The 57,671-nt window shown below is 50.3% G+C and carries 56 protein-coding genes, 1 pseudogene and 1 other annotated feature (1 of these 58 running past the window's edge); of the genes and pseudogenes, 30 read left to right on the forward strand and 27 right to left on the reverse strand.

Translation table 11 applies throughout. The annotated features are described in order from the left end of the window. Positions 1-156: 156 nt before the first annotated feature. Both purU and FDX19_RS04095 read right to left on the reverse strand, forming a co-directional pair. Complete coding sequence (gene purU / locus FDX19_RS04090) at positions 157-999, reverse strand: formyltetrahydrofolate deformylase (protein ID WP_005126391.1); 843 nt, start codon at positions 997-999, stop codon at positions 157-159. Between the two features lie 55 nt (positions 1,000-1,054). Next, positions 1,055-1,510 carry a YchJ family protein gene (locus FDX19_RS04095; protein WP_137381698.1) on the reverse strand — a complete coding sequence of 152 codons (456 nt, stop codon included), beginning with the start codon at positions 1,508-1,510 and terminating at the stop codon, positions 1,055-1,057. A gap of 111 nt (positions 1,511-1,621) precedes the next feature. On the opposite strand from FDX19_RS04095, the gene rssA reads away from it, so the two are divergent. The 3 genes from rssA to galU all read left to right on the forward strand — a co-directional run bounded on the left by rssA (position 1,622) and on the right by galU (position 4,747). After that, the gene (gene rssA / locus FDX19_RS04100; protein WP_137381699.1) at positions 1,622-2,530 is read left to right on the forward strand and encodes a patatin-like phospholipase RssA; all 909 of its coding nucleotides are present in this window, start codon (positions 1,622-1,624) and stop codon (positions 2,528-2,530) included. 90 nt (positions 2,531-2,620) lie between these two features. Next, positions 2,621-3,634 carry a two-component system response regulator RssB gene (gene rssB / locus FDX19_RS04105; RefSeq protein WP_137381700.1) on the forward strand — a complete coding sequence of 338 codons (1,014 nt, stop codon included), beginning with the start codon at positions 2,621-2,623 and terminating at the stop codon, positions 3,632-3,634. 204 nt (positions 3,635-3,838) lie between these two features. Further along, positions 3,839-4,747, forward strand: coding sequence for a UTP--glucose-1-phosphate uridylyltransferase GalU (gene galU / locus FDX19_RS04110; protein ID WP_137381701.1), 909 nt, complete (start codon positions 3,839-3,841; stop codon positions 4,745-4,747). Positions 4,748-4,883: 136 nt separating this feature from the next. Here the strand turns inward: galU and hns are convergent, their stop codons facing one another. Next, positions 4,884-5,297 carry a histone-like nucleoid-structuring protein H-NS gene (gene hns, locus FDX19_RS04115; protein ID WP_003020723.1) on the reverse strand — a complete coding sequence of 138 codons (414 nt, stop codon included), beginning with the start codon at positions 5,295-5,297 and terminating at the stop codon, positions 4,884-4,886. A gap of 645 nt (positions 5,298-5,942) precedes the next feature. On the opposite strand from hns, the gene tdk reads away from it, so the two are divergent. Continuing rightward, positions 5,943-6,560: a thymidine kinase gene (tdk, locus tag FDX19_RS04120; RefSeq protein ID WP_005126397.1), complete on the forward strand. Its 618-nt coding sequence runs from the start codon at positions 5,943-5,945 to the stop codon at positions 6,558-6,560. A 223-nt stretch (positions 6,561-6,783) separates the two neighbouring features. On the opposite strand, the gene adhE is transcribed toward tdk, so the two are convergent. Next, positions 6,784-9,462 (reverse strand): bifunctional acetaldehyde-CoA/alcohol dehydrogenase, encoded by a 2,679-nt coding sequence (gene adhE, locus FDX19_RS04125; protein WP_137381702.1) that lies wholly within the window; start codon positions 9,460-9,462, stop codon positions 6,784-6,786. A 487-nt stretch (positions 9,463-9,949) separates the two neighbouring features. Here adhE and ychE point away from each other — a divergent pair, with 487 nt between their 5' ends. The 7 genes from ychE to FDX19_RS04160 all read left to right on the forward strand — a co-directional run bounded on the left by ychE (position 9,950) and on the right by FDX19_RS04160 (position 17,877). Then, entirely contained in the window at positions 9,950-10,597 is a 648-nt protein-coding gene (ychE, locus tag FDX19_RS04130) for an NAAT family transporter YchE (RefSeq protein ID WP_137381703.1), read from the forward strand. Positions 10,598-11,370: 773 nt separating this feature from the next. Next, positions 11,371-13,002, forward strand: coding sequence for an oligopeptide ABC transporter substrate-binding protein OppA (gene oppA, locus FDX19_RS04135; protein WP_137381704.1), 1,632 nt, complete (start codon positions 11,371-11,373; stop codon positions 13,000-13,002). A gap of 121 nt (positions 13,003-13,123) precedes the next feature. Continuing rightward, entirely contained in the window at positions 13,124-14,044 is a 921-nt protein-coding gene (gene oppB, locus FDX19_RS04140) for an oligopeptide ABC transporter permease OppB (protein WP_137381705.1), read from the forward strand. Between the two features lie 14 nt (positions 14,045-14,058). After that, entirely contained in the window at positions 14,059-14,967 is a 909-nt protein-coding gene (gene oppC, locus FDX19_RS04145) for an oligopeptide ABC transporter permease OppC (protein WP_048211481.1), read from the forward strand. An 11-nt stretch (positions 14,968-14,978) separates the two neighbouring features. Continuing rightward, positions 14,979-15,992 (forward strand): murein tripeptide/oligopeptide ABC transporter ATP-binding protein OppD, encoded by a 1,014-nt coding sequence (oppD, locus tag FDX19_RS04150; protein ID WP_005126407.1) that lies wholly within the window; start codon positions 14,979-14,981, stop codon positions 15,990-15,992. After that, positions 15,989-16,993, forward strand: a complete 1,005-nt coding sequence (gene oppF / locus FDX19_RS04155) for a murein tripeptide/oligopeptide ABC transporter ATP-binding protein OppF (protein ID WP_048211482.1) — start codon at positions 15,989-15,991, stop codon at positions 16,991-16,993. Before oppD ends, oppF begins: the two co-directional genes overlap by 4 nt. A gap of 47 nt (positions 16,994-17,040) precedes the next feature. Continuing rightward, the gene (locus tag FDX19_RS04160; RefSeq protein ID WP_137381706.1) at positions 17,041-17,877 is read left to right on the forward strand and encodes an ion transporter; all 837 of its coding nucleotides are present in this window, start codon (positions 17,041-17,043) and stop codon (positions 17,875-17,877) included. Positions 17,878-17,914: 37 nt separating this feature from the next. Here the strand turns inward: FDX19_RS04160 and FDX19_RS04165 are convergent, their stop codons facing one another. Together FDX19_RS04165 and cls are read right to left on the reverse strand one after the other, a co-directional pair. Further along, entirely contained in the window at positions 17,915-18,244 is a 330-nt protein-coding gene (locus FDX19_RS04165) for an HI1450 family dsDNA-mimic protein (RefSeq protein ID WP_137381707.1), read from the reverse strand. Positions 18,245-18,278: 34 nt separating this feature from the next. Next, positions 18,279-19,739, reverse strand: coding sequence for a cardiolipin synthase (gene cls / locus FDX19_RS04170; RefSeq protein WP_048211484.1), 1,461 nt, complete (start codon positions 19,737-19,739; stop codon positions 18,279-18,281). Positions 19,740-19,881: 142 nt separating this feature from the next. Between cls and FDX19_RS04175 the strand changes: the two genes are divergently transcribed. Beyond that, positions 19,882-20,055 carry a YciY family protein gene (locus FDX19_RS04175; protein ID WP_005126414.1) on the forward strand — a complete coding sequence of 58 codons (174 nt, stop codon included), beginning with the start codon at positions 19,882-19,884 and terminating at the stop codon, positions 20,053-20,055. 263 nt (positions 20,056-20,318) lie between these two features. Here FDX19_RS04175 and FDX19_RS04180 read toward each other — a convergent pair whose 3' ends face one another. Then, on the reverse strand, positions 20,319-20,876 hold the full coding sequence (locus FDX19_RS04180; protein WP_137381708.1) for a hypothetical protein: 558 nt from the start codon (positions 20,874-20,876) through the stop codon (positions 20,319-20,321). Positions 20,877-21,696: 820 nt separating this feature from the next. Next, a complete protein-coding gene (locus FDX19_RS04185) occupies positions 21,697-21,993 on the reverse strand; it encodes a YciI family protein (protein ID WP_048211485.1) in 297 nt (98 codons plus the stop codon). A 215-nt stretch (positions 21,994-22,208) separates the two neighbouring features. On the opposite strand from FDX19_RS04185, the gene tonB reads away from it, so the two are divergent. Further along, on the forward strand, positions 22,209-22,937 hold the full coding sequence (gene tonB, locus FDX19_RS04190) for a TonB system transport protein TonB (RefSeq protein WP_212734701.1): 729 nt from the start codon (positions 22,209-22,211) through the stop codon (positions 22,935-22,937). Positions 22,938-23,005: 68 nt separating this feature from the next. On the opposite strand, the gene yciA is transcribed toward tonB, so the two are convergent. From yciA to FDX19_RS25395, 4 genes and pseudogenes are all read right to left on the reverse strand, one after another. Next, a complete protein-coding gene (yciA, locus tag FDX19_RS04195) occupies positions 23,006-23,407 on the reverse strand; it encodes an acyl-CoA thioester hydrolase YciA (protein WP_048211486.1) in 402 nt (133 codons plus the stop codon). Positions 23,408-23,572: 165 nt separating this feature from the next. Next, on the reverse strand, positions 23,573-24,112 hold the full coding sequence (locus tag FDX19_RS04200; RefSeq protein ID WP_005126421.1) for a septation protein A: 540 nt from the start codon (positions 24,110-24,112) through the stop codon (positions 23,573-23,575). A 56-nt stretch (positions 24,113-24,168) separates the two neighbouring features. Beyond that, complete coding sequence (locus FDX19_RS04205) at positions 24,169-24,912, reverse strand: YciC family protein (RefSeq protein WP_040233207.1); 744 nt, start codon at positions 24,910-24,912, stop codon at positions 24,169-24,171. A 28-nt stretch (positions 24,913-24,940) separates the two neighbouring features. Continuing rightward, positions 24,941-25,027, reverse strand: a pseudogene (locus tag FDX19_RS25395) (YkgJ family cysteine cluster protein); the annotation flags it as partial. Between the two features lie 281 nt (positions 25,028-25,308). On the opposite strand from FDX19_RS25395, the gene ompW reads away from it, so the two are divergent. The 3 genes from ompW to FDX19_RS04220 all read left to right on the forward strand — a co-directional run bounded on the left by ompW (position 25,309) and on the right by FDX19_RS04220 (position 28,017). Continuing rightward, on the forward strand, positions 25,309-25,947 hold the full coding sequence (gene ompW, locus FDX19_RS04210; protein ID WP_040233206.1) for an outer membrane protein OmpW: 639 nt from the start codon (positions 25,309-25,311) through the stop codon (positions 25,945-25,947). Between the two features lie 130 nt (positions 25,948-26,077). After that, the gene (locus tag FDX19_RS04215) at positions 26,078-26,353 is read left to right on the forward strand and encodes a hypothetical protein (RefSeq protein WP_137381709.1); all 276 of its coding nucleotides are present in this window, start codon (positions 26,078-26,080) and stop codon (positions 26,351-26,353) included. 191 nt (positions 26,354-26,544) lie between these two features. Beyond that, on the forward strand, positions 26,545-28,017 hold the full coding sequence (locus tag FDX19_RS04220) for a GGDEF domain-containing protein (protein WP_137381710.1): 1,473 nt from the start codon (positions 26,545-26,547) through the stop codon (positions 28,015-28,017). Positions 28,018-28,049: 32 nt separating this feature from the next. Here FDX19_RS04220 and trpA read toward each other — a convergent pair whose 3' ends face one another. The 6 genes from trpA to trpL all read right to left on the reverse strand — a co-directional run bounded on the left by trpA (position 28,050) and on the right by trpL (position 34,718). Continuing rightward, positions 28,050-28,856, reverse strand: coding sequence for a tryptophan synthase subunit alpha (gene trpA, locus FDX19_RS04225; RefSeq protein WP_137381711.1), 807 nt, complete (start codon positions 28,854-28,856; stop codon positions 28,050-28,052). Next, entirely contained in the window at positions 28,856-30,049 is a 1,194-nt protein-coding gene (gene trpB, locus FDX19_RS04230) for a tryptophan synthase subunit beta (protein ID WP_137381712.1), read from the reverse strand. Before trpB ends, trpA begins: the two co-directional genes overlap by 1 nt. A gap of 10 nt (positions 30,050-30,059) precedes the next feature. Then, positions 30,060-31,418 (reverse strand): bifunctional indole-3-glycerol-phosphate synthase TrpC/phosphoribosylanthranilate isomerase TrpF, encoded by a 1,359-nt coding sequence (gene trpCF, locus FDX19_RS04235; RefSeq protein ID WP_137381872.1) that lies wholly within the window; start codon positions 31,416-31,418, stop codon positions 30,060-30,062. Positions 31,419-31,421: 3 nt separating this feature from the next. Next, positions 31,422-33,017, reverse strand: a complete 1,596-nt coding sequence (gene trpD, locus FDX19_RS04240) for a bifunctional anthranilate synthase glutamate amidotransferase component TrpG/anthranilate phosphoribosyltransferase TrpD (RefSeq protein WP_137381713.1) — start codon at positions 33,015-33,017, stop codon at positions 31,422-31,424. Beyond that, entirely contained in the window at positions 33,017-34,579 is a 1,563-nt protein-coding gene (locus FDX19_RS04245) for an anthranilate synthase component 1 (RefSeq protein WP_137381714.1), read from the reverse strand. Before FDX19_RS04245 ends, trpD begins: the two co-directional genes overlap by 1 nt. A 23-nt stretch (positions 34,580-34,602) precedes the next feature. Further along, positions 34,603-34,697 (reverse strand) — a sequence feature (Trp leader region). Continuing rightward, positions 34,674-34,718, reverse strand: coding sequence for a trp operon leader peptide (trpL, locus tag FDX19_RS04250; RefSeq protein ID WP_212734703.1), 45 nt, complete (start codon positions 34,716-34,718; stop codon positions 34,674-34,676). Its footprint overlaps the feature before it by 24 nt. Before the next feature lie 135 nt (positions 34,719-34,853). Here trpL and rnm point away from each other — a divergent pair, with 135 nt between their 5' ends. The 3 genes from rnm (at position 34,854) to rluB (ending at position 37,325) form a co-directional block, all read left to right on the forward strand. Continuing rightward, positions 34,854-35,732, forward strand: coding sequence for an RNase AM (gene rnm / locus FDX19_RS04255; RefSeq protein ID WP_170974340.1), 879 nt, complete (start codon positions 34,854-34,856; stop codon positions 35,730-35,732). Continuing rightward, on the forward strand, positions 35,729-36,349 hold the full coding sequence (locus FDX19_RS04260) for an L-threonylcarbamoyladenylate synthase (RefSeq protein ID WP_003833336.1): 621 nt from the start codon (positions 35,729-35,731) through the stop codon (positions 36,347-36,349). Before rnm ends, FDX19_RS04260 begins: the two co-directional genes overlap by 4 nt. Before the next feature lie 100 nt (positions 36,350-36,449). After that, entirely contained in the window at positions 36,450-37,325 is an 876-nt protein-coding gene (gene rluB, locus FDX19_RS04265) for a 23S rRNA pseudouridine(2605) synthase RluB (protein WP_003020625.1), read from the forward strand. Positions 37,326-37,406: 81 nt separating this feature from the next. Here rluB and cobO read toward each other — a convergent pair whose 3' ends face one another. Together cobO and FDX19_RS04275 are read right to left on the reverse strand one after the other, a co-directional pair. Further along, entirely contained in the window at positions 37,407-37,997 is a 591-nt protein-coding gene (gene cobO, locus FDX19_RS04270) for a cob(I)yrinic acid a,c-diamide adenosyltransferase (RefSeq protein WP_137381716.1), read from the reverse strand. Beyond that, complete coding sequence (locus FDX19_RS04275; protein WP_137381717.1) at positions 37,994-38,755, reverse strand: YciK family oxidoreductase; 762 nt, start codon at positions 38,753-38,755, stop codon at positions 37,994-37,996. The genes cobO and FDX19_RS04275 overlap by 4 nt, the downstream gene beginning before the upstream one ends. 221 nt (positions 38,756-38,976) lie before the next feature. Here FDX19_RS04275 and sohB point away from each other — a divergent pair, with 221 nt between their 5' ends. After that, a complete protein-coding gene (gene sohB, locus FDX19_RS04280; RefSeq protein ID WP_137381718.1) occupies positions 38,977-40,023 on the forward strand; it encodes a protease SohB in 1,047 nt (348 codons plus the stop codon). 108 nt (positions 40,024-40,131) lie between these two features. Here the strand turns inward: sohB and FDX19_RS04285 are convergent, their stop codons facing one another. After that, positions 40,132-40,383, reverse strand: coding sequence for a YciN family protein (locus tag FDX19_RS04285; protein ID WP_003020616.1), 252 nt, complete (start codon positions 40,381-40,383; stop codon positions 40,132-40,134). Positions 40,384-40,781: 398 nt separating this feature from the next. On the opposite strand from FDX19_RS04285, the gene topA reads away from it, so the two are divergent. From topA to acnA, 5 genes are all read left to right on the forward strand, one after another. Beyond that, positions 40,782-43,379: a type I DNA topoisomerase gene (gene topA, locus FDX19_RS04290; protein WP_137381719.1), complete on the forward strand. Its 2,598-nt coding sequence runs from the start codon at positions 40,782-40,784 to the stop codon at positions 43,377-43,379. A 208-nt stretch (positions 43,380-43,587) separates the two neighbouring features. Further along, positions 43,588-44,562: an HTH-type transcriptional regulator CysB gene (gene cysB, locus FDX19_RS04295; RefSeq protein WP_005126442.1), complete on the forward strand. Its 975-nt coding sequence runs from the start codon at positions 43,588-43,590 to the stop codon at positions 44,560-44,562. Positions 44,563-44,873: 311 nt separating this feature from the next. Next, on the forward strand, positions 44,874-45,014 hold the full coding sequence (locus FDX19_RS04300) for a YmiA family putative membrane protein (RefSeq protein WP_249357519.1): 141 nt from the start codon (positions 44,874-44,876) through the stop codon (positions 45,012-45,014). 3 nt (positions 45,015-45,017) lie between these two features. Continuing rightward, positions 45,018-45,188: a hypothetical protein gene (locus FDX19_RS25050; protein ID WP_170974341.1), complete on the forward strand. Its 171-nt coding sequence runs from the start codon at positions 45,018-45,020 to the stop codon at positions 45,186-45,188. A 300-nt stretch (positions 45,189-45,488) separates the two neighbouring features. Next, positions 45,489-48,164 (forward strand): aconitate hydratase AcnA, encoded by a 2,676-nt coding sequence (gene acnA / locus FDX19_RS04305; protein ID WP_137381721.1) that lies wholly within the window; start codon positions 45,489-45,491, stop codon positions 48,162-48,164. A gap of 54 nt (positions 48,165-48,218) precedes the next feature. Here acnA and ribA read toward each other — a convergent pair whose 3' ends face one another. Beyond that, on the reverse strand, positions 48,219-48,809 hold the full coding sequence (ribA, locus tag FDX19_RS04310) for a GTP cyclohydrolase II (protein ID WP_005126450.1): 591 nt from the start codon (positions 48,807-48,809) through the stop codon (positions 48,219-48,221). 196 nt (positions 48,810-49,005) lie between these two features. On the opposite strand from ribA, the gene pgpB reads away from it, so the two are divergent. From pgpB to yciH, 5 genes are all read left to right on the forward strand, one after another. Next, positions 49,006-49,764: a phosphatidylglycerophosphatase B gene (gene pgpB, locus FDX19_RS04315; RefSeq protein ID WP_137381722.1), complete on the forward strand. Its 759-nt coding sequence runs from the start codon at positions 49,006-49,008 to the stop codon at positions 49,762-49,764. A 155-nt stretch (positions 49,765-49,919) separates the two neighbouring features. Next, complete coding sequence (gene lapA / locus FDX19_RS04320; RefSeq protein WP_137381723.1) at positions 49,920-50,228, forward strand: lipopolysaccharide assembly protein LapA; 309 nt, start codon at positions 49,920-49,922, stop codon at positions 50,226-50,228. A 6-nt stretch (positions 50,229-50,234) separates the two neighbouring features. Beyond that, positions 50,235-51,404, forward strand: coding sequence for a lipopolysaccharide assembly protein LapB (gene lapB / locus FDX19_RS04325; RefSeq protein ID WP_137381724.1), 1,170 nt, complete (start codon positions 50,235-50,237; stop codon positions 51,402-51,404). 188 nt (positions 51,405-51,592) lie between these two features. After that, a complete protein-coding gene (gene pyrF, locus FDX19_RS04330; protein WP_137381725.1) occupies positions 51,593-52,330 on the forward strand; it encodes an orotidine-5'-phosphate decarboxylase in 738 nt (245 codons plus the stop codon). Beyond that, entirely contained in the window at positions 52,331-52,657 is a 327-nt protein-coding gene (gene yciH, locus FDX19_RS04335; protein WP_048211503.1) for a stress response translation initiation inhibitor YciH, read from the forward strand. Positions 52,658-52,748: 91 nt separating this feature from the next. On the opposite strand, the gene osmB is transcribed toward yciH, so the two are convergent. From osmB to FDX19_RS04365, 5 genes are all read right to left on the reverse strand, one after another. Beyond that, positions 52,749-52,967 (reverse strand): osmotically-inducible lipoprotein OsmB, encoded by a 219-nt coding sequence (gene osmB / locus FDX19_RS04340; protein ID WP_003020583.1) that lies wholly within the window; start codon positions 52,965-52,967, stop codon positions 52,749-52,751. A gap of 266 nt (positions 52,968-53,233) precedes the next feature. Next, positions 53,234-53,986, reverse strand: a complete 753-nt coding sequence (locus FDX19_RS04345) for a DNA-binding transcriptional regulator YciT (protein WP_048211504.1) — start codon at positions 53,984-53,986, stop codon at positions 53,234-53,236. Between the two features lie 96 nt (positions 53,987-54,082). After that, positions 54,083-54,274 (reverse strand): hypothetical protein, encoded by a 192-nt coding sequence (locus FDX19_RS04350; protein WP_170974342.1) that lies wholly within the window; start codon positions 54,272-54,274, stop codon positions 54,083-54,085. 185 nt (positions 54,275-54,459) lie between these two features. After that, positions 54,460-56,451, reverse strand: coding sequence for a cyclic di-GMP phosphodiesterase (gene pdeR / locus FDX19_RS04360; protein WP_137381727.1), 1,992 nt, complete (start codon positions 56,449-56,451; stop codon positions 54,460-54,462). A gap of 261 nt (positions 56,452-56,712) precedes the next feature. Beyond that, positions 56,713-57,671: the 3' end of an exoribonuclease II gene (locus FDX19_RS04365; RefSeq protein WP_137381728.1), read on the reverse strand. It continues 976 nt past the right edge of the window; 959 of the gene's 1,935 nt are visible here — the last part of the coding sequence; the start codon falls outside the window, past its right edge — the gene reads right to left on this strand; its stop codon occupies positions 56,713-56,715.

A 57,671-nucleotide genomic window follows, 5' to 3' on the forward strand; every position in this document is an offset into this window, starting at 1 on the left:
CGGGGTAATGCTATGTTACTGGCCTGCTTCCTTGGGAAGCGGGGCGCATCATATCAAATGACGCGCCGCTGTAAAGCATTCCTTTGCTTAACGTGGATCGTTTGCGTACTTTTCATCCGTAACGCAGTAAAGCTAATCAATTCATATTATTGGTGATTACAGAATAATCGTTCGGTTACCGTAAACGAAAACTCGCTGGGCCAGAACCTGATACAGCGCACGACTTAATACGTTTTTCTCAACGTCACGGCCGGCACGCATCATATCCTCTGCGGTATAGGTATGATCCACATGAATCACGTCCTGCATGATGATCGGACCTTCGTCGAGATTGTCATTTACATAGTGGGCTGTCGCTCCGATGATCTTCACGCCGCGCTCATACGCCTGATGGTAAGGGCGCGCGCCAATAAAGGCGGGCAGGAATGAGTGGTGAATGTTGATGATCTTATTTGGGAAGCGAGAAACAAATGTAGGTGTCAGGACACGCATATATTTTGCCAGCACGACATAGTCTGGCTGATGTGCGTCGATGGCATCAGCCATTTTTTGGTCATGCTCGTCACGCGTTAATCCTTCGTGGCTGACCAGCTCAAAAGGAATGTCAAAACGCTCAACCAGGGAACGTAGCGTGTCGTGGTTGCCGATAACCGCGGCAATTTCAACATCCAGTCCGCCGTAATTGGCCTTCATTAACAGATCGCCCAAACAGTGGGCTTCTTTGGTGACTAAAATAACGATGCGGCGACGTCCCGCTGGCGTAAGCTCGCGAATGGAACCTTCTGGTAGCGCGCTGTCCAGATCGGTCAGCAGTGTGACATCGTTAAAAATGCCTTCCAGCTCGGTACGCATGAAAAAACGCCCGGTACGGTGGTCCACGAACTCATTGTTCTGCACGATGTTCAGTTCGTGCTTATAACAGATGTTAGTAATGCGCGCGATCAGACCTTTTTGGTCCGGGCAAATAGTACGCAGCACTTTTCGTTGTAATGAATGCATTTGCAGCGGAGATCCTGTTGAGAATGTTTGCATAATTGATACTGTCGGGCGTTGATTAGCCGCAGCACTTTTTAAATTTTTTACCGGAGCCACAAGGGCAGGTATCGTTTCGTCCAATTTGCGGGCGTGTACCATCGATATAGTACCACTGACCGTTTTCTTTTAAAAAACGAGAGCGTTCGATAATTGCGCCTGTTTTTCCCTGTTCAGAAAACCGTGCGACAAAACTGACATAACCGATAGTGTCGGTTTCTGCCGTCTGCTGTTCAAAAACGGTCAGCCCCAGCCATTCGGTATGGGTAAATCCTGCAATAATGTCATCCCGGAAATCGGCGGCATGGCAATCTGGATGCCAGGTTTTGACGAGGTAATCTGCGTCTTTCATCACAAAAGCACAGTAACGAGAACGCATGAGATGTGACGGCGTAGGTGCTACTTGTGCACCGGACACATAACGGTAGCAACATAGGCTATACTCGACAGCGCTACCACAGGGACAAAGCTGAGACACAAAGTACTCCCTGGAATAAAAAAACGGCGTAAAAACGCCAGGGTGGCACTATGTTAACTGAGCCGTGGCGATGTTGCTACGTCTGCAAGCCAGGGGAAGTCTGTAGGTATAATGAGAAAAATAAAAATTGGGCTGGCGCTAGGTTCCGGCGCAGCACGCGGCTGGTCGCATATTGGTGTGATCAAAGCCCTGAAACACATGGGCATTGATATTGATATTGTGGCAGGGTGTTCCATTGGCTCACTGGTCGGCGCCGCCTACGCATGTAACAAACTCCCCGCGCTTGAACAGTGGGTTTGCTCCTTCAGTTACTGGGATGTTTTACGTCTGATGGATCTCTCGTGGCGCAGGGGCGGATTATTGCGCGGCGAACGGGTATTCAATCAGTATCGGAATGTCATGCCGGTAGAATCTATCGAACAATGCTCACGTCGTTTTGCCACTGTCGCAACCAATCTCAGTACGGGCCGTGAACTCTGGTTTACCGAAGGTGATTTGCACCTTGCCGTCCGTGCCTCCTGCAGTATTCCTGGCCTGATGTCACCTGTGGCACATAATGGTTATTGGTTGGTTGATGGTGCGGTGGTGAACCCTGTACCCGTCTCTCTGACGCGTGCGTTGGGGGCCGATATCGTTATTGCGGTCGACTTGCAACATGATGCGCACCTGATGCAACAGGACCTGCTCTCCTTCAACGTCAATAGTGAAACCGAAGCGAACGATGATGATGAGCTGTCATGGCATGCCCGCCTGAAAGAGCGCTTAAGCAACATTACGGCCCGGCGTGCAGTCACGGCACCTACGGCGATGGAGATCATGACGACCTCGATTCAGGTTCTGGAAAACCGTCTCAAGCGCAACCGTATGGCTGGGGACCCGCCTGATATTCTGATTCAGCCGTTTTGTCCGCAAATATCCACGCTGGATTTCCATCGCGCCAGTGCAGCAATTGCTGCCGGGCAGTTAGCGGTCGAGAAGAAAATGGATGAGCTTCTGCCCCTGGTAAAAACCAACGTTTAACGCATTTTTTATCAACACTTAAGCAAATTCTGACAGGCGTGAGTTGCAATAGCATGCCACTATTTACTAAAGCCAGTCAGGGGGGAGAATATGACGCAGCCATTGGTCGGAAAACAGATTCTTATCGTTGAAGATGAGCCAGTATTTCGCTCGCTTCTGGATTCATGGTTTTCCTCTTTGGGAGCGACAACAGCAGTAGCGGGAGACGGGCTTGATGCGCTGGAGTTACTGGGGCGCTTCACCCCCGACCTGATGATTTGCGATCTCGCTATGCCGCGAATGAATGGCCTTAAACTGGTTGAGTATCTGCGTAATCGTGGCGATCAGACACCTATTCTGGTGATCTCCGCAACGGAAAATATGGCCGATATTGCCAAAGCATTACGACTCGGTGTGGATGATGTCCTTTTAAAGCCTGTGAAGGACCTTAACCGCCTGCGAGAAACCGTTTTTGCGTGTCTTTATCCCAATATGTTTAATTCTCGCGTGGAAGAAGAAGAGCGCCTGTTTCGTGACTGGGATGCGATGGTGGGCGATCCTGCAGCTGCTGCAAAACTGTTGCAAGAATTGCAGCCCCCCGTGTCGCAGGTCATCTCGCATTGTCGGGTCAACTACCGCCAGTTGGTCGCCGCTGATCAACCTGGACTGGTGCTGGATATTGCCCCATTGTCGGACCACGATCTCGCCTTCTATTGTCTGGATGTTACTCGAGCAGGGGATAATGGTGTCCTGGCTGCATTATTACTGCGCGCGCTGTTTAATGGTTTGCTGCAAGAACAGCTCACCCATCAGAATCAACGTTTGCCTGAGCTCGGTGCGCTATTGAAACAGGTGAATCATTTACTGCGTCAGGCTAATTTACCCGGACAGTTTCCACTGCTGGTGGGGTATTACCATAGCGGATTAAAAAATCTGATTCTGGTATCGGCTGGGCTGAATGCGACATTAAATACCGGTTCACATCACGTACAAATCAGTAATGGTGTTCCGCTGGGCACGTTAGGTAATACGTATTTGAATCAGCTAAGTCAGCGCTGTGAATCCTGGCAGTGCCAAATTTGGGGGGCAGGCGGTCGCCTGCGCCTGATGTTGTCTGCGGAATGAACAATCGAGAGGGGAGTGAATGAAATTGGTTTACCTCCCTTACGCTGTGAGTGCTACTATCAGCGGCAGATTTATTCGTATTTATCTTAATTATACCGACGTGCGTCCTTTTCAGACCAGAAGCTTACTGCGGTACTGATATACTCGGATGCGAAACAGATTGATGAACACGTTCAATATATGAACAGTCCAGGAGAGTTTTAAATGGCTGCCCTTAATTCAAAAGTCAAAAAGGCCGTTATCCCGGTTGCGGGATTAGGAACCAGGATGTTACCGGCTACGAAGGCAATCCCGAAAGAGATGCTACCGTTGGTTGATAAGCCATTAATTCAGTACGTCGTAAACGAATGTATTGCTGCGGGCATCACTGATATTGTACTCGTGACTCACTCGTCTAAAAATTCAATTGAAAACCACTTTGATACCAGCTTTGAACTTGAAGCGATGCTGGAAAAACGCGTAAAACGTCAGCTTCTGGAAGAAGTGCAATCTATTTGTCCTCCGCATGTCACTATTATGCAGGTGCGTCAGGGGCTGGCAAAAGGTCTGGGGCACGCGGTATTGTGTGCCCATCCGGTTGTTGGCGATGAACCCGTTGCGGTCATCCTGCCGGACGTTATTCTTGACGAATACGAATCTGATTTATCCCGTGACAACCTTGCTGAAATGATCCACCGTTTTGATGAAACAGGCAGCAGCCAGATTATGGTTGAGCCTGTAGCAGACGTAACGGCTTATGGTGTTGTTGATTGCAAGGGCGTTGAATTAACGCCTGGTGAAAGCGTACCGATGGTTGGCGTGGTAGAAAAACCGAAAGCAGACGTTGCGCCCTCTAATCTGGCCGTTGTGGGGCGTTATGTTCTCAGTGCGGATATCTGGCCTCTGCTGGCAAAAACACCTCCGGGAGCAGGTGATGAAATTCAGCTGACCGACGCTATCGATATGCTGATCGAAAAAGAAACGGTAGAAGCCTATCACATGAAGGGCAAAAGCCATGACTGTGGCAATAAGCTGGGCTATATGCAGGCGTTCGTTGAATATGGTATTCGCCATAATACGCTTGGCGCTGAATTTAAAGCATGGCTTGAAGATGAGATGGGTATTAAGAAGTAACCTCGCGGTATTATAAGGACAGAACGGCGCTGCTAATCCAGCGCCGTTTTTTATACCTAATTTGGGTAGGCGATGGGCGAAGTACGGGTAAAAAAAATCCCGCCAGTGGCGGGATTTTAAGCAAACTATTTCTGAATTATTCCTTGATCAGGAAATCGTCCAGTTGTTTACCTTGTTCTTCCATCGCTTTTTTGATCACAGCCGGTGTACGACCCTGGCCAGTCCAGGTTTTAGTTTCACCGTTTTCGTCAACGTAGCTATATTTAGCCGGACGCGCTGCGCGTTTAGCTTTGGTGCCGGACTTAACCGCCGCCATGCTATTCAGCAGTTCGTTCGGATCAATACCATCAGCAATCAACATTTCACGATATTGTTGCAGTTTACGAGTACGCTCTTCAACTTCAGCAGCGGCAGCGCTTTCTTCTTCGCGACGCTCGCTAACTACAACTTCTAATTTTTCCAGCATTTCTTCAAGCGTTTCCAGAGTACATTCTCTCGCCTGCGCACGAAGAGTACGGATGTTGTTCAGAATTTTAAGTGCTTCGCTCATTGTAGTAATCTCAAACTTATATTGGGGGTGGTTTGTTGAGCTAATAATAGAGCGATAAATTCAGTTGTGCAATAGCCAGGAATGTAAGGAATTCAAAATTGCTCTTTATTTAGTGTCTGTATTAATTGTTCTGTCTTAATTTTACGACTCGGTCGGGCATAAAAAAGGCTTATTGGTATGCGAGCTTCCCGGCTGCAGCGAGTAAAAATTCAAGATTCAGGTCACATTTCATAGTGTACAAATAGTATCTCTTTGCAGTGATTTCAACCTTTTGTATTAGTTTTGCTTACGGGAATCCCCTATTACAAGGTGGCTATCGTTAGAGGCAATAACAATAAGGGCAGGGTTTCTTTATTGCACGGTGTTGATAAGTGACGTTGATGAATTTCAGGAGCACTATTTGTGAAAGAATGTGTATATACACATCATACTTCAGGTTGTGTGTGCTTTGGCTGCGTGCTTTCACTCTATCGTGCCCTTGAGAAAGTACTCAAGGGCACTTCCGCACGGCGAGGTATTTAGACGAAACAGGGCGATGTTCGCACGTTCTTTTATACATCCCGGATGTCACGCTGCACCGACATGTTTGTGAAATATGATACAATCCTGCCCATATTTATTTTCCCCGGTGAGGGCCGATACACAATGGCACAGCTTTATTTTTACTATTCTGCAATGAATGCAGGCAAGTCGACGGCATTGCTGCAATCTTCATACAATTATCAGGAACGTGGGATGCGTGCCGTTGTATATACAGCGGAAATTGATGACCGTTTTGGCGCGGGAAAAGTAAGTTCACGTATAGGTCTGTCATCACCAGCAAAATTGTTTAACCAAAATTCATCATTGTTCGAGGAGATTCGTGCGGAGAACGCGCAGCAACGAATTCACTGCGTGCTGGTTGATGAGTCTCAGTTTCTGACGCGACAGCAGGTTTATGAATTATCAGAGGTTGTTGATCAACTGGATATTCCCGTGTTGTGTTACGGCTTACGCACCGATTTTCGTGGTGAGCTATTCGGCGGTAGTGAATACCTGCTTGCATGGTCAGATAAGCTGGTTGAATTAAAAACGATTTGTTTCTGTGGCCGTAAGGCCAGCATGGTATTACGTCTTGATCAGGCCGGAAGACCTTATAACGAAGGTGAGCAGGTCGTTATCGGCGGAAATGAACGTTATGTATCGGTGTGCCGCAAGCATTATAAGGAAGCACAGTCTGAAGGCTCTCTGACGGCCATTCAGGAACGTCACAGCCACGACTAGCTTTCTTGTTCTCCTGCTGAGTTAAAATCGCAGGGTAGGTCTCTGCTTTAGCCAGAAGCACTACCCTGCGGCATTGCCTTCTGGTGCCACTCTCACACCTATTTCCCTTGCGCCTTTTCACCACAATGGCTGACGTCTGCATAGACTGGTTTTGGCTGAGTATGGCAAAAAAAAACGGCCCCAAAGGGCCGTTTATGAAGATACTAAAACTTATGTGAGTGCATTAAGAGGATTTTTTCGCTTTTTTCTCAGCTTTAGGCGCGGCTGCTGGCTCAGTTTTAGCAGCAGTTTCACCTTCGCTGTACTCACGACCGTAGTAAGTATCCAGCAGGATCTGTTTCAGTTCAGAAATCAGCGGGTAACGTGGGTTCGCACCGGTGCACTGGTCGTCAAACGCATCTTCGGACAGTTTGTCGACGTGTGCCAGGAAGTCAGCTTCCTGAACGCCAGCTTCACGGATTGATTTAGGAATACCCAGTTCAGCTTTGATTTCTTCCAGCCATGCCAGCAGTTTCTGGATTTTAGCCGCAGTACGGTCGCCCGGTGCGCTTAAACCCAGATGGTCTGCGATTTCAGCGTAGCGACGACGAGCCTGAGGGCGATCATACTGGCTGAATGCAGTCTGTTTAGTCGGGTTGTCGTTCGCGTTATAACGAATGACGTTGCTGATCAGCAGGGCGTTCGCCAGACCATGAGGAATGTGGAACTGAGAACCCAGCTTGTGCGCCATTGAGTGACATACACCCAGGAAGGCGTTAGCAAACGCGATACCGGCGATGGTTGCTGCACTGTGAACACGCTCACGCGCTACCGGGTTCTTAGAACCTTCATGGTAGGATGCAGGCAGGTTTTCTTTCAGCAGTTTCAGCGCTTGCAGAGCCTGACCGTCAGAGAATTCAGAAGCCAGCACGGAAACGTAAGCTTCCAGGGCGTGAGTCACCGCATCCAGACCACCGAATGCACACAGTGATTTCGGCATATCCATAACCAGGTTGGCATCGACAATTGCCATGTCTGGGGTCAGCGCGTAGTCAGCCAGTGGATATTTCTGACCTGTTGCATCGTCGGTAACAACCGCAAACGGAGTCACTTCAGAACCGGTACCGGAAGTGGTGGTGACGGCGATCATTTTCGCTTTCACGCCCATTTTCGGGAACTTGTAGATACGTTTACGGATGTCCATAAAGCGCAGTGCCAGCTCTTCGAAATGGGTTTCCGGATGTTCGTACATCACCCACATGATTTTCGCGGCGTCCATCGGGGAACCACCGCCCAGTGCGATGATAACGTCAGGTTTGAAGGAGTTAGCCAGCTCAGCACCTTTACGAACAACGCTAAGAGTCGGGTCAGCTTCAACTTCAAAGAACACTTCGGTTTCAACGCCGGATGCTTTCAGCACGGAGGTGATCTGGTCAGCATAACCGTTGTTGAACAGGAAGCGGTCGGTCACGATCAGAGCACGTTTGTGACCATCGGTAATCACTTCATCCAGCGCGATTGGCAGTGAGCCACGACGGAAGTAGATAGATTTCGGAAGTTTGTGCCACAACATGTTTTCAGCTCGCTTAGCAACGGTTTTCTTGTTGATCAGATGCTTAGGACCAACGTTTTCAGAGATGGAGTTACCACCCCAGGAACCACAACCCAGAGTCAGGGAAGGTGCGAGTTTGAAGTTGTACAGGTCGCCAATACCACCCTGTGAAGCCGGGGTGTTAATCAGGATACGCGCGGTTTTCATCATCTGACCGAAGTAAGCAACGCGTTCTGGTTGGTTGTCCTGGTCAGTGTACAGGCAAGAAGTGTGGCCGATACCACCCATCGCAACCAGTTTCTCTGCTTTGTCTACCGCATCTTCGAAATCTTTCGCACGGTACATCGCCAGCGTCGGGGACAGTTTTTCGTGAGCAAACGGCTCGCTTTCATCAACAACTTTCACTTCACCGATCAGGATCTTAGTTGTTTCCGGAACCGAGAAGCCTGCCAGTTCAGCAATTTTATAGGCCGGCTGACCAACGATAGCGGCGTTCAGTGCGCCATTTTTCAGGATAACGTCCTGAACAGCTTTCAGCTCTTTACCCTGCAGCATGTAGCCGCCGTGGCTAGCGAAACGTTCACGAACTGCATCGTATACAGAGTCAACAACCACAACGGACTGTTCAGAAGCACAGATTACGCCGTTATCGAAGGTTTTAGACATCAGCACAGAAGCAACAGCACGCTTAATATCCGCAGTTTCGTCGATAACCACAGGGGTGTTACCTGCGCCTACGCCGATTGCTGGTTTACCGGAGCTGTATGCTGCTTTAACCATGCCTGGACCGCCGGTCGCAAGGATCAGGTTGATGTCCGGGTGATGCATCAGAGCATTAGACAGTTCAACGGAAGGTTGATCGATCCAGCCGATCAGATCTTTCGGTGCACCCGCAGCGATAGCAGCCTGCAGAACGATGTCAGCCGCTTTGTTAGTGGCATCTTTAGCACGCGGATGTGGAGAGAAGATGATTGCGTTACGCGTCTTCAGGCTGATCAGCGATTTGAAGATAGCGGTAGATGTCGGGTTAGTGGTCGGAACGATACCGCAGATGATACCAATCGGTTCAGCGATGGTGATAGTGCCGAAAGTGTCGTCTTCAGACAGAACACCACAGGTCTTTTCATCTTTATAAGCGTTGTAAATGTATTCGGAAGCAAAGTGGTTTTTGATCACTTTGTCTTCGACGATGCCCATGCCGGATTCGGCAACGGCCATTTTCGCGAGAGGGATTCGAGCGTCTGCGGCTGCCAGAGCGGCGGCGCGGAAGATTTTGTCAACCTGTTCTTGAGTGAAACTGGCATATTCACGCTGGGCTTTTTTTACGCGCTCTACAAGTGCGTTAAGTTCAGCGACATTAGTAACAGCCATAATGCTCTCCTGATAATGTTAAACTTTTTTAGTAAATCATCTGCTCGATACGAGAGTATAGACAGACCGACGAAAAATTGTATAACGTTTTGAAAATCAAACGGTTAATTAACGTCCACTTTACTTTGATTTACTAAAAGAGCTTATGCGTTAGCGTCATTTAACTCTAACGCGTTACCTCCAGGTGGCGTAAGCAAGATTACTCACTTCTGAGTAGTAATTGCGTGATCTGGATCAAATTTCCGCGAAGCTGACACCTTTCAGCAGGCCCTTTTAGCGTTTCTTGGTAAGTGTTAAAAAATTGATGTAATGAATGAGGTTAACATTAGCATATTTAATACATATTAATAACACCGAGTAATGGTAGCGTATTTACGTAGATATACGCAGATAGCAGGTGAAGTATGCTGACAAAAGGCGTATCTTCAGCGCGGATTTCATCAATTTTTATGACTCATTTTATCCGGCTAACGCTTCGGAGCTAACCGTGATCCATACGCTATTCGATTTTCCTGTCTATTTTAAATTTTTCATTGGGTTATTTGCCCTGGTCAACCCGGTAGGGATCATCCCTGTCTTTATCAGCATGACCAGCTACCAGACCGCTGCCGCACGTAATAAAACCAACCTTACGGCAAACCTATCGGTTGCTATCATTCTGTGGACCTCTCTGTTTCTGGGGGATGGAATTCTGCAATTGTTTGGTATCTCAATTGATTCGTTCAGGATTGCCGGTGGTATCCTGGTCGTCACTATCGCGATGTCGATGATCAGTGGAAAACTGGGGGAAGATAAGCAAAACAAGCAGGAAAAATCGGAGACGGCAATACGCGAAAGCATTGGCGTAGTCCCGTTAGCGCTGCCGTTAATGGCGGGGCCGGGGGCGATAAGCTCGACCATCGTCTGGGGCACGCGTTATCATAGTGCCATTAATCTGTTCGGTTTTTTCGTGGCGATTGCGCTGTTTGCGCTGTGCTGTTGGGGATTGTTTCGTATGGCACCATGGCTGGTTCGCCTGTTGGGACAAACCGGCATCAACGTCATCACGCGTATTATGGGGTTGTTACTCATGGCGTTGGGCATTGAGTTCATTGTGACCGGAATCAAATCCATTTTCCCGGGTTTACTTGCCTGAATCCACCCAATCAATATAAACGGAGCTGCTCTCTGGCTCCGTTTCCCTCCATTATCAGTAAAACTTCTCACTAAAGTTGAAATGCGCCATAGCAATAATAAAAAATGCTGATAGCCAGCTGCATTTTTATGTATTGATTTTAAAGGCAATTGTCTTTTCAGCAGAACAGATGAACCAGGGCAGCATTGTTATTTTATTAACATCATACTCTTGGGCTTGCTGAAGGATTATCGAAATGTTATTAGTTATTTCAGCACCTAATTTAGATGAATGTGCTAATTAATAACCAATTGTTAAATTTATGTGCATTCTGACGTCTCTTCGATGCCGGACAGGGTGATGAGCCGGGTGTTCCACGCAACGCATTGAATTAACTGATTTTATTGTTAAATAATTGCTTTTTTGCTGCTTTTGTTGTGCGGTTTTTTTTCGATAAAAGAGAATTGGTTAACAAATCTGTAAAATGTATTGGCGGTGAAGAAACGCATTTGATACTTTCCGGCCAGGTATTTAGCAGAAGATTTCACGTTGATGAGAATCATTTTCAGTTAGTTTCTCTCAACAAGGTAATAGCGTGCTTCCGGCAGGGGAGGTACGTAGATAATCGACGCAAGGCGATCAAACGAATCGCCAGAATAAATAAAGTCGGTGATAGCGAGCAGTAAACAAAAAAACACCTGACGGCAGAAAATCTCCGGTGCCGTACAGGGATCCTGACAGGATTAACAGTCTGGTTATAAAACCAGCCATAATAATGAGGGAGTACAAACACAATGACTAACATCACTAAAAAAAGTTTAGTAGCTGCGGGGATCCTAACTGCGCTAATCGCTGGAAATGTTGCTACAGCCGCAGTGGTACCAGCAGGCGTACAGTTGGCAGAGAAGCAGACTCTGGTGCGTAATAATGGTTCGGAAGTTCAGTCACTCGATCCGCATAAAATCGAAGGTGTACCGGAATCCAACATTAGCCGTGATTTATTTGAAGGTTTATTAATCAGTGACGTTGATGGCAAACCATCGCCGGGCGTGGCTGATAAATGGGAAAATAAAGATTTTAAAGTCTGGACATTCCATCTGCGTAAAGATGCCAAATGGTCTGATGGCACGCCCGTTACCGCACAAGATTTCGTCTATAGCTGGCAACGTCTGGCGAACCCCAATACCGCTTCACCGTACGCCAGCTATTTACAATACGGGCATATTGTCAATATTGATGACATCATCGCAGGTAAGAAGCCAGTTACCGATCTCGGTGTAAAAGCGATTGACGACCATACCTTTGAAGTCACTCTGAGCGAACCTGTTCCTTATTTCTACAAACTCCTTGTGCACTCCTCTCTTTCCCCTGTGCCTAAAGCCGTAGTGGAAAAATTCGGTGAAAAATGGACCCAGCCGGCTAACATCGTTTCTAACGGCTCTTATAAACTGAAAGACTGGGTTGTCAACGAGCGTATTGTACTTGAGCGTAATACCCAATACTGGGACAACGCGAAAACCATTATTAACCAGGTCACATACCTGCCAATTTCTTCTGAAGTGACTGACGTGAACCGTTATCGCAGCGGTGAAATCGACATGACCTATAACAACATGCCGATTGAGTTATTCCAGAAACTGAAAAAAGAGATCCCGAACGAAGTCCACGTTGATCCTTATCTGTGCACCTATTATTACGAAATTAACAACCAAAAAGCACCGTTCAACGATGTTCGTGTTCGTACCGCCCTGAAGCTGGCGCTGGATCGTGACATTATCGTCAACAAAGTGAAAAACCAGGGCGATCTGCCTGCCTATAGCTTTACCCCGCCATATACCGATGGCGCTAAACTGGTTGAGCCAGAGTGGTTCAAGTGGTCACAGGAAAAACGTAACGAAGAAGCGAAAAAACTGCTGGCCGAAGCTGGTTTTACCGCGGATAAACCGTTGACCTTTGATCTGCTGTATAACACCTCCGATCTGCATAAAAAGCTGGCTATCGCTGCGGCATCTATCTGGAAGAAAAATCTGGGTGCGAATGTGAAGCTGGAAAATCAGGAGTGGAAGACGTTCCTCGATACGCGTCATCAGGGCAACTATGATGTTTCACGCGCAGGCTGGTGTGCGGATTATAACGAACCGACGTCTTTCCTGAATATGGTGCTGTCTGACAGCTCCAACAACACCGTCCACTATAAGAGCCCTGCATTTGACAAGTTGATTGCTGATACCCTGAAAGCAACTGATGACGCTCAGCGCAGTGAACTGTATTCGCAAGCAGAACAGCTGCTGGATAAAGACTCTGCGATTGTACCGGTGTTCTACTACGTTAACGCCCGCCTGGTGAAACCTTGGGTCGGCGGATACTCCGGTAAAGACCCGATGGATAATATCCACGTTAAAGACTTGTATATTATCAAGCATTAATGGCAAGACGTGGGGCGATCAAGGTTGCCCCACAGTGTCTTTTTCTTCGAACTATTAATACCGCTTTACCTGAACGTCGGGGCAGAAGGGGTATAAAGGCACACGCCAGAAGGTACGGGCAATGTTGAAATTTATATTACGCCGCTGTCTGGAAGCGATTCCGACGCTATTTATTCTTATTACGATTTCATTCTTTATGATGCGTCTGGCGCCGGGGAGCCCTTTCACCGGAGAGCGCGCGTTACCGCCAGAAGTTCTGGCGAATATTGAAGCGAAATACCATCTTAATGATCCGATCTCAACGCAGTACTTTAGCTATCTGAAACAGCTGGCGCACGGTGATTTTGGGCCATCCTTTAAATATAAAGACTACACCGTTAATGACCTGGTCGCGTCAAGCTTTCCGGTTTCCGCGAAGCTGGGGGCTGCGGCCTTTATTCTGGCGGTCCTCGTGGGCGTGAGCGCCGGGGTGATAGCTGCGCTGAAGCAAAACACGCGTTGGGATTACACCGTCATGGGGGTCGCGATGACCGGGGTGGTGATCCCCAGTTTTGTCGTTGCTCCCTTATTAGTCATGATATTTGCGATCACCCTGAAATGGCTACCCGGTGGCGGCTGGAACGGTGGGGCGCTGAAATTTATGATCCTGCCCATGGTGGCGCTATCCCTGGCCTATATTGCCAGTATTGCGCGTATTACCCGCGGCTCGATGATTGAAGTGCTGCACTCTAACTTTATTCGGACCGCACGAGCTAAAGGGTTGCCGATGCGACGGATTATTTTCCGCCATGCGTTAAAACCTGCGCTATTGCCGGTGTTGTCCTATATGGGACCCGCGTTTGTCGGCATCATTACCGGTTCGATGGTTATTGAAACTATCTATGGTTTACCGGGTATTGGGCAGCTGTTTGTGAATGGCGCATTGAACCGCGATTACTCGCTGGTACTGAGCCTGACTATTCTGGTCGGCGCGCTGACCATCGTGTTTAACGCGATTGTCGATGTGCTGTATGCCGTAATCGACCCGAAAATCCGTTACTGATACTGGAGCTCGCTATGATGTTAAGTAAGAAAAACAGCGAAGCGCTGGAGAATTTCAGTGAGAAGCTGGAGGTCGAAGGCCGCAGCCTGTGGCAGGATGCTCGTCGACGCTTTATGCATAACCGGGCGGCAGTAGCCAGCCTCGTGGTACTGGTGATTATTGCGCTGTTTGTGACGTTGGCGCCCATGTTATCGCAGTTTACCTACTTCGATACTGACTGGGGCATGATGTCCAGCGCGCCTGATACGGAGTCCGGGCACTATTTTGGCACTGACTCATCCGGTCGTGATCTGCTGGTGCGGGTGGCGATTGGTGGACGGATCTCGTTGATGGTGGGAATTGCGGCGGCGCTGGTGGCGGTGATTGTGGGCACGCTGTACGGTTCACTGTCGGGTTACCTGGGCGGCAAAATCGACTCCGTGATGATGCGTCTGCTGGAAATCCTTAACTCCTTCCCGTTCATGTTCTTCGTTATTCTGTTGGTTACCTTCTTTGGGCAAAACATCCTGCTGATCTTTGTGGCGATTGGGATGGTGTCCTGGCTTGACATGGCGCGTATCGTTCGTGGCCAGACGCTGAGCCTGAAGCGCAAAGAGTTTATTGAAGCAGCCCAGGTCGGTGGGGTGTCTACCGTGCGTATTGTTGTGCGCCACATTGTGCCAAACGTATTGGGTGTGGTGGTGGTCTACGCCTCATTGCTGGTTCCCAGCATGATCCTGTTTGAATCGTTCCTGAGCTTCCTGGGCCTTGGCACACAAGAGCCGCTAAGTAGCTGGGGCGCACTGCTCAGCGATGGTGCCAACTCGATGGAAGTATCGCCATGGTTACTGCTGTTCCCGGCAGGGTTCCTGGTGGTGACGCTATTCTGTTTTAACTTTATTGGCGATGGCTTGCGTGATGCCCTCGACCCGAAAGACCGTTAAGGAGTGCCGCCATGAGCGTAATTGAGACCTCAACCGCGCCGCTCGCGCAACAACAGGCTAACGCACTGCTGAACGTGACCGATCTGCGTGTGACGTTTGCCACCCCAGATGGTGATGTTACTGCAGTAAACGATTTAAACTTTTCACTACGTGCCGGGGAAACGCTGGGTATCGTTGGTGAGTCTGGTTCAGGTAAATCGCAGACTGCATTTGCCTTGATGGGCCTGCTGGCCGCAAATGGCCGTATTGGCGGTTCTGCTACATTCAACGGTCGTGAGATCCTGAACTTACCGGAGCGTGAGCTTAACAAGCTACGCGCCGAGCAAATCTCGATGATCTTCCAGGACCCGATGACGTCTCTGAATCCGTATATGCGGGTCGGCGAACAGTTAATGGAAGTTCTGATGCTACACAAAGGTATGAGCAAAGCAGAAGCCTTTGAAGAGTCAGTCAGAATGCTGGATGCGGTGAAAATGCCGGAAGCGCGTAAGCGCATGAAAATGTACCCGCATGAGTTCTCCGGCGGTATGCGTCAACGTGTGATGATCGCCATGGCGCTACTGTGCAGGCCAAAATTACTGATTGCCGATGAACCCACTACGGCGCTGGATGTCACGGTTCAGGCGCAAATCATGACGCTGCTGAATGAGCTGAAAAGTGAATTCAATACCGCCATTATCATGATTACCCACGACCTCGGGGTTGTTGCCGGTATTTGCGACAAGGTGCTGGTCATGTATGCCGGACGTACGATGGAATATGGTAGTGCGCGTGATGTCTTTTATAAGCCGGTTCACCCGTATTCGATTGGCCTGCTTAATGCCGTCCCGCGTCTGGATGCCGAAGGGGAAGAAATGCTGACTATCCCGGGTAATCCGCCGAACCTGTTGCGTTTACCGAAAGGCTGCCCGTTCCAGCCCCGTTGCCCGCATGCCATGGAAATCTGTAACAGTGCTCCGCCACTGGAAGAGTTTAGTCCGGGCCGTCTGCGCGCCTGCTTTAAACCGGTGGAGGAACTGGTATGAATGCGGTAACCGAACAACGAAAAGTACTCCTCGAAATTGCCGATCTGAAAGTCCATTTCGACATCAAAGATGGTAAACAGTGGTTCTGGCAACCGTCGAAAACGCTGAAAGCCGTTGATGGCGTAACCCTACGCCTGTATGAGGGCGAAACATTAGGCGTGGTGGGGGAATCCGGTTGCGGGAAATCGACGTTTGCGCGTGCGATTATTGGTCTGGTAAAAGCGACCGATGGTAAAGTTGCCTGGCTCGGCAAAGATTTGCTTGGCATGAAACCCGATGAGTGGCGGGCGGTGCGCAGTGACATCCAGATGATTTTCCAGGACCCGCTGGCATCGTTAAACCCGCGTATGACCATCGGTGAAATTATCGCTGAACCGCTGCGGACTTATCACCCGAATCTGCCTGGGCAGGAAGTTCGTGACCGCGTAAAGGCGATGATGATGAAAGTGGGGTTACTGCCTAACCTGATTAACCGCTACCCGCATGAGTTTTCTGGTGGGCAATGCCAGCGTATTGGTATTGCTCGCGCGTTGATCCTTGAGCCGAAGCTGATCATTTGTGATGAGCCTGTATCCGCGCTGGATGTGTCGATTCAGGCGCAGGTTGTTAACCTGTTGCAGCAATTACAGCGTGAGATGGGCTTATCATTGATCTTCATTGCCCATGACCTGGCTGTGGTTAAGCATATTTCCGATCGCGTGCTGGTGATGTATCTCGGACATGCGGTGGAGTTGGGGACCTATGACGAGGTGTACCATAATCCGCTGCATCCCTATACCAAAGCGCTAATGTCAGCGGTGCCAATTCCCGATCCTGATATGGAGAGGAACAAGGTTATCCAACTGCTGGAAGGTGAGTTACCCTCCCCGATTAATCCGCCTTCGGGGTGTGTGTTCCGCACGCGTTGTCCGATCGCCGGACCAGAATGCGCGAAAACGCGTCCTGTACTTGAAGGGAGTTTCCGACACGCGGTTTCCTGCTTAAAAGTAGACCCGCTATAATCGAGAGGGCTGACACACTGTCAGCCCTTCTTTTTGGTGAGGTAAATGTGTCAGGCTTAGTCTCTTCTGTTCGCCGTACTCTCTATCGTACATTATTTGATTTAGACACCCGTTCGGGGCGCCGTTTTGAAGGCATGTGTGCACTGTTCGCATTGCTGAGCGTGATTGTTATCTTCATTGAGTCTGGGGTCGGGACGCAATACCATTTAACCTATGATGAATGGCATATTTTTGTCTGGCTGGAAGTCTTTATTACGCTGGTCTTTACCCTCGAATATCTGCTCAGATTGTGCTGCTGGGCCAATCCTGCAAAATATGTGTTCAGCTTTTGGGGAATTATCGATCTCGCGACGATTCTGCCACTGTATGTGATGTGGCTATGGCCGGAAATTAGTCTCAGTTATGTTTTCGCCTGGCGAGCGATGCGCGTGCTGCGTGTACTGCGGATACTCAAACTGCTGCGATTTATGCCGTCGCTGCGTGTGTTCTGGAGCGCAATTAAAAGTGCCCGTCATCAGTTGATGCTGTTTTACTCGTTTATTGCCATTCTGATGATTGTCTTTGGCGCACTGATGTACCTGATTGAAGGCCCGAAATATGGTTTTACTACGCTGAATGCGTCGGTATATTGGGCAATCGTTACGGTGACAACGGTTGGCTATGGTGATATTACCCCGCATACACCGCTTGGCCGCATGGTGGCGTCAGTGCTGATCCTGATTGGTTATTCGGTTATTGCAATCCCGACTGGATTGATAACAACACACATGAGTAGTGCGTTTCAGCACCGGCAAAATCAGCGCAAATGTCCACAGTGCCAACAAAGCCAGCATGAGCACAGCGCGCAATTTTGTAATCGCTGCGGAAGTAAATTGCCTGACTAGAAATAAAAAAAGCTGCGAGAGCAGCTTTTTGTTTTCATTATTCGCGCCAGAGAATGTGGCAGAGTTTGTGATCTTTTTCGCGACACAACAGAACACGCGCAAAAATATCGTTAATCTCGCCGTCTTCTGAGTCTGCCAGACCAATCACCACTTCGGCGAAGAAGTCAGGATTCAGGTCAAAATCAACGTGCTCCTGCCAGTCATCCGCAGGGTCGAATAACTCTGCGCCGCCACGCTCTTCAAACTGCAAATTGAACAGAAGGATGTCGGCCGGGTCGAGATTGTCCGCCGCCAGTTCGAGAAAAATGTCATAAGCCTGCTCGAGCGTTTCGTCTTCGGTCAGGCGGTTGTTCAAATCCATATCCATAATGACTACCTGTTTACTGTCTGATGGGCACGTTTTACAGCAACGGGCTAAAGAAGTAAAACAGTCGCTCAGCGATACGCTGCCAGAGTGGTCGTTTTACCCACAAACGTGCATCCAGCAGGCGGGAACGCGAAATATAATCATCCTGTACCGCGGCGAGGTCACCGCCGAATCCGGCATCGTCAATCACCAGTGTTATCTCAAAATTCAGCCACAGGCTGCGCATATCCAGGTTTACGGTACCGACCAGACTCAATTCGCCATCGACCAGCACGCTCTTGGTATGTAACAACCCACCTTCGAACTGGTAGATCTTCACGCCTGCCGCCAGCAACTCGGTGAAAAAAGCCCGGCTTGCCCAGCCAACCAGCATTGAGTCATTCTTGCGTGGAAGAATGATGCTGACATCTACACCGCGCTGCGCCGCTGTACAGATGGCGTGCAGCAGATCGTCACTAGGGACGAAGTAGGGGGTGGTCATGATCAAATATTCACGAGCAGAATATGCGGCGGTCAATAAGGCCTGATGGATTAAGTCTTCAGGGAAGCCAGGACCGGAGGCAATAGTGTGAATGGTGTGTCCGCTGGCCTGCTCAAACGGCATGATGTTGACATCGGGAGGCGGCGGTAAAATGCGTTTACCGGTTTCAATTTCCCAGTCGCAGGAGTAGACGATCCCCATGGCAGTGGCCACAGGGCCTTCCATTCTCGCCATCAGATCAACCCATTGTCCGACACCGGCATCCTGTTTAAAGAAACGCGGATCGACCATATTCATGCTACCGGTGTAGGCGATGTAGTTGTCGATCATGATCATTTTACGATGCTGGCGCAGGTCCATACGGCGTAAAAATACACGCATCAGGTTAACCTTCAGCGCTTCGACCACCTCGATACCCGCGTTGCGCATCATCGCCGCCCACGGACTGCGGAAGAATGCCACGCTGCCGGCGGAGTCCAGCATCAAACGGCAGTGAATCCCCCGTCTGGCGGCGGCCATCAATGATTCCGCGACCTGATCGGCCATACCGCCAGGTTGCCAAATGTAGAACACCATCTCAATGTTGTGACGCGCCAGCTGAATATCGCGGATTAACGCCTGCATCACGTCGTCAGAGCTGGTGAGAAGCTGTAGCTGATTGCCTTTAACGCCGGCAATGCCCTGGCGACGTTCGCATAACTTAAATAATGAGGAGGCAACGCTGCTGTTTTCTTGCGCGAAAATATGTTTGCAGGCTTTGAGATCGTTCAGCCATTTAGCTGTTGATGGCCACATCGCTCTGGCACGCTCGGCGCGGCGTTTGCCCAGGTGGAGTTCACCAAAGGACAGATAAGCAATGATCCCTACCAATGGCAGTATATAGATGATCAAAAGCCAGGCCATTGCGGAGGGTACTGCGCGTCGCTTCATCAGAATGCGTAACGTTACGCCAGCAATGAGTACCCAGTAACCCAGAATGACCAGCCAACTCACCACGGTGTAGAAGGTTGTCATAAATTTAAAAATCCTTTTGAAAGCGTATTGTTAAGAGTTTACGCATCAGGAGTCATCTGGCAAATAAAAACACGGGAAAACCACTGGTCTGCATTCGGTCTGGGGGTATAATGCCCGCTCTGTGACTGGAAGAGTAGTTAACATGAAGCGTAGTAGAACGGAAGTGGGACGCTGGCGGATGCTGCGTCAGGCTAGCCGCCGTAAAGCACGTTGGCTTGAAGGGCAATCGCGCCGTAACATGCGTATCCACTCCATCAGAAAATGCATTCTCAATCATCAACGAAATTCGTTGTTGTTTGCGATCTACAGCATTTGATCCAAAAAGGGCACCGCTGGCGGTGCCCAATGTATTCCTGTCAGTTCTGTTTCTTAAAATACTTTTTGTATTGTCATTAGGCTTCCTTCGAAGAATTCCGCATAGTCAGACTGACCCCAACAAATGGACACGGCCTACCTTTGGCAGTCGGCTGTTTTAGGCTGGTTACTCGCGCAGGTAAAGAAGAGACGCTTTGCCGAAACGGTTTGTTAATCTTCTCCTTTTATTAATTCTTATCTATATGATTTTTTTATTAAATCAACTTAGTGGCTGTTCGACATTCTTTCTTTTGTTTGCGGTTGGTCTTGCGCTCCTAATACAGGAAATGCGGTGTTTGATTTTTTAAGCAGCATAGATCGTTTTGGGAAGAATTTTTGTGCTGTTTCATCAGCTTCAACAATCAAAAAATCACCTTTTTTGTAGATAGTAAAAGAGCCAAAGTATATTTTTTTGCCGGAGACCTTATCGAACGCAAAAGCATCAAGTGTGTCGCGCAGACCTCTTTCCTCACCTGAGAGGAATACGTAATCAAAAGGCATTTTGTTGGAGAGTTTCCCAGAGGTAATTGCTCCATCAATGACTGAGTTTTTTATGGTGATACAAACTTGGGAATATTCCGCTTGCTTTGTAAGCCACGTAGGAGGATTGACATCATTTTTAGTTGAGTTATCCCACTTTCCCTCTACTGCTGTAGAACCGCCGAGATAGGATTGCAATGACCTTACATTTTCCAGGACTTTATCCCCATTGACAAACGCCCAGGATAGGCAGACCACAATTATTGCTATGAATGGCCAAGCTGTGCTTTTTAAAAAACGCATATAAGTTCTCTTTATTACGTGTACCAGGTACCTGATATGTATATTTCATCGAATACCGCAGCACTAAGCGTTTTTGTCGTAACGGTATGATTACACTGCCTGATATCAAACTACATTGCATTCAATATGCTAGCTTTGCGCAGTGATTATGGTCGCGGCGCTATGTGTTTTACTGGCAAACAGCCGATCTGAAATTGCTCTGTTTCAGAGTGAAAACGATGTTTTACGTAATGATAACACATTGCACAGGCAGGTTATTGCCACCAAAACTTTCAACTTCAGGCGGTTCAACCAGGTAGCAGAGAGCACCACAGCATCAGGATAGTTGAAGAGTCTCGGCCCTCACAGTAGTCAGTACAAAACTCATCGTCATGCGTGAATAGCTGAAGTGTATGGTGAAGTCGATGCTTTGTGTCGGGATTTTATCCCTGATTGTTTCTCGTTCAGAAAAAAGACATAAAATACCAGCCGCAGCAGGCTGGTGTTTAGAGAGATTTTTGGTTGGCGCGAGAGGATTTGAACCTCAGTCCCCCGATACCTATGATGCTGTGTGGCCAGTACAGATAAGGTCAGTGTTCGAGTCTTTCTAAAAGTAGATGGATCGTTTTGCAGGGATATCTACACAGCGAGCAGGGCGAGATAGTGCTCTTGTGTCATTGATTGTGCAAAGCGTCTACACAGAGAATTTTCCAGCCAAATGTCAGACTGAAAGTATAGGCGGTAGATAAAAGAGAGGACGCTTAAGCAAATGCGCCCTCAATTTGATAAGTGGATGCGTTTTTATTTCTAATGTTTTGAATGGGAAAGGTATATTTTAAATTCAAAAAACCTTTTTGTACGGTTTGACCGAAACCTGCGCATAAACGCCTGCAGCCACATACGGGTCGGCATCTGCCCACGCCTGCGCTGCCTCTAAAGATTCAAATTCCGCAATCACCGTCGAGCCGGTAAATCCCGCCGCACCCGGATCGTTACTGTCGACCGCGGGCATAGGGCCTGCCGTCAGTAGACGACCTTCATCATGGAGGAGTTGCAGACGGGCCAGGTGAGCAGGGCGCACGGAAAGACGTTTTTCGAGAGAGTCTGCGATATCTTGAGCATAAATAACGTACAGCACGGGTAGGGCTCCTTGATCGGTATAAAGTCGCGTTTACGTTATTGGAAAGCCCTGGTAACTGCAACGTAAAGATAATAGCTTTGTTAAGGCCATATTAAGATAATGGTTTTTTTACATGAAATTGCGTTTTAAATGCGGCTTACTGTCATGGGCTTATTGAATATGATTGCTATTTGCATTTAAAATCGAGGCCTGGTTTTATAACTGAAACGATTATGACTGCAATGACCCTTGATTTACCTCGTCGCTTTCCCTGGCCGACGTTACTTTCCGTCGGCATTCACGGCGCTGTAGTGGCGGGTCTGCTGTATACCTCGGTACATCAGGTTATTGAACTGCCTGCACCCGCGCAGCCGATCTCTATCACGATGGTCGCACCTGCCGATCTTGAGCCACCTCAGGCAGTTCAACCACCGCCGGAGCCTGTCGTTGAGCCTGAACCGGAACCTGAACCTATACCGGAACCGCCAAAAGAGGCGCCGGTGGTGATTGAGAAACCGAAACCTAAGCCAAAACCGAAGCCGAAACCGGTGAAAAAGGTTGAAGAGCAGCCCAAACGAGACGTGAAACCGGTTGAGTCGCGTCCGGCATCGCCGTTTGAGAACACGGCGCCGGCTCGTCCGGCAACGACCAGTACCGCGCCGGCAACCAGTAAACCTGCGGTTAGCGCACCGTCTGGGCCACGTGCTTTAAGTCGTAATCAGCCACAGTATCCGGCGCGCGCGCAGGCTCTGCGCATTGAAGGTCGGGTGAAGGTCAAGTTTGATGTGACATCAGATGGCCGTGTGGAGAATGTTGAAGTGCTTTCCGCACAGCCTGCCAATATGTTTGAGCGTGAAGTGAAAAATGCGATGCGCAGATGGCGTTATGAGGCGGGCAAACCGGGATCTGGCCTGGTAGTGAATATCGTTTTCCGTCTGAACGGTACGGCGCAGATTGAGTAACTGACGTGCCGGAGTTGGCGTCAGGCCTTCTCCGGCAAGCAGGTTTGATAACGGTGTCAAGGCGCTTATCAGACCTGTGTTGGTATCGGACGGGGTTTACCGTCTTTATCTACAGCGACGTAGATAAACAGGGCCTCAGTGGCTTTGTAACGCTGGCCAATAGGTTCCGAAGCGACTTTCTTTACCCAGACTTCAATATTAATGCTGATTGACGTCGTCCCGCGTTTTACGCAGCGTGCGTAGCAACAGACCACATCACCCACGGCAACCGGGCGTAAAAAGCTCATGCCTTCAACTCGCACCGTCACCACGCGACCGTGTGCGATCTCTTTGGCCTGAATAGCGCCACCAATATCCATCTGTGACATCAGCCAGCCGCCAAAAATATCACCGTTAGCATTGGTATCGGCAGGCATGGCCAGAGTGCGTAAAACCAGTTCACCCTGGGGGGTGTTATTCGTTGTTGTCATTGTAGAACCGACTGTAGAGAAAGATTACAGGCGGGATGCTACTAGAATTTACGGGCGGAGAACAGAGGGGATGCAGTGCGCGGAGGGGATGTAAGCCAGCTTGTCTGCCACGAGGAACGCAGGCGGATAAAAATTCGCCAGATCCGTAGATCTGGCGAACACGTATTACGATTTATCTTCCTGCGGCAGATGGCGGTAGATATAGATTCCGCTCAGCAACGTGAAGAATAAGGTCAGGGCGGTTAATCCGAACACTTTGAAGTTGACCCAAATGTTCTGCGGCAGCCAAAACGCAATGTAGATATTGGCCAGTCCACACAGGATGAAGAAGACGGCCCAGGCCAGATTCAGCTTCGACCATACCGGCTGCGGCAGCGTCAGCTCTTTTCCTAACATGCGCTGAATCAACGGCTTTTTCATCACCCACTGGCTAACCAGCAGTGCACCGGCAAACAGTCCGTAAATCACCGTAACCTTCCACTTAATGAATTCATCGTTGTGGAAGAAAATCGTCAGGCCACCGAAGACGGCAACCAGAACAAAGGTGATTAACGCCATCTTCTCGACCTTGCGATAGCGAACCCAACTGTAAATCAGTACCACAGCCGTTGCGACAATAAGCGCCGAGGTTGCCGCGTAGATGTCATAGAGCTTATAAAAAGCAAAAAAGACAACCAGCGGTAAAAAATCAAGAAACTGCTTCATTCTTCGAGTCCGTAATCAAAAAGCATTGGGTAACACACCCGGCATGCGTTCAGGGTTTATTGACGAATCAGCATATACAGGCGGAACAAATAGATCAGCAGCACAGCAGAGATCATATTGCTCAGCGTATTCGCCAATACCGCGCCTACGTTTGGCGTTAGTACTGCAAAACTTGGCGCAAAAAGCAACAGCAGCGTTTTTGCCAGTAGCCAACCAATCACTGCTGGCGCTACCAGTCGCATATTAGACCACGCCAGACGCATACTGTTGCGCATAGCGGCAAAGACGCCCATTTTATCCTGCACGACCATCACCGGCGCGAGGGCCAGCAAGATAGCCAGCAGAATACCAGGCACGACAACCAGCATAATACCGACCTGTACCAGCAGGGTAGTCAGAAAAATCAGAATAAACAATTTAGGTAATACCGGCGCGCTGGCGCCAATGGCGCGTAATGCGCTAACCCGATGACCCGCCGAAATCAGTTGAATCATCAGGATGATGCCTCCTGCAAGGATGGCATTACCAATCAGCCCTGAAAACGTCGATGCGGCAGAAGCGCGTAGCAAAATTTGCTGCTGCTCCGGCGTCATATTCTGTACCAGATCGAACAAGCCCACACTGCTGGTTAGCTGATCCCCTTCGCTCAGTTGCGCGATTTGCGCGTCGCTGGGAGAAAAGGCATGCCCTAGCACCACTGTGATAAACGCGCACAATAGCGATACCAGCAAGATGGTAATGAATTGATTACGGAAAAAGTTTCCCGTGTCACGGTAAACGGATTTCGCCGTGATAGACATGCACTCTCCTTGAGTTTTGCAGGTGTTCATTTGCGCGCAATTGTACCCTGGATAACTCTACAGTGGCAGCATCGTACGATGTATGGAAAGGCATATCTTTGTAAAGCTCCGGTAATTTTTGGCCAGGACTTCAGCATCTTGCAACATCGTTGTTTGTTCTCTGTACATCACGTTCAAATAACCAACGCTTCGTGTCGGCGTCAAAGGTACTTGCATAGTGAAAATATATCAAAATTGATCTGAATTAATTTAACCAGGATTTTGAATGCAAGTTCTAACTTAATCTGGATCAATAAATGTTAAATTATCAAACTCAATGTGATCTAAGTTAGATCACTTATTACTCCATTGTGGGTATATTCGTTCCGCTTTTATAACCATAACGATGGAGCGGACATGAAAAAATTAACAGTTGCAGCATTGGCTTTAACAACTCTTCTCTCTGGGAACGCATTTGCGCATGAGGCCGGAGAGTTCTTTATTCGTGCAGGTTCGGCTACCGTCAGACCGACGGAAGGTGCGGGTGGTACGCTGGGCAGCCTGGGTGGCTTTGATGTCAGCAACAATACGCAGCTGGGTCTGACATTCACGTATATGGCAACCGACAATATTGGCGTTGAATTACTGGCAGCCACGCCGTTCCGCCATAAGATCGGCACCGGGGCAACCGGTGATATTGCCACCGTTCATCATTTACCGCCGACGTTAATGGCGCAGTGGTATTTTGGCGACTCCAGCAGCAAACTGCGTCCTTACGTTGGCGTAGGTGTGAACTACACGACTTTCTTCGATGAAGGTTTTAACAACAACGGGAAAGAAGCGGGTTTATCCGATCTGAGCCTTAAAGACTCCTGGGGTGCGGCAGGACAAGTCGGTATGGACTACCTGATCAACCGCGACTGGCTGATTAACATGTCAGTCTGGTACATGGATATCGACACCACCGCGAGCTATAAAATGGGTGGCGTCCAGCAGCGCGACAGCGTACGCCTTGATCCGTGGGTGTTTATGTTCTCTGCGGGTTATCGTTTTTAAGTCAGTGATTCCAGTCTGAAAGGCTGGTCGTTTCGCGGCCAGCTTTTTCCCCGCTCTTTTTCCCTTCCCGACTTTCTCCCCTTTGATGTAATGCTACTCTTTAAGCAAACTGGCTTTGAGGGTATTGACGATGATATTGACCCGTCAGCTGCTACAACAAAAAATTTCCCTTATGGAAGCATCCATAGACGATGATACGACAGAGTTTGCCGTGTATGCTGCGCGCGAATTATTGAATTACATGAGCAGGGTGGAAGCTCTGGAAAAGGTCATCGCCACACAAATCACACTACCTTATTGCAGCGCCAGTCCGGTTTGTGAAATCGAAGCGGGGTATGCCGCAGGCGTGAGTGACTGTCGGGAAGCGATTCGGCGTGCCGGCTATCCGATTGCCGGAGATGAGTAGTTTGCATTTTTGTTAACAAAAATGTTCTTTTGTTGTATAAATCTGTAACTTAGGTACACGGGAGAGGCGTTATTTTCATTCATTATCAGAGGCACAGGACGATCACTATTATTTTTAATACTCAGCGCTGTTATGCAACAACATAAACGGGTAACCGGTTTGGCATCACCGTTAACTATCAGGGTGGACTCGTGAAGATTGTGCAAGATAAGCTCAGGAACAGGCAGGCACTGCTGGTATCGGGGCTGATTACGCTGATATTTACCTCATTGTTTCTGTTTATCATCTACGAACAGCGTATGGCCACGGCCAGCGAAGGGATTAACCGCCTGCAGGCCCGTATGCTGGATATCTTTAACGATAATGAACTCATCGCCGATGCAATTGGTGAGCGCTACCATCACATTAAAAATGACGATCAATGTGATAATGCAGCGCAGTTTGTTCCGCGAAATGCCGGTGAATGGGGAATTAATGCCGACCCAAAGCGGGTGCATTCAGCGACAGGGACGATTATCGCCCGAGAAGCCAACCTTAAAGCTATATGTATGTATACGGCAGCGGAGTTTATTCGCGGCATGGTTAATGAGTTAAATCCTGGCAGTTTTGATGCGCATCGTTACATCATTGCCAAGAATGCGGATTATTTTTACTGGTTTATGCCTTCTGATTCGCGCAAATTTACGTTCTCTGATTCTGAAATGGCACAGGACATTACCGGATTTTTCTATCCGCCAGTCGATTTTTATACCCGTCTGCTGCAAAAAAACATTAAGAATAAAGCGCTCAGCTCAACGAATTTTTATACCGACAAAATTACCGGTGAAAAAGCCTACAGCGTGGTGAGCTATATCTATGACCTTTCCGGGAAAGAGATATCGGATCAAATCGTCGCCTATCTGGTCTATGACCATTCAAAGCCGGAGTTGCAGGAGGCGCTGGCAAATGCTTTTGACTATCAAATGCCACCGGGCCTGAATGTGGCTCTGGTGAATTTATCCAATAATGAGCGCCTCTGTTTAGCTGGCAAATGTACGGGTAAAACGCGCATTATGGTGCGGAAGTTGTCAGAAAAATATGCGCTGTACTATTCGATAGCATTAGGCCGGTTTATGGTGCGCGATACGCACGCCGGAATTGTGATACTGCTGGCACCATTCTTCTTTATTATAATCAGTATCTCGCTGAAGTCTTGGCTGAATCAAAGCGACCTTAAGGTCTATATTGATTCGCTGACGGGCTGTTTTAATCGGCGAATTCTCGACATTATTAAGCGTCGGGACTTATCACATTGTTCTGTGGTGCTGCTGGATTGCAATAAGTTTAAGGCAGTCAACGACACCTGGGGACATGCCGCAGGCGATCGTGCGCTACAAACTATTGCCAACAGAATGTTGTCAAACACTCGTACCAGCCACGATCTCGTGATTCGTACCGGTGGGGATGAATTTATGATTCTGCTGTTTCGCTCCCAGACAAGTGATGCTATCGCGATTGCGCAGCGTATCAGTGGTCAGGTCAACAATCACGTCTTTGTGGTGGATGGCCACACCGTACCGCTGTCGGTGTCATGGGGAGTTGCAGAGGTGAAGGACGAACTGGATGTGGCAATCCAGAATGCGGATAACGCTATGTATAAAATGAAGCAGGCGAAAGACGGGTAAAACCGCCAGAAGTCTCTGGCGGTTATTTCAGCTTACTGATGGGTGACGGCTTTCATTGCACTGACAAAGGCTTTCAGTTCAGCCAGCATTTGCTCTGGTGCTGCAACATTCTTCTCAATGATTTTGACAATCGCCGATCCGGAAATAGCCCCCGCAGCACCGGCTTCAATGGCGCCTGTCACCTGGTCCGGTGCAGAGATACCAAAGCCCTGTAAAGAAGGCGGGGCATTGAATTCTTTCAGCTTTTCGACCAGATGATGCAACGGTAACGCTGCACGATTTTCAGCACCCGTAACGCCTGCGCGTGACAATAAATAGGTATAACCGCGGCCATGAGCGGCAATCTGGCGCAGCAGTTCTTCGTCAGCGTTAGGCGGGCAAATGAAAATTGGCGCGACATTATGACGTAATGCCGCCGTTCTGAATGGCGCAGATTCTTCAACCGGCACATCGGCGACTAATACCGAGTCTACGCCGACCTTTTCGCACTGTGCGTAAAATTCGTCAATACCCTTGCTGAACACCAGGTTGGCATACATCAGTAAACCAATTGGAATGGTTGGGTGTTTTTGCCGAATCAGCGCCAACATTTCAAAGCATTGTGACGGTGTGACGCCTGCCGCGAACGCACGTAAAGTCGCTTCCTGAATGGTTGGGCCGTCGGCCAGCGGATCGGAGAACGGAATACCCAGCTCAAGCGCATCGGCACCCGCGTCGATCAGCGTATCAATGATTTTCAGTGACTGTTCAACAGAAGGATCGCCCAGGGTTACGAAGGGGACAAAAGCGCCTTCTTTACGGTCCTTCAGCTGTGCAAACAGGTTTTCATAACGTTCCATCAGATTTCCCCTCGCGCTTTCAGAATATCGTGTACGGTGAAAATGTCTTTGTCGCCGCGACCAGAGAGGTTGACCACCAGTAATTGTTCTTTCTCCGGGTTTTCACGCATCATTTTCAACGCATGTGCCAGGGCATGGGAAGACTCCAGCGCCGGGATAATCCCCTCATGCAGACACAGTGTTTTGAAGGCTTCCAGCGCTTCATCATCAGTAATCGAAACATAGTCAGCGCGTCCGATACTGTTCAGATAAGCGTGCTGTGGCCCGACTGACGGGAAGTCCAGTCCCGCAGAAATGGAGTAGGACTCTTCGATTTGCCCTTCAGAGGTCTGCATCATTGGCGACTTCATGCCGAAGTAAATCCCAACACGACCATGCTTCAGCGGTGCGCCGTGCTCACCGGATTCGATCCCGTGACCACCTGGCTCAACGCCAATCAGACTAACGCTGGTTTCATTAATAAAATCGGCGAACATGCCGATGGCGTTCGAGCCACCGCCGACACAGGCGATCACGGCATCCGGCAGACGGCCTTCTTTTTCCAGAATCTGTGCTTTTGTCTCTTCACCAATCATGCGCTGGAACTCGCGTACGATAGTCGGGAAAGGATGCGGGCCTGCCGCCGTACCCAGCATATAGTGCGCGGTATCGTAACTGCCAGACCAGTCGCGCAACGCCTCGTTACAGGCATCTTTCAACGTGGCAGATCCGCTGTGTACCGGAATAACTTCAGCACCCATCAGACGCATACGGAAAACGTTCGGAGACTGACGCTCGACGTCTTTCGCACCCATATAAATACGGCACTTTAAACCCAGCAGGGCGCTGGCAAGGGCAGACGCCACCCCGTGCTGACCCGCACCGGTTTCTGCGATGATTTCTGTTTTCCCCATGCGCTTCGCCAGTAACGCTTGTCCCAGAACCTGGTTCGTTTTGTGCGCGCCGCCGTGCAGCAGATCCTCACGCTTGAGATACAGCGTCGTCCGGGTGCCGTTAGTGATGTTCTGACATTTGGTCAACGCGGTAGGGCGCCCGGCATAGTTTTTCAGCAGGTCAGTAAACTGGGCCTGAAACTCAGGGTCTTTTTGCGCACTGACGAACGCTTCTTCCAGTTGGCGCAGCGCAGGCATCAGAATCTGTGGCACATACATACCGCCAAATTCACCAAAATACGGATTGAGTAATGTTGTCATGTCCTTTTCCTTAATATGCGCGCAGCGTCTGAAAGACTGAAGCCAGCAGACGTGCATCTTTGATGCCCGGCTGTGACTCTACGCCAGAATTGAAATCGAGCCCGGCGCAGCCGGTTTTAGCCGCGTCGACGCAGTTATCTGCACCGAGTCCGCCGGCCAGTAAAACGTTATCCAGCGATTGTCCGCTTAGCAGCGACCAGTCAAAGCGCTTACCGCTGCCGCCCTGGCCGTTATCAAAAACGTATTTATCAATATGTTGATAGCGACGAGCGGGCAGTGATTCGCCAACGCTCAGTGCCTTCCAGATTTGCACCTTCGCGGGCAGCACCTTGCGCAGAGCATCGACATAGGCCTGATCTTCGCTGCCGTGTAGTTGTACGGCGGTCAGCGACAGTGCGGTGACTTTTTCGTGGACGTCGGCGATGTCGGTGTTACGGAACACGCCGACATACTGTAACGGTGCACCTGTCATAACGTCTCGCGCCTTCTCAACGTTGACAGCGCGCGGGGAGGTCGGGACAAAAATTACGCCGCCATAAATGGCCCCGGATTCGTACGCTGCTTTTGCATCCTGTGCACGGGTCAGTCCGCAGACTTTATTTTCGCCAAGCAAAACACGACGCACGGCGGTATGCAGGTCATCATGGGACATCAGCGCAGAGCCTATCAGAAATCCGTTGGCGAAATGGCTGAGTTCGCGAACCTGACCATAGGTGTTGATCCCGGATTCACTGATGACGGTGACGCCATGGGCCAGATGTGGTGCAAGCCGGCGGGTACGATTGAGGTCAATCGACAGGTCACGCAAATCACGGTTGTTAATACCGACGACTTTCGCACCCAGCGCAATGGCGCGCTCCAGCTCTTCTTCATTGCTGACCTCAGTCAGTACGCCCATTTTCAAACTATGGGCGACGGCAGCGAGCTGACGATACTGTTCATCATCCAAAACCGACAACATCAGCAGGCAGGCGTCCGCCTGGTAGAAACGTGCCAGGTAAATCTGGTAAGGATCGATAATAAAGTCTTTACACAGAATCGGCTGTGGTGCGATGCGACTGACGATGGGCAGGAAATCAAAGCTACCCTGAAAATATTTCTCGTCCGTCAGCACGGAAATTGCTGACGCGTAATGTTTGTACACTCCCGCAATCTGTGCCGGGTCGAAGTCATCACGGATCACGCCTTTTGACGGAGAGGCTTTTTTACACTCCAGAATAAAAGCGGTTCGTGTCCCTTGCAGTGCATCGTAGAAATCACGCGTGCTGGGTTGAACATCATTTTGAAAGCTGGCCAGCGGTTGTTGCTGTTTGCGGGCTTCTACCCAAATCGCCTTGTCAGCGACAATTTTCGCTAAAACGGTTTGCATCATTTACCCTCTTGCGGCCAGTGCAGTGACACGGTCGTAAGCCGCACCGCTGCGCAGCACATTAATCACGGTTTGTACGTTGGCTTTTAAGTCTTCTTTACCGTGCAGGCGCATTAACATGGCGACATTCGCGGCAACAGCAGCCTCATGAGCGGCCTCACCTTTACCTTGTAACAAGCGACTCAGAATGTCACGGTTTTCTTCCGGCGTGCCGCCAGCCAACTGTTCCTGATGATATGGCGTCAGGCCAAAGTCTTCCGCCGTTAGCTGGTAGCTCTTGATTTCACCATCATGCAGTTCTGCCACTATGGTCGGCGCATGCAGTGATACTTCATCCATTCCGCCGCTGTGCACCACGGCTGCCCGTTGATACCCCAGCACGCGCAGCGTTTCGGCAATCGGCAACACCAGTTCCGGGCTGTAAACGCCGATCAGCGCCAGCGGCGGATGCGCCGGATTAATCAATGGCCCAAGCACATTAAACAACGTACGGGTTTTCAACTGCTGGCGTACCGGCATCGCATGGCGAAAACCCGTGTGGTATTTCGGTGCAAACAGGAAACACACGCCCAGGTCATCGAGCGCCTGACGGGATTTATCAGCGTTCATATCCAGATTGATACCAAATGCTGCCAGCAGATCCGAAGAGCCCGATTTACTGGAGACGCTGCGGTTGCCGTGTTTGGCCACTTTTAATCCACAGGCCGCCGCGACAAACGCGCTGGCGGTGGAAATATTGATACTGTTACTGCCGTCACCACCGGTTCCGACAATGTCGGCAAACAGATAATCCGGGCGCGGGAATGGGGCGGCATTTTCCAGCAGCGCGGTTGCCGCACCGGCGATTTCATTCGGGTGTTCGCCACGAATTTTCATACTGACCAGCGCTGCAGCCAACTGTTCCGGCTTCAGTTCACCGCGAACGACAGCAGAGAACAGCTGGTGGCTTTCCTGCTGGGACAGCGTCTGAGCCTGGTACAGTTTTTCCAGGATCGGTTGCAGCGTATTGGTTTGTTCGAGCTTCTGTTGCGCCCAGGCCAGCGTTTGCTCCAGCAGGCGCGCACCCTGAGTGGTCAGAATCGATTCCGGATGGAACTGGAAGCCGCATACGCGATCGGTATCGTGACGAACTGCCATGACCATACCGTTAAAATGCGCGTTTATGGTCAACCCGGCCGGTACGTTGCTGCCAACCAGCGAGTGATAGCGCGCCACTGGCAGCGGGTTTGCCAGACCGGCGAACATCGCCTGGCCATCGTGTTCAATGCTGGAGGCTTTGCCGTGTAGGATTTCCCCAGCCTGACCGACATATCCACCATAGGCTTCAACAATCGCCTGATGCCCCAGACAAATACCGATAATGGGCAGTTTGCCGCGCAGGCGGGTTAACAGCTCGGGCATGCAGCCCGCTTCACTGGGTGCGCCAGGCCCCGGAGAAAGCATCAGCACAGGGTTTTTCATCGTCGCTAAACGGTCAATTAACGTCTGAGCCGGAATATGGTTACGGTAAATCACCACGTTGTGACCGTTAGTGCGCAGCTGATCTGCCAGGTTGTAGGTAAATGAGTCGATGTTATCGAACAGCAGAATGTCAGCCATTAGAAAGTCTCCTGTGCGTGGTGCGCGGTGGCAATAGCACGCAAAACGGCACGCGCTTTATTACGGGTTTCATCGGCTTCAGACTGCGGAACAGAATCCAGAACAATCCCGGCACCGGCCTGCACGGTGGCGATGCCGTCTTCCACCAGGGCTGAACGGATCACAATGCAGGTATCCAGGTCGCCATGGGCGGTAAAGTAGCCGACTGCGCCGCCATAGCTGCCCCGGCGGCGACCTTCTGCCTCGGCGATTAATTGCATTGCGCGAACTTTGGGCGCGCCGCTCAGCGTGCCCATGTTCATACAGGCGCGGTAAGCATGCAGCACATCCAGATCGCTACGCAGTTCGCCCACCACACGGGACACCAGGTGCATCACGAAAGAGTAACGGTCGACTTTGGTCAGGTCGGCAACATAGCGGCTACCTGGGGTGCAGATACGTGCGAGATCGTTACGAGCCAGGTCTACCAGCATCAAGTGTTCGGAAAGTTCTTTATGGTCGGTACGCATTTCCAGCTCGATACGACTGTCGAGATCGCGGTCCAGCGAACCATCCGCACGGCGACCACGCGGGCGGGTCCCGGCAATCGGGTAAATTTCAATCTGACGGCTGGTGGCGTCGTATTTCAACGAGCTCTCTGGCGACGCGCCGAACAGGGTGAAATCGTTATCCTGCATGAAAAACATGTACGGGCTGGGGTTACTTTTCTTCAGCACATAATAGGCTGCCAGCGGCGACGGGCAGGGCAGCGAGAAACGACGAGATGGAACCACCTGGAAAATTTCACCTGCGCGAATCGCTTTTTGCAGGCCGCGTACCACGGCGCCGAACTCTTCGTCGCTCTGATTGCATTCGCATTGCATCTGCGGGATTTCAGTGACGGGCAGCGGCGGTGCGGGTTCGGTGAGCTGTTGGCTCAACTGTGCCAGGCGGGCGTTCAGTCGCTGTTTTTCCTCGTCATTTGGCGTAAAAATGCTGGCCTGAATGCGGGTGCTTTTTTTCTGGTGGTCGATAACCATCAGTGTTTCAGCCAGATAGAAGCAGTAGTCCGGGCAACGGTTACCCGCCTCAAGCTGGGGCAAATCTTCAAATCCGGCAACCAGGTCGTAGGAAAACAGACCGCCGAAGAACATGGCTTCACGTTCTTGCGCCGGAACATGGACCAGCTCCTGCAACAAACGGAACGCGTCAAATACAGAAAGTGAGCATAAACGGGCGTCTTCATCCAGCAGCGGGCTTACGCTGGGGAAGGTCAACTGACGAACGTTCGGCTGTTTATCGTTGTCAACGCCTGCGGGCAGGGCGGCGTCCAGCAGAGGAAGCAGCGACGCGCCATTCGCCGATAATGCCTGAATGGTGACAGTGTCACCCAGGGCGGTAATACGCAACGCGCTGTCTACCAGCAGCAGGCTCTTGAGATCGTCCTTGCTGTCGATATCGGCGGATTCCAGCAACAACGTTGCCGGTCGTGCGCCACACACCTGATGAAACAGCGCCGTTGGGTTCTCACGGTAGGCGGCATCGCAGGCGAGCAGTTCAAGTGTTGGTTTTTGTGTTTGCATCGTTCTTCTCATTAATTTTGTTCAAAAAAAAGCCCGCTCATGTGGCGGGCCGGGTATCTGGTTGCATAGTGCAGACGTAAGACACTGCCCGAAATCAGGAAGTGCGCCACCAACCGTGCAGAACAAAACGTGCTTTCATCTCAGATACCTTCTTCATGTGAACTTGCGTACTAGTTAACTAGTTCGGTGGAGTAAAGTCAACACCTGATTTCAGTTAATTTGTCGAAACCGCTATGATGATCGTGATACGACATTTATTGAAACGGGAGACGCCTTGAGCGACACGAATTACGCAGTGATTTATGACCTGCACAGCCATACGACAGCCTCCGATGGGCGATTGACGCCAGAGGCCTTAGTACATCGTGCGGTAGAGATGCGAGTCGGTACACTGGCGATCACCGATCATGACACCACGGCAGGTATTGCGGCGGCAAGAGAAGAAATTTCACGTTCGGGTTTAGCGTTAAATTTGATCCCTGGCGTCGAAATATCAACGGTCTGGGAAAACCATGAGATCCATATTGTGGGTCTGAATATTGATACCGCACATCCTATGATGCGTGCGTTTTTGGCACAGCAAACGGAACGCCGCCAGCAGCGCGCGCGCCTGATTGCAGAACGGCTGGACAAAGCGCATATTCCGGGGGCGTGGGAAGGGGCTTTGCGTTTGGCTGACGGCGGGGCCGTCACGCGGGGCCATTTTGCGCGTTTTCTGGTGGAATGCGGAAAAGCCACAACCATGGCGGATGTCTTTAAAAAATATCTTGCCCGTGGGAAAACCGGTTACGTTCCGCCACAGTGGTGTACAATAGAACAAGCTATTGATGTCATTCATCATTCTGGCGGTAAGGCAGTTCTGGCTCATCCTGGGCGGTACGATCTTAGCGCTAAGTGGCTGAAAAGACTGGTTGCACATTTTGCTGACCATCACGGTGACGCGATGGAAGTGGCGCAGTGCCAGCAGTCTCCCAATGAACGCACCCATCTGGCGACGCTTGCGCGCCAGCATCAGTTGTGGGCATCGCAAGGGTCTGATTTTCATCAGCCGTGCCCGTGGATTGAACTGGGGCGCAAACTTTGGTTGCCTGCCGGCGTCGAAGGCGTGTGGCAGCTTTGGGAACAGCCCGAGATCACAGAGAGGAAAGTATGAGCCAGTTTTTTTATATTCATCCCGAAAACCCACAGCAGCGGTTGATCAATCAGGCCGTGGAAATTGTGCGTAAAGGTGGGGTGATTGTCTATCCAACCGATTCCGGCTATGCGTTGGGTTGCAAAATTGAAGATAAAGGCGCGATGGAGCGTATTTGTCGTATCCGTCATCTGCCGGACGGCCACAACTTTACGCTGATGTGCCGCGATTTGTCAGAGCTGTCTACCTATTCATTTGTCGACAACGTGGCCTTTCGTTTAATTAAAAACAATACGCCGGGCAACTATACTTTTATCCTGAAAGGGACGAAAGAAGTTCCACGCCGACTGCTGCAGGAAAAGCGTAAGACTATTGGCCTGCGTGTTCCGTCGAACCCCATTGCGCTGGCGCTGCTCGAAGCCCTGGGTGAGCCAATGCTTTCTACTTCACTGATGCTTCCGGGCAGCGAGTTTACCGAGTCCGATCCTGAAGAGATCAAAGATCGTCTGGAGAAGCTGGTCGATCTGATCATTCACGGTGGTTACCTTGGTCAACAACCGACGACGGTTATCGATTTAACCGATGATTCCCCGGTGGTATTGCGCGAAGGTGTTGGTGACGTTAAACCTTTCTTATAAGGGCGCGAACCGCTATACTACGCGGCCTTAAAATGGCGCTGACTGGCGCCGTTGATTCTCCTGTTCGACGCCTGTGAAGGCGACACCTAAAGGAAGCTCTATGAGCGAAAAGTTACAAAAAGTGCTGGCGCGTGCCGGCCACGGTTCTCGCCGTGAAATTGAATCCATTATTGCCGCGGGTCGTGTGAGCGTTGATGGCAAAATTGCCACGCTTGGCGATCGCGTTGAAGTGACGCCGGGTCTGAAAATCCGTATCGACGGCCATCTGATTTCGGTGAAAGAATCTGCAGAACAAATCTGCCGCGTTCTGGCTTATTACAAGCCGGAAGGTGAACTGTGTACCCGTAACGACCCGGAAGGTCGTCCAACCGTTTTTGACCGCTTGCCAAAGCTGCGTGACGCGCGCTGGATTGCCGTAGGTCGTCTGGACGTCAATACCTGTGGTCTGCTGCTGTTTACCACCGATGGTGAACTGGCGAACCGTCTGATGCACCCGAGCCGTGAAGTTGAACGCGAGTACGCGGTGCGTGTGTTCGGTCAGGTTGACGATGCTAAACTGCGTGATCTGAGCCGTGGCGTACAGCTGGAAGATGGTCCGGCTGCGTTTAAAACCATCAAGTTCAGCGGTGGTGAAGGGATTAACCAGTGGTATAACGTCACGCTGACTGAAGGCCGCAACCGCGAGGTTCGTCGTCTGTGGGAAGCGGTCGGCGTGCAGGTAAGTCGTCTTATCCGTGTACGTTATGGCGATATTCCATTGCCGAAGGGCCTGCCGCGTGGTGGCTGGACGGAGCTTGATCTTGCCCAGACCAACTATCTGCGCGAGCTGGTGGAGTTGAAACCGGAAACCACGTCTAAAGTCGCTGTTGAGAAAGACCGTCGTCGCATGAAAGCGAATCAGATCCGCCGTGCGGTGAAACGTCACTCTCAGGTCGGCAGCAGCCGTCGCCCGGGTGGACGCAGCAATAACGGTTAATCATAAACAGGCCTGATAAGCAAAGCGTTATCAGGCGTTAGTGGAGCCGGATGCGGCGCAAGCGCCTTATCCGGCCTGCTGTTAGTAATCAATCCCCATTTGGGCTTTAATGCCCGCTTCAAAAGCATGCTTGACCGGACGCAACTCGCTGACCGTGTCGGCTAACTCCAGAATATCGCGATGACATCCTCGACCCGTAATAATGACCGTCTGCTGGGCTGGGCGCGCGTTTAAGGCGTTGAGCACCTCTTCAAGCGGGAGGTAGTCGTAGGCCACCATATACGTCAGTTCATCCAGCACAACCATGTCCAGCTCAGGATCGGCCAGCATTCGCTTACCGTGTTCCCATACGGCCAGACAGGCTGCGGTGTCAGCTTCACGATTCTGTGTTTCCCAGGTAAACCCGGTCGCCATCACCTGAAACTCTACACCATGAGGTTCGAGCAGGTTTCTTTCGCCGTTTGGCCATGTACCTTTAATGAACTGCACTACACCGACTTTTTTACCGTGGCCCACTGCGCGAGTCGCTGTACCGAACGCAGCGGTAGTTTTACCTTTACCATTACCGGTAAAAACGATGACAATTCCACGCTCGTCCCTGGCGGCCGCAACACGTGCGTCAACCCGGTCTTTTACGCGCTGTTGGCGCTGCTGATAGCGTTCTTCACTCATTGGGCAATTCCTGGTTTACGGCCCGGCTGGGCATCAAAAGTCATACCGGTTTTACGGCGGCTGTCATCGCCCATCAGCCACAGGTACAGCGGCATAATGTCGGCGGGGGTTTTGAGTTTTTGCGGATCTTCCGTCGGGAATGCGCTGGCACGCATGCCGGTACGCGTGCCGCCTGGATTAATGCAATTTACGCGCAGATGGCGATTCTGGTATTCGTCTGCCAGGACCTGCATCATCCCTTCGGTAGCAAATTTCGAGGTGGCATACGCTCCCCAGTTAGCCCGTCCCTGGCGACCAACGCTTGAAGAAGTAAAGACCAGCGATCCTGAATCTGATTTGAGTAACAGCGGCAGCAATGCCTGAGTCAACATAAACGTCGCGTTGACATTGACCTGCATGACATCCTGCCATACCTGCGGATTTTGTTCGCTCATCGGGCAGATATCGCCGAGCAGCCCGGCGTTATGCAACACCCCATCCAGACGCGGATAATGTGCAGCGAGGCGTTGCGCCAACTGGTGGCACTCTTCAGAGGTACAGGTCAGCAGATCCAGTGTAAACCATTGTGGTTGTGCTCCGTTTTCATCGGCGACGGTCTGGGCAACCTGACGCAATTTTTCTTCATTACGTCCAAGCAGGATAACGGTCGCACCGTAGCGTGCGTAGGTAAGCGCGGCTTCACGCCCGATACCATCACTGGCACCGGTGACCAGAATAATGCGTTCCTGTAACAGGTCTTGTTTAGGTTGGTAATGCACGGCTACTCCTCGGCGACGCTTTGGCCATCTCGTTCGCGATAACTTTTCGGCTTTATGCCTTAAACACTGGTGTTTTTCAATCAGCCAAAGGCAATAACACCGCAAAATGAACACTTTGTCATGCTTTTTGCTGATTCAGCATCGGATGGATGAAGCAAGACGGGTTTACACGCCTGTTGTACACTGAGCGAAAGTAGCGTTGTTTAACCAAGGTGGGTCTCGTGGAATTGTTGTCTGAATATGGGCTGTTTTTGGCAAAAATTGTCACTGTTGTGGTGGCTATTGCGGTGATTGTCATGCTGATTGTAAACGCGACACAACGTAAGCGTCAGCGTGGTGAGCTACGCGTTATTAATCTTAGCGATCAATATAAAGAGATGAAGGAAGATCTGTCGATGGCCTTGCTGGATAGTCATCAGCAGAAGTTATGGCATAAAGCGCAGAAAAAGAAGCACAAGCTGGAGGCCAAAACCGCCAAAGCCAAAGCAAAACTGGGGGACAGTTCGTCATCAGGTAAACCTCGCGTCTGGGTGCTCGATTTTAAGGGTAGTATGGATGCCCATGAGGTCAGTGCATTACGGGAAGAGGTCACGGCGGTTCTGGCGGTGGTGAAACCGCAGGATCAGGTGGTTGTGCGTCTGGAAAGCCCCGGCGGTGTGGTACATGGTTATGGACTGGCGGCTTCGCAGTTGCAGCGCCTGCGCGATAAGGCGATCCCCTTGACGGTAACGGTGGATAAAGTCGCAGCGAGCGGCGGATATATGATGGCCTGTGTAGCGGATAAAATTGTCTCAGCGCCGTTTGCCATTGTGGGCTCGATTGGCGTGGTGGCGCAGATCCCGAACTTCAACCGTTTCCTGAAAGGTAAGGATATTGATATCGAGCTGCACACGGCTGGACAGTACAAACGTACGCTGACACTGCTTGGCGAGAACACGGAAGAAGGGCGGCAGAAATTCCGCGAAGACCTGAACGAAACGCATCACCTGTTTAAAGATTTTGTGCAGCGCATGCGTCCGACTCTGGACATTGAGCAGGTAGCCACCGGGGAGCACTGGTTTGGGCAACAGGCGCTGGCAAACGGGCTGGTGGATGAGATTAATACCAGTGACGAAGTGATTCTGGGGTTGATGGATGGTCGTGAAGTGCTGAACGTCCGCTATATGCAGCGCAAAAAACTGATGGACCGTTTCACTGGCAGCGCGGCAGAAAGTGCAGACCGCTTACTGATGCGCTGGTGGCAGCGGGGACAAAAGCCCCTGATGTAAAAGGGCAATGGCCGGATGGCGAGGCTCATGCATTTTATCCGGCCTACAGGTTCAGAGTATCGTAGGCCGGATAAGGCAGCGCCGCCATCCGGCAAATCATTTCTCGCGTTAATCGATCAAGTGGTACTTTTCAGAAAGCACATGCGCCAGGTGTTTAAACATATTAAACACCGCAGTGCTTTTGGGCGTCGGTAGCCCTTGCTCGTCTAAAAAGTAATCTCCGCTGAAAACCAGCACGCCGTTTCGCTGCGTTACGCCGGTGGCGACAATCCCCGCCAGCGTGTCCTCATGCTCACGAATGATTTTGTTGGCTTCAATCAGCAGTGTTTCGCGATCGATGGGTTGAGTGTCTTTATGCATTATTTACTCCTTAAACAAGGACATTAGTCTACGCCGAGCCCAGCTTATGGGCAAATATTCCCTGACTTAAATGAAGGCTATAGGATGGGATTGCAACTGGCGAGATTTGTTTTTGCATGCTAATAAAGTTGCGTAACGCATTTTATCAGGTACAGTGTGACGCTTTCGTCAATCTGGCAACAGATTTGCTTGACATTCGACCAATACTCCGTCGCGCCAAAGCGTTTGTGTGCGAAAAAGCCTGTTAACTCAGTTACATGAGCGTTACATTACAAGCGCAAATCAGTTTAAGGGGTTGATATCCGCCGACGCAGAGACCATATCGATGTCTCGTCGCCAGTGGAAGGTGAATCAACGTGCGACGCATTCTGGAAGAATCAAATTAGGTAAAGGTGAATATGGGTAAAGCTCTTGTCATCGTTGAGTCCCCGGCAAAAGCCAAAACGATCAACAAGTATCTGGGTAATGACTACGTGGTGAAATCCAGCGTCGGTCATATCCGTGATTTGCCGACCAGTGGCTCAGCAACTAAAAAGAGCGCCGACTCAACCTCCACCAAAACGGCTAAAAAGCCCAAAAAGGATGAACGTGGCGCTCTCGTCAACCGCATGGGCGTTGACCCGTGGCACAACTGGGATGCGCGCTATGAAGTGCTGCCTGGTAAAGAAAAAGTTGTCTCTGAACTGAAACAACTGGCTGAAAAAGCCGATCACATCTATCTCGCAACCGACCTTGACCGCGAAGGGGAAGCCATTGCCTGGCACCTGCGGGAAGTTATCGGTGGCGACGACACCCGCTACAGTCGCGTGGTGTTTAACGAAATTACTAAGAACGCTATTCGTCAGGCGTTTGAAAAACCGGGCGAGCTGAACATCGACCGCGTAAATGCACAACAGGCTCGTCGCTTTATGGACCGCGTTGTCGGCTATATGGTGTCGCCGCTGCTGTGGAAAAAAATTGCCCGTGGCCTGTCTGCAGGTCGTGTACAGTCGGTTGCCGTGCGTCTGGTTGTTGAGCGCGAGCGTGAAATTAAAGCATTCGTCCCCGAAGAGTTCTGGGAAATTGATGCCAATACCACGACGCCAGCCGGTGATGCATTGCCGCTGGAGGTCACTCACCAGAACGATAAACCGTTCCGTCCGGTAAATCGCGAGCAAACACTCGCGGCAGTAAGCCTGCTGGAAAAAGCACGTTATAGCGTTCTGGAACGCGAAGATAAGCCAACCAGCAGCAAGCCTGGCGCGCCGTTCATCACCTCCACGTTACAGCAGGCTGCCAGCACGCGTCTGGGCTTTGGCGTGAAGAAAACCATGATGATGGCACAGCGCTTGTATGAAGCAGGTTACATCACCTATATGCGTACTGACTCCACCAACCTGAGTCAGGATGCTGTGGCGATGGTTCGTGATTACATTAGCGATAATTTTGGCAAAAAGTATCTGCCGGAGAGCGCGAACCAGTACGCCAGCAAAGAGAATTCTCAGGAAGCGCACGAAGCTATCCGTCCTTCTGATGTCGCCGTACAGGCGGAATCGCTGAAAGATATGGAAGCCGATGCGCAGAAACTGTATCAGCTGATCTGGCGCCAGTTTGTTGCCTGTCAGATGACGCCAGCCAAATATGACTCCACCACACTGACCGTGGGCGCGGGTGATTTCCGTCTGAAGGCGCGTGGTCGTATTCTGCGTTTCGATGGCTGGACGAAAGTGATGCCTGCGCTGCGTAAGGGCGATGAAGACCGCATTTTACCAGCGGTGGATAAAGGCGATACGTTGACGCTTATCGAACTGACGCCTGCGCAGCACTTCACCAAACCACCTGCACGTTTCAGTGAAGCTTCGCTGGTTAAAGAACTTGAGAAACGGGGTATTGGTCGTCCGTCAACGTATGCCTCGATCATCTCTACGATTCAGGATCGCGGTTATGTTCGCGTTGAGAACCGTCGCTTCTACGCGGAGAAAATGGGTGAGATTGTCACCGATCGTCTGGAAGAAAACTTCCGCGAATTGATGAACTACGATTTCACCGCGCAGATGGAAGACAGCCTTGACCAGGTGGCGAACCACGAAGCCGAGTGGAAAGGTGTGCTCGACAACTTCTTCAGCGATTTTACTCAGCAGCTGGATAAAGCTGAGAAAGACCCTGAAGAAGGCGGTATGCGTCCGAACCAGATGGTGCTGACCAGTATTGATTGCCCAACCTGCGGACGCAAGATGGGTATTCGTACCGCCAGTACCGGCGTTTTCCTTGGTTGTTCCGGCTACGCGCTTTCCCCAAAAGAGCGTTGCAAAACCACCATTAACCTGGTGCCGGAAAACGAAGTGCTGAACGTGCTGGAAGGCGACGATGCGGAAACGAACGCGCTGCGCGCCAAACGACGCTGCCAGAAGTGCGGCACGGCGATGGACAGCTATCTGATCGATCCAAAACGTAAGCTGCATGTCTGTGGTAACAACCCGACCTGCGATGGTTACGAAATCGAAGAGGGCGAGTTCCGCATTAAGGGTTATGACGGTCCTGTCGTTGAGTGTGAGAAATGTGGTTCTGAAATGCACCTGAAAATGGGACGTTTCGGTAAGTACATGGCGTGTACCAACGACGAGTGCAAAAATACCCGTAAGATCCTGCGTAACGGTGAAGTCGCTCCGCCGAAAGAGGATCCGGTTCCGTTGCCAGAACTGCCGTGTGAAAAATCTGACGCGTATTTCGTGTTACGTGATGGTGCTGCGGGTATCTTCCTGGCGGCAAATACGTTCCCGAAATCACGTGAGACCCGTGCGCCGTTAGTGGAAGAGTTGTACCGTTTCCGCGATCGTCTGCCGGAAAAACTGCGTTATCTGGCCGATGCGCCGCAGACGGACCCCGATGGTAATAAGTCGATGGTTCGCTTTAGCCGTAAAACTAAGCAGCAGTATGTCGCTGCGGAAAAAGACGGTAAAGCAACCGGGTGGTCTGCATTTTTCGTTGACGGTAAATGGGTAGAAGGGAAGAAATAGCAGCGTTCTGGCTGAATTTCTCCTCAAAGGGTCGCGTAAGCGGCCCTTTTTGTTTCTGGCGTATTATTTTTTTTCATCCCTATACAGCGTACATATAAATGATATAGTGGTTATAGTTAACAGGCTTTTTATTATTAAATCGTATTAGCAGCGCGTGTGAGTCTGCTTTTAAACGATGTTCTGATGGCACAATTCTGGATGGCTTAACATGAAATTACAGCAGCTTCGCTATATCGTTGAGGTGGTAAACCACAACCTTAATGTCTCCTCAACGGCCGAAGGACTCTATACCTCCCAGCCAGGGATCAGTAAGCAAGTTCGTATGCTGGAAGATGAGCTTGGCATCCAGATTTTTGCCCGTAGCGGTAAGCACCTGACGCAGGTGACTCCGGCAGGGCAGGAAGTTATTCGTATTGCCCGCGAAGTTTTGTCGAAAGTGGATGCCATTAAGTCGGTTGCTGGTGAACACACCTGGCCGGACAAAGGTTCACTGTATATTGCTACCACACACACTCAGGCGCGTTACGCGCTACCCAACGTGATTAAAGGTTTTATTGAGCGTTATCCGCGCGTTTCGTTGCATATGCATCAGGGATCGCCGACGCAAATTGCCGAGGCCGTGTCGAAAGGGAATGCTGATTTTGCCATCGCGACGGAAGCACTGCATCTGTACGATGATCTGGTGATGCTGCCATGCTATCACTGGAATCGATCGATTGTTGTTACGCCAGACCATCCGTTGGCGGGCAAAGCCTCCGTATCCATTGAAGAGCTGGCGCAATATCCGTTGGTGACGTACACCTTTGGTTTTACGGGGCGCTCAGAGCTGGATACCGCGTTTAATCGTGCGGGACTTGAGCCGCGTATTGTTTTTACGGCAACCGATGCTGATGTGATAAAAACCTATGTCCGACTGGGGCTGGGTGTGGGCGTGATTGCCAGCATGGCAGTGGATCCTATCTCTGATCCGGATCTGGTGCGCGTTGATGCTCATGATATTTTCAGTCACAGCACCACGAAGATAGGTTTTCGTCGCAGCACGTTTTTACGCAGCTACATGTATGATTTTATTCAGCGTTTCGCACCGCATCTGACACGCGATGTGGTGGATACGGCGGTAGCGTTGCGTTCCAACGATGACATTGAAGCTATGTTCAAAGATATTAAATTACCAGAGAAATAATAACGGAAGTTGCCTCGTTGGTATCCTGGTTCTCCAGCCATACCAGCGGGGCGGTTGAATGTATTCATGATTTTTTATTTGTCTATTATCCCTATATTATTTATGGAAAACATTCTCCAAAGTAGTTTCAAATGAGTAAGCCTGCCAAAATCCCTTTCAAATATTTATAACCGATCAAACAATTAAGTTATTTATAAAGCTGAGTTCGAAAATTATCTGGCTTTTTCAGGACGTTTTTATTAGGATTTCTCTTATCTAATGATTAATTGTACCGATTGTTTGGTGCCTAAATGATAAGTGATTTCGATAGTATGAGGTTAGCAATGCCTTCTGGAAACCAGCCTGCGCGCAGAGATCCCGCGATGAAACGTAAAGCATGGTTCACCGTGTTTCTGGGCTCCGCCGTGTTCTGGATCGTGGTTGCTCTGGTGGTCTGGAAAGTGTGGGGGTAATTGATGTCCGCACAGGAACAACAGTCCAGTGTTACACCTGCTCATCATGATAATGAGCAAGCGAATGAAACCGTTGTAGAAAAAAAACAGGATATTCCCGCTTCGTGGGATCTTTCACCTGAGCAACGGGCATTTATTGATCTGTTCATTGAAGATGATAATCAAGATCAATAAGCAATACGTTTTTTATAATAATAAGTATTAACATGCTTATTGAATTCAGTATGAATAATCACACGCAATCGTGGTACGCCATCTAAACAGCGTATTGTCGGTTGCATCGATGTATCGGGTCCGTTCATTTACCGTACTTCAATCTTATTCCCCGCCACGTGCATAGTTCGTTACCTTTTTATCGTTCTCCTCTTTTATCAATTTGAGTTGTTATCAAAGCGTTACATTTTGTTTGTGTTATCTTTAATACTAACCCTGAGGAGAGTCAGGGGATCCAACCCTGTCATTTAAGGAGGAGCTATGTCGTCTACCCTACGAGAAGCCAGTAAGGACACATTGCAGGTTAAAGATAAAACCTACCGCTACTACAGTTTGCCCCTGGCTGCCAAATCACTGGGTGATATCACCCGTTTACCTAAATCACTAAAAGTATTGCTGGAAAACCTGCTTCGCTGGCAGGACGGTGACTCTGCTACCGAAGAAGATATTCATGCTCTGGCGCAATGGCTGAAAACGGCTCATGCCGATCGCGAAATTGCCTACCGACCCGCTCGCGTTCTCATGCAGGACTTCACCGGCGTTCCGGCGGTGGTCGACCTGGCCGCCATGCGCGAAGCGGTTAAACGTCTTGGCGGGGATACCGCAAAAGTGAACCCGCTTTCACCTGTTGATCTGGTTATTGATCACTCCGTTACGGTCGATCGTTTTGGTGACGATGATGCTTTTGAAGAGAACGTTCGACTGGAAATGGAGCGCAACCATGAGCGCTATGTATTCCTGAAATGGGGGCAGCAAGCGTTTAGCCGATTCAGTGTTGTTCCACCGGGAACAGGAATTTGCCACCAGGTAAACCTCGAATACCTGGGTAAAGCGGTGTGGAGTGAGCGGCAAAACGGCGAGTGGGTAGCTTACCCGGACACGCTAGTCGGTACCGATTCCCATACCACAATGATTAATGGTCTCGGCGTGCTGGGCTGGGGTGTCGGCGGGATTGAAGCAGAGGCCGCCATGTTGGGGCAACCGGTTTCCATGCTGATTCCGGATGTCGTGGGCTTCAAACTCGTTGGTAAACTTCGCGAAGGGATCACCGCTACCGATCTGGTACTGACCGTTACGCAGATGCTGCGTAAACACGGTGTGGTCGGTAAGTTTGTAGAGTTCTATGGTGATGGGCTGGACAGCCTGCCGCTCGCTGACCGGGCGACCATTGCTAACATGTCGCCGGAATACGGCGCAACCTGCGGCTTTTTCCCGATTGACGGGGTAACGCTTGAGTACATGCGACTGAGCGGGCGTAGCGAAGAGCAGGTTGAATTAGTCGGTGCTTATGCTAAAGCACAGGGGATGTGGCGTAACCCAGGTGATGAGCCTGTGTTTACCAGTTCACTGGAGCTGGACATGGGCACTGTGGAAGCCAGCCTGGCCGGGCCGAAGCGTCCACAGGATCGTGTCGCATTGGGCGATGTGCCGAAAGCATTCGCCGCGAGTAATGAACTTGAAGTGAATAGCTCGCAAAAAGATCGTCAGCCGGTCGACTATGTCATGAGCGGTCATCAATATCAGCTACCGGATGGTGCTGTGGTGATTGCCGCGATCACGTCATGTACCAACACCTCTAACCCCAGCGTCCTGATGGCGGCTGGATTGCTGGCGAAAAAAGCGGTTACGCTTGGTCTGAAGCGCCAGCCGTGGGTGAAAGCGTCGCTGGCGCCTGGGTCAAAAGTCGTTTCTGATTACCTGGCGCAGGCAAAACTGACGCCGTACCTTGATGAGCTGGGTTTTAACCTTGTTGGTTATGGCTGTACTACCTGTATTGGTAACTCTGGCCCGTTGCCTGACCCTATTGAAACGGCGATAAAAAAAGGTGATCTGACGGTAGGGGCGGTGCTTTCCGGCAACCGTAACTTTGAAGGGCGTATCCACCCGCTGGTGAAGACAAACTGGCTGGCTTCTCCGCCGCTGGTGGTGGCTTATGCGCTGGCCGGGAATATGAATAGTGATCTGACGAAAGATCCGCTGGGTCATGACAGAAAAGGCGATCCTATCTATCTGAAAGATATCTGGCCGAGTGCGCAGGAAATCGCCCGTGCTGTGGAACAGGTTTCTACCGAGATGTTCCATAAAGAGTATGCCGAGGTGTTCGAAGGTACGCCGGAATGGAAGTCGATTAATGTTGATCGTGCAGATACCTATGGCTGGCAGTCGGACTCAACCTACATCCGGTTATCACCGTTCTTTGATGGTATGCAGGCGAAGCCGGACCCGGTACAGGATATCCATGGGGCACGTATCCTGGCGATGCTGGGCGACTCCGTCACTACCGATCATATTTCACCTGCAGGGAGCATCAAACCAGATAGCCCAGCTGGGCGTTATTTGCAAAACCACGGTGTTGAACGTAAAGATTTTAACTCCTACGGTTCTCGCCGCGGAAACCACGAAGTAATGATGCGTGGTACGTTTGCCAATATCCGTATCCGAAACGAAATGGTACCGGGTGTGGAAGGGGGGATGACGCGTCATTTGCCGGGTACAGACGTGATGGCTATCTATGACGCCGCTATGCAATACCAGCAAGAGAAGACACCGCTGGCGATTGTTGCCGGTAAGGAGTATGGGTCGGGCTCCAGTCGGGACTGGGCTGCGAAAGGCCCGCGTTTGTTGGGTATTCGCGTCGTGATCGCCGAGTCCTTTGAGCGAATCCACCGTTCTAACCTGATTGGCATGGGGATCCTGCCTCTGGAATTTCCGCAGGGGGTTACGCGTAAAACCCTGGGGTTAACCGGGGAGGAGGTCATTGATATTACGGACTTACAAAATATTAAACCGGGAGCGGCTATCCCGGTGAAGATGGTCCGTGCGGATGGTAGTAAAGAGGTGATTTCGTGTCGCTGCCGTATTGATACCGCGACAGAGCTGACCTATTACCAAAACGATGGTATTTTGCACTATGTTATTCGTAATATGTTGAATTAAAACATAAAAAAGCCTGCGCAAGCAGGCTTTTTGTATCGTCAGCAAGCGAGAATGTCACTCGCTTAACAAATGTCCCATTTTCGCGGCTTTGGTATCCAGATAGTGTTCATTCTTCGGGTTACGGCCAACAATCAGCGGCACACGCTCCACAATATTGATCCCAGCTTCGGTCAGAATTTCCACTTTCTTCGGGTTATTGGTCAGCAGACGGACTTCATCCACGCCCAATAATTTGAACATATCAGCACACAAAGTGAAATCACGCTCGTCTGCCGCAAAGCCTAACTGATGGTTGGCTTCGACGGTGTCATAGCCCTGATCCTGCAACGCATAGGCGCGGATCTTATTCAACAGGCCGATGTTACGTCCTTCCTGACGATGGTAGAGCAGAATACCGCGTCCTTCTTCAGCGATATGCGTAAGCGCCGCTTCCAGCTGGAAGCCACAATCACAGCGCAGGCTGAACAGCGCATCGCCGGTCAGACATTCAGAATGAACACGTGCCAGGACAGGCGTCTGGCCTGAAATATCGCCAAAAACCAGTGCGACATGATCGTGTCCGGTTGCCAGTTCTTCAAATCCCACCATCAGGAAATCACCCCAGGGGGTTGGCAGTTTGGCTTCTGCCACACGTTTAAGCTGCATGTAATTCTCCAGATTATGCTGGCACTGTGCGTGCCGTCGCCTGTTGGCTTCTGTATTGCGCTATTTTGCCATAAGGCAAGGGTGTTCACCTAATTGCAGCAACGCATTCATTTCCGAATGGCACAAAATTGTCAATTTTCCCGGTGTGCGGATTTTTCAGTTATGATTGTGGGACTTATCGACGAAAGGAGACGCAATGCGGTCTATTGCCAAGCGAACCACCGTAGGCGCAGCACTGTTACTGATTATGCCGGTTTCCGTATGGCTATCCGGCTGGAGCTGGCAGCCTGGACAGAATGTCTGGTGGTTAAAATCCTTATACTGGGTAACTGAAACGGTGACGCAACCCTGGGGGATTATTACCCATGTTGTTCTCTGTGCGTGGTTTTTGTGGTGCCTGCGATTTCGTCTGAAGGCCGCGGTTATGCTTTTTGCGATCCTGGCGGCGGCTATCTTAATTGGCCAGGGTGTGAAATCCTGGGTTAAAGAGCGGGTACAGGAGCCCCGACCCTTTGTTCTGTGGCTGGAAAAAACGCACCATGTTCCGGTAGATGAGTTCTACACTTTAAAACGTAAAGACCGCGGGCACTTAGTAAAAGAGCAGTTGTCCGGGCAGCAGGATATTCCGCCTTTTTTACGTAAGCACTGGCAAAAAGAGACCGGTTTTGCTTTTCCATCCGGTCATACGATGTTTGCCGCCAGTTGGGCTTTACTGGCAGTAGGACTTTTATGGCCGCGCAGACGTACGTTGACGATTGTGTTCTTACTTGTCTGGGCGACTGGCGTAATGGGCAGTCGTTTGCTTCTGGGCATGCACTGGCCGCGCGATTTGGTTGTTGCGACGCTGATATCGTGGCTGCTGGTAACGTTGGCAACATGGCTTGCACAGCGAATATGTGGACCTCTGACACCGCCCGTCCAGGAGACAAAGGAAATAGCGCAGCGTGAGCAATAACGCAGCCCGTGATTGATTTTTCAAATTTAGCCCTCAAATCATACAGCGTAAGGCGCTTTTCCGTTTCGCACTTGTCGTGAAAATGGTAATTTAAAGGGCTTAACGCGGTAAGTTGTACACGATTTATTCGCTCAAACCACATAACGGGAAGTAATGTGAAATATTTACTCATTTTCTTACTGGTGTTGGCGATTTTTGTTATTTCGGTGACATTGGGTGCGCAAAACGATCAACAGGTTACGTTTAATTACCTGCTAGCTCAGGGTGAGTATCGTATCTCCACGCTGCTTGCTGTATTGTTTGCAGCAGGTTTTGCGATTGGTTGGTTAATTTGCGGCCTGTTCTGGCTGAGGGTTCGTGTGTCTCTTGCGCGTGCCGAACGTAAAATTAAACGCCTGGAAAACCAGCTTGCGCCTGCGACCGACGTTGCGGTAACTGCCGACTCGTCGGTTGTGAAGGAATAATTATTTATGCTGGAGTTGTTGTTTCTGCTTTTACCTGTAGCCGCTGCCTATGGGTGGTATATGGGTCGCAGAAGTGCGCAACAAACAAAGCAGGATGAAGCTAACCGTCTTTCGCGCGACTATGTCGCCGGGGTTAACTTCCTCTTGAGCAACCAACAAGATAAAGCGGTGGATCTGTTCCTCGATATGTTGAAAGAGGATACCGGCACCGTTGAGGCTCATCTCACCCTCGGAAACCTGTTCCGCTCACGCGGTGAAGTCGACCGCGCTATCCGTATCCACCAAACCCTCATGGAAAGTGCTTCGCTGACTTACGAGCAACGTTTGTTGGCTGTACAGCAGTTGGGACGTGACTACATGGCTGCCGGATTGTATGACCGTGCGGAAGACATGTTCAATCAGCTGACTGATGAAACGGATTTCCGTGTGGGGGCATTGCAACAACTGCTGCAAATCTATCAGGCAACCAGCGAATGGCAAAAAGCCATAGATGTTGCAGAACGTCTGGTGAAACTCGGCAAAGATAATCAGCGTCTTGAAATCGCGCATTTTTACTGTGAACTGGCCTTGCAGCAAATGGGCAGCGACGATATGGATCGCGCCATGGCATTGCTGAAAAAAGGAGCCGCTGCAGACAAAAACAGTGCGCGTGTCTCGATTATGATGGGGCGCGTTTATATGCTGAAGGGAGATTATGCGAAGGCCGTTGAATGCCTGCAACGCGTGATCTCCCAGGATAAAGAGCTGGTCAGTGAAACGCTGGAAATGCTGCAGAGCTGCTATCAACAGCTGGGTAAAAACGATGAGTGGGCGGAGTTTCTACGCCGTGCGGTCGAAGAAAACACCGGTGCTGCCGCGGAGTTGATGCTGGCTGATATTCTTGAGGCGCGTGAGGGTACTGATACTGCGCAGGTTTATATTACCCGTCAGTTGCAACGTCATCCGACGATGCGTGTGTTCCATAAACTGATGGATTACCACCTTAATGAAGCAGAAGAAGGGCGCGCAAAAGAGAGTCTGATGGTCCTGCGCGATATGGTGGGTGAGCAGGTGCGCAGCAAGCCGCGCTATCGTTGCCAGAAGTGCGGGTTTACTGCGTATTCGCTGTACTGGCACTGCCCATCGTGCCGTTCCTGGTCGACCATTAAGCCAATTCGCGGTCTCGACGGGCTCTAATTTTTAAAAAACCTTACTTTAGTTACAACATTCTTATTTCTTTTTCTTCACCCAGCACTCAGGCTCCTGTGCCACATCGCTTCGCAGAAATGTAAACGCGCCTGTTAATTTTCTATTACCACAGGTAGAATGCACGCCGTTTACCCATTTTGCGCCGTTCGTGCGCCCATCATCAAGAAGGTCTGGTCATGACGTTTACTGCTTCATCTTCTTCCCGTGCTGCTACTGATTCTCCCGTCGTTGTCGCGTTGGATTACTCAAATCGTGATAAGGCATTAGCGTTTGTCGACAGAATTGATCCCCGTGATTGCCGTTTGAAAGTGGGCAAAGAGATGTTCACACTTTTTGGACCTCAGTTGGTTCGGGATCTGCAACAGCGTGGCTTCGACGTCTTTCTGGATTTGAAATTTCATGATATTCCCAATACCACGGCGCATGCCGTCGCGGCGGCAGCTGACCTTGGCGTCTGGATGGTAAACGTGCATGCTTCCGGTGGGGCACGAATGATGACCGCCGCCCGCGAAGCATTACTGCCTTTTGGTAAAGATGCGCCACTGTTAATTGCAGTGACGGTCCTGACCAGTATGGAAGCCAGCGACCTTGCCGATCTTGGTGTGACGTTGTCACCTGCGGAGTATGCGGAAAAATTGGGCCGTTTGACGCAAAATTGTGGGTTGGACGGGGTAGTATGCTCGGCGCATGAAGCGGTGAGGTTCAAGCAGGCGTTTGGTCAGGCATTTAAGCTGGTGACGCCAGGCATTCGTCCTGCAGGTAGTGAGGCGGGTGACCAGCGCCGTATTATGACGCCACAGCAGGCGCTGGCCGCTGGTGTGGATTACATGGTGATTGGTCGTCCAGTCACGCAGTCGGAAGATCCGGCGCAAACGCTGAAGATGATCAACGCCTCTCTGAATCGAGGTGCATAAATGAGCGACTCAAACTCTCGACTGGTTTATTCAACGGAGTCCGGGCGAATCGATGAACCCAGAGTGGTAGCAGAGCGTCCGAAGGGCGATGGCATTGTGCGCATCCAGCGCCAGACCAGCGGTCGTAAAGGTAAGGGCGTTTGCCTGATTACCGGTATTGATCAAGATGATGCTGCACTGGTTAAATTAGCCGCAGAGCTGAAGAAAAAATGTGGTTGTGGTGGGGCAGTGAAGGACGGCGTAATTGAAATTCAGGGTGATAAACGCGACCTGATAAAATCGCTGCTGGAAGCCAAAGGAATGAAAGTTAAGCTGGCCGGCGGCTAATAAAAAAGCCACGGAGAGCATCCGTGGCTTTTCTAATAATACAAACCTGAAAAAGTAAACGTATTATTATATCGAGCCGTTCAACCGTAAATTATTTACCCACCTGGTGGCCGATAATACCACCCACTGCAGCACCACCCAGCGTACCCAGCGTGCTGCCGTCAGTCAGGACTGCACCGCCTATCGCACCAGCACCTGCACCGATTGCAGTGTTACGGTCACGTTTGGACCAGTTAGAGCAGGCACTCAAAGACATTGCCAGTGTAATCGCCAGAATGGCAGCGGTCATTTTTTTGCTCGTTACTAACATAATACTTTCTCCTGAATTATTGAATCACGGAATCCAGTTCACTTTAATGATAGCGCCAAAATAGGACGACTAAAGATATTTCCGCGAAACCGTTTAGCGCAGGGCATTACAATCAAATCCTGAGGTGACTGTTCGCTCCTGTTATATCGCTAACATTAATTCTACGACTTTATCCTGTTAACGACAGGTAAAAAGTCTTAATTGGACTGTCGGATAAGTCTCAGAGAGAAGATGATCTGCCCGCAGACAAATCATCTGCTGAAGTATTATGCGTGGGCATCAATGATATTGACGGTTAAACCCGAATGTTCAAGTTGCATTTGCACACTGGCGCTGAGTCTGGAGTCCGTGACTACGCGACTGAATCTGTCCAGCGGGCCAAGCGTGTAGGGATGAATGGCCTCAAATTTTGAGCTATCGGTGAGTACAATCACCTCAGCGCCTTTTTCCAGAACCGCATTAACCACATCAGAGCGCATCATATCACGCCCGGTGAAGCCGGTGTCAGCCTGCCAGCCATCAATACCGATAAAGGCTTTGCTGAAATGTACCTGCTGAATAAATTGGCGAGTCAACGGTCCGACCATGCTCTCGCTTTTCTTCTGGTAGATCCCACCGAGGAGAATGACTTCACACGGCGTTTCTTTGAGCAGATGCGCGATGTAGCTACTGACCGTGATAATGGTGACATCTTTTTGTTCCGCCAGCGTTCTGGCCAGCAGTGCATTGCTGCTGCCATTTTCAATAAAGACGGATTCACCAGGATTAACCAGCGATGCCGCAAATTCGGCCAGTTCACGTTTAAGGGTGAAATTGGTCATCATGCGCGTTTCGACATCATCACTGTTCAGTGACACCGCAAAACCATGCGCACGGCGCAAGTAGCTCTGTTTTTCCAGGGTGTTCAGATCCTGTCGAATCGTCACTTCGGAGACACCGGTGATTTTAGCCAGGTCGGCCACGCTCATCTGACCTTTATCGATCACCATCTGCAAAATAGATTGTTGTCGGGAATTCATAGTATTAATTTTTATAGCGATATCGTATCGGAAATTAAACGGTTGCTGCGTTATCTGAAATCTGATGGCTACAGCGACATAACGTGAGTGAGGTCATCAGATCTCCCACGGGGCCTTCGGTTTTTTTGACACAGACGCTGCATCTTCTTTGACCGTATTCAACAGTTCAGCCTTGAGAATTTCGAGATTGTGGATAGCTGAGTGGTAATCGCCTGCAACGAGAATATCCAGCACGGTATCAATGCGTTCGGCCAGACGTTGTGCGTCGATATCAGACATGGTCATCATCCTAATGTCAAAATGGTTTGAATTTCATGATGCAGAAATTCATGCCAAAAGAGAAGGGAAAAATAGTATTAACATGAATGATTGGAGAATATTATATATTCTGTGATTACATACAGATATGATCATCACGCAGTGTCCATTTTTGGCTATTTTTCACGTTTATCCCTTCCACTTTTCTTGTTGCGTTATCGCAATTTTTTATTCAGATGACGCTTATACCAACGTTCAAACGCAGCGGCGGGCATTGGCTTGGCGAACAAAAAACCCTGACGTTCATTGACGCCATTTTTGGTCAAAAAGGCATCCTCTTTGGTACTTTCAACGCCTTCAGCTATCACCTGTAAGTTAAGCGCCTGCGCCACCGCGACAATGGCACGCACCAGCGACTGTGAAATGGGTTGCTTATGAATATCCCTGACGAACGCCTGGTCCAGCTTAATGGCATCAAGTGGGAAGCGGGCCAGTTGAGATAACGATGAATAACCCGTCCCAAAATCATCTAAATGAATCTGTGCCCCAAGCTGGCTAAATTGCTGAATAACGGACAGTGCCAGCTGTTCGTTTTCAATTAAACTGCTCTCGGTCAATTCGACATCGATAGGGCAATATTCAAAATTGAGGTCGTGAAGCACCTGTTTCAGGTCGGTAAACAGCGTCTGATCGGCAAGCTGGCGAGCAGAGACGTTCACGGCCACTCGCAGATTAATCCCTTTATCGCGCCACTTCGCGACCTGACGAACAACGTCGAGAATAACCCAGCGCCCCAGCGGCACAATCAAGCCTGACTCTTCAGCGTAGGAGATAAACTCCAGCGGAGGAATAAGACCACGTTCAGGGGACTGCCAGCGCACCAGCGCCTCCAGACTACGTACTTCACCACGCCATGTTATTTTCGGCTGGTAATGAATCAACAGTTGATCGTTTTCCAGCGCCTTACGCAAGTTGGTATCCAGCCAAAGATATTCAAAGACTCGCTGGTTCATTTCCGGAGAGAAAACGCAGAATTGTCCACGTCCGCCTTCCTTTGCGGTATACATGGCGGTATCGGCATTGCGAATAACGCTCTCGCAGTCGTGTCCATGCTGTGGTGCAAGGGAAATTCCAATCGAACAACCAGTATAAACTTCAATCAGGCCAATTCGGAAGGGCTGGCGCAAACGGGTCAAAATACGTGACGCCGTGGCTTCCAGCGCCACTTGAGATGTTTGAGTCGCGAGGACAATAAACTCATCGCCACCAAAGCGGGCCAGCAACTGGTTATCATCAAGACAACTGAGAATTGCCAGCGACACGCTTTGCAACAGTTGATCGCCGAACATATGTCCGTAGGCATCGTTTACTTTTTTAAAATTATCCAGATCGAGGTACACAATACCAACCTGGGTATCGCCTGCATTCTCAATGGCTTCAGTGATCAGTTCATGAATCGCATTCCGATTAGGTAATCCGGTAATGGAGTCGGTATTTGCCAGAACTCTCAGGCGTTCCTGAGCACGCCGTTCTTCGGTGATATCGGTACCTGAGCAGATCAGAAATATTTCGTTCTTACCGCTCCCGTTGTGCACAAATTTATTGCGAAACAGAAACAGTCGCTGACCTTTACAGGTCTTCACCCAACGTTCGACTTCATATGAGTTACCTTCGCGAAAGAAAACATCGATGTTGCGTCTGGAGGCTGCAGCTTCGCGTCGACTCATAAACAACGTGAAGACACTTTGACCAATCACTTCGCGTTCTTTGAGTCCGGTATATTCCTCACACAGGCGATTGAAACGCTGAATATTGCCCATGCGGTCAAGGATGACAATAACGGAGTTAGCTTCAGAGACCACCTGTTCGGCAAAAGAAAGTCCTTGCGCCAAATCGCGGGCGACCGGGGGGGTATCATCCCAGGCGGATGCACTGCCGGCCCATTCGCGTTTATTGATTTTCCGCCCAACCAGGTGAACAGGGATATCGTCGTCTTCAATCGACAGTGTTATTAACAGGCTTGACGTGATGACCGTCATCTCCCGAATGCGGTCGGCTTGCTCAGGTGATAATTCGATGTTCTGGTTCGTTTCTGCCGCTTCGTCAATAGAGAAATGCAGGATGTCGCAATCCTCTGACAAACGCCAGTAGGGGTTATGGGTGCCCACATAGCTATACAACGTAGCCAGCTCCCGAACGTCTTTCATGATGTGTACTATCCCGTTTAAAGCGCATAGAGCCTCAAAAGTAAGGGTAGCCATAATTCAAAGGGTGATGATGGCTGAACGTATTGTTTTATTTATATATTTATGTGTAATCCAGATTCAGGAAAAAGCAAAGCTGGCGAACGGAAAATAGTAAAAAATAAATCTGACTGGATGAAAGAAGTGTAGTGCGTGACAGGCAATTGGGCGGGGAAAAAGAAAACGACCTTTCACAAAAGAGAAAGGTCGTTGAGTTACTGCGTATTATACGGCAGGGAGTGCGATGACGCTGCGGGTTTCCATCCGCACTTCGGCGATGGTGACGTCAATGACATCGGTAACTTTGTAAACCACTTCACCTTTGATCTGCACCGTACCACTTTCCTGGCTACATACCAGTTCATCACGAACCGCGTGCAGGAAGGGGGCCGGAATAAAGGCTACCGCGCCGTTATCAATTAAACGTACACGCATACCACCACGGCTGACATCAATAATCTCGGCCGCAAAGCGGGTGTCGGTACCGGCTTTGTCATTCAGAAAACGTGCATACAGCCAGTCACCCACATCACGTTCAGCCATGCGGTTCAGGCGGCGACGTTCAGCCATCTGCAGAGTCGTATCATCCTGCGGGCGGGAAATTGTCTCACCTTTGATGACGGCCTTCAGCAGGCGATGGTTAATCATGTCGCCATACTTACGGATAGGCGAGGTCCAGGTGGCATAAGCTTCCAGGCCCAGACCAAAATGCGGACCCGGCTCGGTGCTGATCTCAGCGTAAGACTGGAATCGGCGGATGCGGCTGTCGAGGAAACCGGAAGGCTGAGCATCCAGTTCACGACGCAGTTTACAGAAGCCTTCCAGCGTCAGGACCTCTTCAGCATCAACGTGCATACCATGGGTTTTCAGGAGGGCAGCCAGTGCTTCTGCGTTCGCCGGATCGAATCCCATATGCACGTTATAAATACCGAAGCCCAGCTTGTCGCGCAGTATGCGGGCGGCACAAATGTTCGCCGCAATCATGGACTCTTCCACAATGCGGTTCGCGATGCGGCGCGGCTCAGCGACGATGTCCAGTACTTCACCTTTTTCACCGAGAACGAAACGGTAATCCGGGCGATCTTTAAATACCAGAGCATGATTATGGCGCCACTCGCCACGGCTCAGACAAATGCGGTGCAGCAGGCGGATCTGCTGTGCAATTGCGTCATTCTCCGGCTGCC

The sequence above is a fragment of the Citrobacter sp. wls619 genome (assembly GCF_005281345.1).
Lineage (GTDB): Bacteria > Pseudomonadota > Gammaproteobacteria > Enterobacterales > Enterobacteriaceae > Citrobacter.

What these genes read in the sequence shown, in the direction of transcription:
- trpA (WP_137381711.1), bottom strand. Translation starts at nt 28,856, where the DNA reads ATGGAACGTTATGAAAACCTGTTTGCACAGCTGAAGGACCGTAAAGAA.
- trpB (WP_137381712.1), bottom strand. Translation starts at nt 30,049, where the DNA reads ATGACAACATTACTCAATCCGTATTTTGGTGAATTTGGCGGTATGTAT.
- rssB (WP_137381700.1), top strand. Translation starts at nt 2,621, where the DNA reads ATGACGCAGCCATTGGTCGGAAAACAGATTCTTATCGTTGAAGATGAG.
- pyrF (WP_137381725.1), top strand. Translation starts at nt 51,593, where the DNA reads ATGACGTTTACTGCTTCATCTTCTTCCCGTGCTGCTACTGATTCTCCC.
- FDX19_RS04300 (WP_249357519.1), top strand. Translation starts at nt 44,874, where the DNA reads ATGAGGTTAGCAATGCCTTCTGGAAACCAGCCTGCGCGCAGAGATCCC.
- galU (WP_137381701.1), top strand. Translation starts at nt 3,839, where the DNA reads ATGGCTGCCCTTAATTCAAAAGTCAAAAAGGCCGTTATCCCGGTTGCG.
- tdk (WP_005126397.1), top strand. Translation starts at nt 5,943, where the DNA reads ATGGCACAGCTTTATTTTTACTATTCTGCAATGAATGCAGGCAAGTCG.
- trpD (WP_137381713.1), bottom strand. Translation starts at nt 33,017, where the DNA reads ATGGCTGACATTCTGCTGTTCGATAACATCGACTCATTTACCTACAAC.
- topA (WP_137381719.1), top strand. Translation starts at nt 40,782, where the DNA reads ATGGGTAAAGCTCTTGTCATCGTTGAGTCCCCGGCAAAAGCCAAAACG.
- FDX19_RS04205 (WP_040233207.1), bottom strand. Translation starts at nt 24,912, where the DNA reads ATGTCTATCACGGCGAAATCCGTTTACCGTGACACGGGAAACTTTTTC.
- adhE (WP_137381702.1), bottom strand. Translation starts at nt 9,462, where the DNA reads ATGGCTGTTACTAATGTCGCTGAACTTAACGCACTTGTAGAGCGCGTA.
- acnA (WP_137381721.1), top strand. Translation starts at nt 45,489, where the DNA reads ATGTCGTCTACCCTACGAGAAGCCAGTAAGGACACATTGCAGGTTAAA.
- oppA (WP_137381704.1), top strand. Translation starts at nt 11,371, where the DNA reads ATGACTAACATCACTAAAAAAAGTTTAGTAGCTGCGGGGATCCTAACT.
- cobO (WP_137381716.1), bottom strand. Translation starts at nt 37,997, where the DNA reads ATGAGTGAAGAACGCTATCAGCAGCGCCAACAGCGCGTAAAAGACCGG.
- oppC (WP_048211481.1), top strand. Translation starts at nt 14,059, where the DNA reads ATGATGTTAAGTAAGAAAAACAGCGAAGCGCTGGAGAATTTCAGTGAG.
- FDX19_RS04285 (WP_003020616.1), bottom strand. Translation starts at nt 40,383, where the DNA reads ATGCATAAAGACACTCAACCCATCGATCGCGAAACACTGCTGATTGAA.
- oppD (WP_005126407.1), top strand. Translation starts at nt 14,979, where the DNA reads ATGAGCGTAATTGAGACCTCAACCGCGCCGCTCGCGCAACAACAGGCT.
- ompW (WP_040233206.1), top strand. Translation starts at nt 25,309, where the DNA reads ATGAAAAAATTAACAGTTGCAGCATTGGCTTTAACAACTCTTCTCTCT.
- FDX19_RS25050 (WP_170974341.1), top strand. Translation starts at nt 45,018, where the DNA reads ATGTCCGCACAGGAACAACAGTCCAGTGTTACACCTGCTCATCATGAT.
- FDX19_RS04350 (WP_170974342.1), bottom strand. Translation starts at nt 54,274, where the DNA reads ATGATGACCATGTCTGATATCGACGCACAACGTCTGGCCGAACGCATT.
- purU (WP_005126391.1), bottom strand. Translation starts at nt 999, where the DNA reads ATGCATTCATTACAACGAAAAGTGCTGCGTACTATTTGCCCGGACCAA.
- cysB (WP_005126442.1), top strand. Translation starts at nt 43,588, where the DNA reads ATGAAATTACAGCAGCTTCGCTATATCGTTGAGGTGGTAAACCACAAC.
- pgpB (WP_137381722.1), top strand. Translation starts at nt 49,006, where the DNA reads ATGCGGTCTATTGCCAAGCGAACCACCGTAGGCGCAGCACTGTTACTG.
- yciH (WP_048211503.1), top strand. Translation starts at nt 52,331, where the DNA reads ATGAGCGACTCAAACTCTCGACTGGTTTATTCAACGGAGTCCGGGCGA.
- hns (WP_003020723.1), bottom strand. Translation starts at nt 5,297, where the DNA reads ATGAGCGAAGCACTTAAAATTCTGAACAACATCCGTACTCTTCGTGCG.
- yciA (WP_048211486.1), bottom strand. Translation starts at nt 23,407, where the DNA reads ATGACAACAACGAATAACACCCCCCAGGGTGAACTGGTTTTACGCACT.
- FDX19_RS04215 (WP_137381709.1), top strand. Translation starts at nt 26,078, where the DNA reads ATGATATTGACCCGTCAGCTGCTACAACAAAAAATTTCCCTTATGGAA.
- oppF (WP_048211482.1), top strand. Translation starts at nt 15,989, where the DNA reads ATGAATGCGGTAACCGAACAACGAAAAGTACTCCTCGAAATTGCCGAT.
- FDX19_RS04260 (WP_003833336.1), top strand. Translation starts at nt 35,729, where the DNA reads ATGAGCCAGTTTTTTTATATTCATCCCGAAAACCCACAGCAGCGGTTG.
- FDX19_RS04165 (WP_137381707.1), bottom strand. Translation starts at nt 18,244, where the DNA reads ATGGATATGGATTTGAACAACCGCCTGACCGAAGACGAAACGCTCGAG.
- trpCF (WP_137381872.1), bottom strand. Translation starts at nt 31,418, where the DNA reads ATGCAAACCGTTTTAGCGAAAATTGTCGCTGACAAGGCGATTTGGGTA.
- osmB (WP_003020583.1), bottom strand. Translation starts at nt 52,967, where the DNA reads ATGTTAGTAACGAGCAAAAAAATGACCGCTGCCATTCTGGCGATTACA.
- lapB (WP_137381724.1), top strand. Translation starts at nt 50,235, where the DNA reads ATGCTGGAGTTGTTGTTTCTGCTTTTACCTGTAGCCGCTGCCTATGGG.
- pdeR (WP_137381727.1), bottom strand. Translation starts at nt 56,451, where the DNA reads ATGAAAGACGTTCGGGAGCTGGCTACGTTGTATAGCTATGTGGGCACC.
- rluB (WP_003020625.1), top strand. Translation starts at nt 36,450, where the DNA reads ATGAGCGAAAAGTTACAAAAAGTGCTGGCGCGTGCCGGCCACGGTTCT.
- FDX19_RS04180 (WP_137381708.1), bottom strand. Translation starts at nt 20,876, where the DNA reads ATGCGTTTTTTAAAAAGCACAGCTTGGCCATTCATAGCAATAATTGTG.
- cls (WP_048211484.1), bottom strand. Translation starts at nt 19,739, where the DNA reads ATGACAACCTTCTACACCGTGGTGAGTTGGCTGGTCATTCTGGGTTAC.
- FDX19_RS04175 (WP_005126414.1), top strand. Translation starts at nt 19,882, where the DNA reads ATGAAGCGTAGTAGAACGGAAGTGGGACGCTGGCGGATGCTGCGTCAG.
- tonB (WP_212734701.1), top strand. Translation starts at nt 22,209, where the DNA reads ATGACTGCAATGACCCTTGATTTACCTCGTCGCTTTCCCTGGCCGACG.
- oppB (WP_137381705.1), top strand. Translation starts at nt 13,124, where the DNA reads ATGTTGAAATTTATATTACGCCGCTGTCTGGAAGCGATTCCGACGCTA.
- ribA (WP_005126450.1), bottom strand. Translation starts at nt 48,809, where the DNA reads ATGCAGCTTAAACGTGTGGCAGAAGCCAAACTGCCAACCCCCTGGGGT.
- FDX19_RS04245 (WP_137381714.1), bottom strand. Translation starts at nt 34,579, where the DNA reads ATGCAAACACAAAAACCAACACTTGAACTGCTCGCCTGCGATGCCGCC.
- FDX19_RS04345 (WP_048211504.1), bottom strand. Translation starts at nt 53,986, where the DNA reads ATGAATTCCCGACAACAATCTATTTTGCAGATGGTGATCGATAAAGGT.
- FDX19_RS04200 (WP_005126421.1), bottom strand. Translation starts at nt 24,112, where the DNA reads ATGAAGCAGTTTCTTGATTTTTTACCGCTGGTTGTCTTTTTTGCTTTT.
- rssA (WP_137381699.1), top strand. Translation starts at nt 1,622, where the DNA reads ATGAGAAAAATAAAAATTGGGCTGGCGCTAGGTTCCGGCGCAGCACGC.